Source organism: Streptomyces sp. NPDC052042 (genome assembly GCF_044548345.1).
Taxonomy (GTDB): domain Bacteria; phylum Actinomycetota; class Actinomycetes; order Streptomycetales; family Streptomycetaceae; genus Streptomyces.
Genome location: NZ_JBIUBU010000002.1, coordinates 356658 through 414177 on the forward strand (window position 1 = coordinate 356658; position 57520 = coordinate 414177).

51 protein-coding genes (1 of these 51 running past the window's edge) are annotated in these 57520 nt (G+C 72.1%); 34 read left to right on the forward strand and 17 right to left on the reverse strand.

Annotation, left to right across the window (positions count from 1 at the left end; all coding sequences use genetic code 11):
• Nucleotides 1–294: 294 nt before the first annotated feature.
• The 3 genes from rplM to glmM all read left to right on the forward strand — a co-directional run bounded on the left by rplM (nucleotide 295) and on the right by glmM (nucleotide 3006).
• Complete coding sequence (gene rplM / locus ACIHCL_RS06880; RefSeq protein WP_399857731.1) at nucleotides 295–738, forward strand: 50S ribosomal protein L13; 444 nt, start codon at nucleotides 295–297, stop codon at nucleotides 736–738.
• Nucleotides 739–782: 44 nt separating this feature from the next.
• Nucleotides 783–1301, forward strand: a complete 519-nt coding sequence (gene rpsI, locus ACIHCL_RS06885; protein ID WP_399857733.1) for a 30S ribosomal protein S9 — start codon at nucleotides 783–785, stop codon at nucleotides 1299–1301.
• Between the two features lie 346 nt (nucleotides 1302–1647).
• Nucleotides 1648–3006 carry a phosphoglucosamine mutase gene (glmM, locus tag ACIHCL_RS06890; RefSeq protein WP_399857735.1) on the forward strand — a complete coding sequence of 453 codons (1359 nt, stop codon included), beginning with the start codon at nucleotides 1648–1650 and terminating at the stop codon, nucleotides 3004–3006.
• Nucleotides 3007–3174: 168 nt separating this feature from the next.
• Here the strand turns inward: glmM and coaA are convergent, their stop codons facing one another.
• The 3 genes from coaA to ACIHCL_RS06905 form a co-directional block, all read right to left on the reverse strand.
• A complete protein-coding gene (coaA, locus tag ACIHCL_RS06895; RefSeq protein WP_399857738.1) occupies nucleotides 3175–4170 on the reverse strand; it encodes a type I pantothenate kinase in 996 nt (331 codons plus the stop codon).
• A 129-nt stretch (nucleotides 4171–4299) separates the two neighbouring features.
• A complete protein-coding gene (locus ACIHCL_RS06900; RefSeq protein WP_399857739.1) occupies nucleotides 4300–4812 on the reverse strand; it encodes a nuclear transport factor 2 family protein in 513 nt (170 codons plus the stop codon).
• A gap of 187 nt (nucleotides 4813–4999) precedes the next feature.
• Entirely contained in the window at nucleotides 5000–5419 is a 420-nt protein-coding gene (locus ACIHCL_RS06905; RefSeq protein WP_399857742.1) for an ATP-binding protein, read from the reverse strand.
• Nucleotides 5420–5566: 147 nt separating this feature from the next.
• Between ACIHCL_RS06905 and ACIHCL_RS06910 the strand changes: the two genes are divergently transcribed.
• The 11 genes from ACIHCL_RS06910 (at nucleotide 5567) to ACIHCL_RS06960 (ending at nucleotide 16266) form a co-directional block, all read left to right on the forward strand.
• Nucleotides 5567–6487: a helix-turn-helix domain-containing protein gene (locus ACIHCL_RS06910; protein ID WP_399857744.1), complete on the forward strand. Its 921-nt coding sequence runs from the start codon at nucleotides 5567–5569 to the stop codon at nucleotides 6485–6487.
• A complete protein-coding gene (locus ACIHCL_RS06915) occupies nucleotides 6484–6690 on the forward strand; it encodes a DUF397 domain-containing protein (RefSeq protein WP_399857746.1) in 207 nt (68 codons plus the stop codon). Before ACIHCL_RS06910 ends, ACIHCL_RS06915 begins: the two co-directional genes overlap by 4 nt.
• A 459-nt stretch (nucleotides 6691–7149) precedes the next feature.
• Entirely contained in the window at nucleotides 7150–7977 is an 828-nt protein-coding gene (locus ACIHCL_RS06920) for an alpha/beta fold hydrolase (protein WP_399857748.1), read from the forward strand.
• A 216-nt stretch (nucleotides 7978–8193) separates the two neighbouring features.
• Nucleotides 8194–10041, forward strand: a complete 1848-nt coding sequence (gene glmS, locus ACIHCL_RS06925) for a glutamine--fructose-6-phosphate transaminase (isomerizing) (RefSeq protein WP_399857750.1) — start codon at nucleotides 8194–8196, stop codon at nucleotides 10039–10041.
• A gap of 64 nt (nucleotides 10042–10105) precedes the next feature.
• Nucleotides 10106–10474, forward strand: coding sequence for a holo-ACP synthase (locus ACIHCL_RS06930; protein ID WP_399857753.1), 369 nt, complete (start codon nucleotides 10106–10108; stop codon nucleotides 10472–10474).
• 3 nt (nucleotides 10475–10477) lie between these two features.
• Nucleotides 10478–11998 (forward strand): NAD(P)H-hydrate dehydratase, encoded by a 1521-nt coding sequence (locus ACIHCL_RS06935; RefSeq protein ID WP_399857756.1) that lies wholly within the window; start codon nucleotides 10478–10480, stop codon nucleotides 11996–11998.
• 194 nt (nucleotides 11999–12192) lie between these two features.
• On the forward strand, nucleotides 12193–12591 hold the full coding sequence (locus tag ACIHCL_RS06940; protein ID WP_399857759.1) for a DUF488 domain-containing protein: 399 nt from the start codon (nucleotides 12193–12195) through the stop codon (nucleotides 12589–12591).
• Between the two features lie 105 nt (nucleotides 12592–12696).
• The gene (alr, locus tag ACIHCL_RS06945; protein WP_399857762.1) at nucleotides 12697–13851 is read left to right on the forward strand and encodes an alanine racemase; all 1155 of its coding nucleotides are present in this window, start codon (nucleotides 12697–12699) and stop codon (nucleotides 13849–13851) included.
• A 165-nt stretch (nucleotides 13852–14016) separates the two neighbouring features.
• On the forward strand, nucleotides 14017–15240 hold the full coding sequence (locus ACIHCL_RS06950) for an alpha/beta fold hydrolase (protein WP_399857764.1): 1224 nt from the start codon (nucleotides 14017–14019) through the stop codon (nucleotides 15238–15240).
• A gap of 11 nt (nucleotides 15241–15251) precedes the next feature.
• Entirely contained in the window at nucleotides 15252–15845 is a 594-nt protein-coding gene (gene tsaE, locus ACIHCL_RS06955; protein ID WP_399857767.1) for a tRNA (adenosine(37)-N6)-threonylcarbamoyltransferase complex ATPase subunit type 1 TsaE, read from the forward strand.
• A gap of 160 nt (nucleotides 15846–16005) precedes the next feature.
• The gene (locus ACIHCL_RS06960) at nucleotides 16006–16266 is read left to right on the forward strand and encodes a hypothetical protein (RefSeq protein WP_399857770.1); all 261 of its coding nucleotides are present in this window, start codon (nucleotides 16006–16008) and stop codon (nucleotides 16264–16266) included.
• Between the two features lie 225 nt (nucleotides 16267–16491).
• Here ACIHCL_RS06960 and ACIHCL_RS06965 read toward each other — a convergent pair whose 3' ends face one another.
• Complete coding sequence (locus ACIHCL_RS06965; protein ID WP_399857772.1) at nucleotides 16492–17079, reverse strand: hypothetical protein; 588 nt, start codon at nucleotides 17077–17079, stop codon at nucleotides 16492–16494.
• A 152-nt stretch (nucleotides 17080–17231) separates the two neighbouring features.
• On the opposite strand from ACIHCL_RS06965, the gene tsaB reads away from it, so the two are divergent.
• Genes tsaB through ACIHCL_RS06985 form a run of 4 tightly spaced genes read left to right on the forward strand, consistent with a single transcriptional unit; the run spans nucleotide 17232 to nucleotide 19847 of the window.
• Entirely contained in the window at nucleotides 17232–17894 is a 663-nt protein-coding gene (gene tsaB, locus ACIHCL_RS06970) for a tRNA (adenosine(37)-N6)-threonylcarbamoyltransferase complex dimerization subunit type 1 TsaB (RefSeq protein ID WP_399857774.1), read from the forward strand.
• Entirely contained in the window at nucleotides 17891–18442 is a 552-nt protein-coding gene (gene rimI / locus ACIHCL_RS06975; protein ID WP_399857776.1) for a ribosomal protein S18-alanine N-acetyltransferase, read from the forward strand. The genes tsaB and rimI overlap by 4 nt, the downstream gene beginning before the upstream one ends.
• Nucleotides 18442–19566, forward strand: coding sequence for a tRNA (adenosine(37)-N6)-threonylcarbamoyltransferase complex transferase subunit TsaD (gene tsaD, locus ACIHCL_RS06980; RefSeq protein ID WP_399857778.1), 1125 nt, complete (start codon nucleotides 18442–18444; stop codon nucleotides 19564–19566). Before rimI ends, tsaD begins: the two co-directional genes overlap by 1 nt.
• On the forward strand, nucleotides 19563–19847 hold the full coding sequence (locus ACIHCL_RS06985) for a hypothetical protein (protein ID WP_399857780.1): 285 nt from the start codon (nucleotides 19563–19565) through the stop codon (nucleotides 19845–19847). Before tsaD ends, ACIHCL_RS06985 begins: the two co-directional genes overlap by 4 nt.
• Before the next feature lie 154 nt (nucleotides 19848–20001).
• On the opposite strand, the gene ACIHCL_RS06990 is transcribed toward ACIHCL_RS06985, so the two are convergent.
• Nucleotides 20002–20799, reverse strand: coding sequence for a TetR/AcrR family transcriptional regulator (locus tag ACIHCL_RS06990; RefSeq protein WP_399857783.1), 798 nt, complete (start codon nucleotides 20797–20799; stop codon nucleotides 20002–20004).
• 174 nt (nucleotides 20800–20973) lie between these two features.
• On the reverse strand, nucleotides 20974–21594 hold the full coding sequence (locus ACIHCL_RS06995; protein ID WP_399857786.1) for a class I SAM-dependent methyltransferase: 621 nt from the start codon (nucleotides 21592–21594) through the stop codon (nucleotides 20974–20976).
• Nucleotides 21595–21913: 319 nt separating this feature from the next.
• Between ACIHCL_RS06995 and ACIHCL_RS07000 the strand changes: the two genes are divergently transcribed.
• Both ACIHCL_RS07000 and ACIHCL_RS07005 read left to right on the forward strand, forming a co-directional pair.
• Nucleotides 21914–22579: a hypothetical protein gene (locus ACIHCL_RS07000; protein ID WP_399857789.1), complete on the forward strand. Its 666-nt coding sequence runs from the start codon at nucleotides 21914–21916 to the stop codon at nucleotides 22577–22579.
• A 100-nt stretch (nucleotides 22580–22679) separates the two neighbouring features.
• The gene (locus ACIHCL_RS07005; RefSeq protein WP_399857792.1) at nucleotides 22680–23045 is read left to right on the forward strand and encodes a hypothetical protein; all 366 of its coding nucleotides are present in this window, start codon (nucleotides 22680–22682) and stop codon (nucleotides 23043–23045) included.
• Nucleotides 23046–23115: 70 nt separating this feature from the next.
• Here ACIHCL_RS07005 and ACIHCL_RS07010 read toward each other — a convergent pair whose 3' ends face one another.
• The gene (locus ACIHCL_RS07010; RefSeq protein WP_399857794.1) at nucleotides 23116–24402 is read right to left on the reverse strand and encodes a methyltransferase domain-containing protein; all 1287 of its coding nucleotides are present in this window, start codon (nucleotides 24400–24402) and stop codon (nucleotides 23116–23118) included.
• 117 nt (nucleotides 24403–24519) lie between these two features.
• Between ACIHCL_RS07010 and ACIHCL_RS07015 the strand changes: the two genes are divergently transcribed.
• From ACIHCL_RS07015 to groL, 3 genes are all read left to right on the forward strand, one after another.
• Nucleotides 24520–25575, forward strand: coding sequence for a polysaccharide deacetylase family protein (locus ACIHCL_RS07015; protein ID WP_399858054.1), 1056 nt, complete (start codon nucleotides 24520–24522; stop codon nucleotides 25573–25575).
• A gap of 553 nt (nucleotides 25576–26128) precedes the next feature.
• Nucleotides 26129–26437 (forward strand): co-chaperone GroES, encoded by a 309-nt coding sequence (gene groES / locus ACIHCL_RS07020; RefSeq protein WP_073786877.1) that lies wholly within the window; start codon nucleotides 26129–26131, stop codon nucleotides 26435–26437.
• 100 nt (nucleotides 26438–26537) lie between these two features.
• On the forward strand, nucleotides 26538–28163 hold the full coding sequence (gene groL, locus ACIHCL_RS07025) for a chaperonin GroEL (RefSeq protein WP_399857797.1): 1626 nt from the start codon (nucleotides 26538–26540) through the stop codon (nucleotides 28161–28163).
• A 232-nt stretch (nucleotides 28164–28395) separates the two neighbouring features.
• Here the strand turns inward: groL and ACIHCL_RS07030 are convergent, their stop codons facing one another.
• The 5 genes from ACIHCL_RS07030 to ACIHCL_RS07050 all read right to left on the reverse strand — a co-directional run bounded on the left by ACIHCL_RS07030 (nucleotide 28396) and on the right by ACIHCL_RS07050 (nucleotide 33939).
• Nucleotides 28396–29424, reverse strand: a complete 1029-nt coding sequence (locus ACIHCL_RS07030; protein ID WP_399857800.1) for a hydroxyacid dehydrogenase — start codon at nucleotides 29422–29424, stop codon at nucleotides 28396–28398.
• A gap of 47 nt (nucleotides 29425–29471) precedes the next feature.
• Complete coding sequence (locus tag ACIHCL_RS07035) at nucleotides 29472–30326, reverse strand: carbohydrate ABC transporter permease (RefSeq protein ID WP_399857803.1); 855 nt, start codon at nucleotides 30324–30326, stop codon at nucleotides 29472–29474.
• Entirely contained in the window at nucleotides 30323–31216 is an 894-nt protein-coding gene (locus ACIHCL_RS07040) for a carbohydrate ABC transporter permease (protein WP_399857806.1), read from the reverse strand. Before ACIHCL_RS07040 ends, ACIHCL_RS07035 begins: the two co-directional genes overlap by 4 nt.
• Complete coding sequence (locus tag ACIHCL_RS07045; RefSeq protein ID WP_399857809.1) at nucleotides 31216–32544, reverse strand: ABC transporter substrate-binding protein; 1329 nt, start codon at nucleotides 32542–32544, stop codon at nucleotides 31216–31218. Before ACIHCL_RS07045 ends, ACIHCL_RS07040 begins: the two co-directional genes overlap by 1 nt.
• 297 nt (nucleotides 32545–32841) lie before the next feature.
• Nucleotides 32842–33939, reverse strand: a complete 1098-nt coding sequence (locus ACIHCL_RS07050; protein WP_399857812.1) for a substrate-binding domain-containing protein — start codon at nucleotides 33937–33939, stop codon at nucleotides 32842–32844.
• A 638-nt stretch (nucleotides 33940–34577) separates the two neighbouring features.
• On the opposite strand from ACIHCL_RS07050, the gene ACIHCL_RS07055 reads away from it, so the two are divergent.
• A complete protein-coding gene (locus tag ACIHCL_RS07055) occupies nucleotides 34578–35165 on the forward strand; it encodes a hypothetical protein (protein ID WP_399857814.1) in 588 nt (195 codons plus the stop codon).
• Nucleotides 35166–35449: 284 nt separating this feature from the next.
• Here ACIHCL_RS07055 and ACIHCL_RS07060 read toward each other — a convergent pair whose 3' ends face one another.
• Nucleotides 35450–36223, reverse strand: a complete 774-nt coding sequence (locus tag ACIHCL_RS07060; protein ID WP_399857817.1) for an SDR family NAD(P)-dependent oxidoreductase — start codon at nucleotides 36221–36223, stop codon at nucleotides 35450–35452.
• Between the two features lie 260 nt (nucleotides 36224–36483).
• Here ACIHCL_RS07060 and ACIHCL_RS07065 point away from each other — a divergent pair, with 260 nt between their 5' ends.
• Nucleotides 36484–37374, forward strand: coding sequence for a LysR family transcriptional regulator (locus ACIHCL_RS07065; RefSeq protein ID WP_399857820.1), 891 nt, complete (start codon nucleotides 36484–36486; stop codon nucleotides 37372–37374).
• A gap of 131 nt (nucleotides 37375–37505) precedes the next feature.
• Here the strand turns inward: ACIHCL_RS07065 and ACIHCL_RS07070 are convergent, their stop codons facing one another.
• Nucleotides 37506–37841, reverse strand: a complete 336-nt coding sequence (locus tag ACIHCL_RS07070) for a WhiB family transcriptional regulator (protein ID WP_399857822.1) — start codon at nucleotides 37839–37841, stop codon at nucleotides 37506–37508.
• Nucleotides 37842–38263: 422 nt separating this feature from the next.
• Between ACIHCL_RS07070 and ACIHCL_RS07075 the strand changes: the two genes are divergently transcribed.
• The 4 genes from ACIHCL_RS07075 to ACIHCL_RS07090 all read left to right on the forward strand — a co-directional run bounded on the left by ACIHCL_RS07075 (nucleotide 38264) and on the right by ACIHCL_RS07090 (nucleotide 42894).
• A complete protein-coding gene (locus ACIHCL_RS07075) occupies nucleotides 38264–38875 on the forward strand; it encodes a response regulator transcription factor (protein ID WP_003948568.1) in 612 nt (203 codons plus the stop codon).
• A gap of 374 nt (nucleotides 38876–39249) precedes the next feature.
• Nucleotides 39250–39825, forward strand: a complete 576-nt coding sequence (locus ACIHCL_RS07080; protein ID WP_399857825.1) for a sigma-70 family RNA polymerase sigma factor — start codon at nucleotides 39250–39252, stop codon at nucleotides 39823–39825.
• 292 nt (nucleotides 39826–40117) lie between these two features.
• Nucleotides 40118–41623 (forward strand): IMP dehydrogenase, encoded by a 1506-nt coding sequence (gene guaB, locus ACIHCL_RS07085; RefSeq protein ID WP_399857828.1) that lies wholly within the window; start codon nucleotides 40118–40120, stop codon nucleotides 41621–41623.
• Between the two features lie 146 nt (nucleotides 41624–41769).
• On the forward strand, nucleotides 41770–42894 hold the full coding sequence (locus ACIHCL_RS07090) for a GuaB3 family IMP dehydrogenase-related protein (RefSeq protein ID WP_399857830.1): 1125 nt from the start codon (nucleotides 41770–41772) through the stop codon (nucleotides 42892–42894).
• Between the two features lie 159 nt (nucleotides 42895–43053).
• Here ACIHCL_RS07090 and ACIHCL_RS07095 read toward each other — a convergent pair whose 3' ends face one another.
• Nucleotides 43054–43686 carry a hypothetical protein gene (locus ACIHCL_RS07095; protein ID WP_399857832.1) on the reverse strand — a complete coding sequence of 211 codons (633 nt, stop codon included), beginning with the start codon at nucleotides 43684–43686 and terminating at the stop codon, nucleotides 43054–43056.
• A 242-nt stretch (nucleotides 43687–43928) separates the two neighbouring features.
• Nucleotides 43929–45191 (reverse strand): nucleotide sugar dehydrogenase, encoded by a 1263-nt coding sequence (locus ACIHCL_RS07100; RefSeq protein ID WP_399857835.1) that lies wholly within the window; start codon nucleotides 45189–45191, stop codon nucleotides 43929–43931.
• Between the two features lie 307 nt (nucleotides 45192–45498).
• Here ACIHCL_RS07100 and ACIHCL_RS07105 point away from each other — a divergent pair, with 307 nt between their 5' ends.
• Nucleotides 45499–47205, forward strand: coding sequence for an FAD-dependent oxidoreductase (locus ACIHCL_RS07105; RefSeq protein ID WP_399857836.1), 1707 nt, complete (start codon nucleotides 45499–45501; stop codon nucleotides 47203–47205).
• 194 nt (nucleotides 47206–47399) lie between these two features.
• On the opposite strand, the gene ACIHCL_RS07110 is transcribed toward ACIHCL_RS07105, so the two are convergent.
• Nucleotides 47400–48506, reverse strand: a complete 1107-nt coding sequence (locus ACIHCL_RS07110; RefSeq protein WP_399857839.1) for a serine hydrolase domain-containing protein — start codon at nucleotides 48504–48506, stop codon at nucleotides 47400–47402.
• A 205-nt stretch (nucleotides 48507–48711) separates the two neighbouring features.
• Between ACIHCL_RS07110 and ACIHCL_RS07115 the strand changes: the two genes are divergently transcribed.
• From ACIHCL_RS07115 to ACIHCL_RS07130, 4 genes are all read left to right on the forward strand, one after another.
• On the forward strand, nucleotides 48712–50700 hold the full coding sequence (locus ACIHCL_RS07115) for a protein kinase (protein WP_399857841.1): 1989 nt from the start codon (nucleotides 48712–48714) through the stop codon (nucleotides 50698–50700).
• A gap of 183 nt (nucleotides 50701–50883) precedes the next feature.
• On the forward strand, nucleotides 50884–53928 hold the full coding sequence (locus ACIHCL_RS07120) for a serine/threonine protein kinase (protein ID WP_399857843.1): 3045 nt from the start codon (nucleotides 50884–50886) through the stop codon (nucleotides 53926–53928).
• 181 nt (nucleotides 53929–54109) lie between these two features.
• Nucleotides 54110–55810 (forward strand): protein kinase, encoded by a 1701-nt coding sequence (locus ACIHCL_RS07125; RefSeq protein ID WP_399857845.1) that lies wholly within the window; start codon nucleotides 54110–54112, stop codon nucleotides 55808–55810.
• A gap of 246 nt (nucleotides 55811–56056) precedes the next feature.
• Nucleotides 56057–57520, forward strand: partial view of a succinic semialdehyde dehydrogenase gene (locus ACIHCL_RS07130; RefSeq protein WP_399857847.1) — the 5' portion only. The gene runs 189 nt beyond the window's last position; the window shows 1464 of its 1653 coding nt (coding positions 1–1464); its start codon is at nucleotides 56057–56059; its stop codon lies off the right edge, out of view.

Consider the following 57520-nt stretch of genomic DNA (forward strand, 5'->3'; position numbering starts at 1 on the left):
CCGGCCGCGCTCCTGCCGCCGTCTGCGGCCAGCTGAGCCCGGAGGGAGCGGGGGCGGCCCCGCCGGTGTCCGGGGCGGAGCATTTTGACCCGGACGGGGGGGTGGCGGTACGCTCCTGCTCTGTTATGCGTATTGGCTTGGTCGTTCTCACGCGAGGGGCCCTTACGCCGGTCCATCGGGCCGATGACCAGTGGCAGGCACTCGGGTTGCGTCCCCGTGGAGCCGCCAGGGCTGGTGCGATCGGTCGGGTGGCCTTGTCAGGACTCACTCACTGAAGAAGCGAAGGCTACGACCGTGCGTACGTACAGCCCCAAGCCCGGAGACGTGACGCGCCAGTGGCACGTCATCGACGCCCAGGACGTCGTCCTGGGCCGTCTGGCCACCACGGCTGCGAACCTCCTCCGAGGCAAGCACAAGGCGAACTTCGCCCCCCACATGGACATGGGCGACTTCGTCATCATCATCAACGCCGACAAGATCCACCTGTCCGGCAACAAGAAGACCCAGAAGATGGCGTACCGCCACTCCGGGTACCCGGGTGGTCTCCGCTCGGTCCGGTACGACGAGCTGCTGGAGAAGAGCCCCGAGAAGGCCGTCGAGAAGGCCATCAAGGGCATGATCCCCAAGAACAGCCTGGGCCGACAGGTTCTCTCGAAGCTCAAGGTCTACGCGGGTGACCAGCACCCGCACGCTGCTCAGCAGCCGGTCCCGTACGAGATCAGCCAGGTCGCGCAGTAGTTCCGGCCTCCCCCTAAGACCAAGAGAAAGATCTGAGGAGAATCGTGGCCGAGACCACTGTTGAGAACCCGGTCGAGGGCGAAGAGGTTTTCGCCGAGGTGACCACCTTCGAGTCGGAGGTTCCCGTCGAGGGCGAGTACACCAGCGAGTCGCTGGCGTCCCGCTTCGGCGAGCCGCAGCCCGCCGCCGGCCTCGGTCGTCGGAAGAACGCCATTGCCCGCGTCCGGATCGTCCCGGGCACCGGCAAGTGGAAGATCAACGGTCGCACCCTTGAGGACTACTTCCCCAACAAGGTGCACCAGCAGGAAGTCAACGAGCCCTTCAAGGTGCTCGAGCTCGAGAACCGCTACGACGTCATCGCCCGCATCTCGGGTGGCGGCGTCTCGGGTCAGGCCGGCGCCCTGCGCCTCGGTGTGGCCCGTGCGCTGAACGAGGCGGACGTCGACAACAACCGCCCGACGCTGAAGAAGGCCGGTTTCCTCTCCCGCGACGCCCGTGCGGTCGAGCGCAAGAAGGCCGGTCTCAAGAAGGCCCGCAAGGCCCCGCAGTACAGCAAGCGCTAATCCGCCTGCTCATCTGCTCGATACGTTCGCCCCGGCGGCACACCCCGTGCCGACCGGGGCGTTCGTCTATTGGCACCCCCAGGCGTATAACGACATAAGGCGTTCATACGCTAAAGAGGGCCTGCGACACCGTGAAGCCTGCTCCCGGACCCTCTGGGCGCGCGGGTGTGGCGTTGCCGCGACTCGCGTGCTCCGCGTGCCGTTTCGGCGTGGTGCTCCGGATGCCGACCCCTGTGTGGTGCTCGGCCTCCTGCGCGCCGTGTCGTGGGCAGGGAGCGGCTTCATTGCTTTGCTTTGGTTTGTCTTGGTTTGTTGTGCGGTTTCGAAGGACCTTCGGAGGACACCAGTGGGACGACTCTTCGGCACGGACGGTGTGCGCGGTGTCGCCAACGCGGACCTGACGGCTGAGCTCGCGCTCGGTCTGTCGGTCGCTGCAGCGCATGTGCTCGCCGAGGTGGGCACCTTCGAGGGGCATCGGCCGACCGCCGTGGTGGGGCGTGACCCACGCGCGTCCGGGGAGTTCCTGGAAGCCGCCGTTGTCGCCGGGCTCGCCAGCGCGGGCGTGGACGTGCTGCGGGTCGGGGTGCTGCCGACCCCCGCGGTGGCGCATCTGACCGGCGCGCTCGGCGCCGACCTCGGCGTGATGCTCTCCGCCAGCCACAACGCCATGCCGGACAACGGTGTCAAGTTCTTCGCCCGCGGTGGGCAGAAGCTCGCCGACGAGTTGGAGGACCGGATCGAGGCGGTCTACGAGCAGCACCGCACCGGTGAACCGTGGACGCGTCCGACGGGCGCCGGAGTGGGCCGGGTCACGGACTACGCCGAGGGCTTCGACCGGTACGTGGACCACCTCGTCGACGCCCTCCCGAACCGGCTCGACGGGCTGAAGGTCGTGCTCGACGAGGCGCACGGCGCGGCCTCCCGGGTCTCGCCCGAGGCGTTCACGCGGGCCGGGGCCGAGGTCGTCACGATCGGCACCGAGCCGGACGGCCTGAACATCAACGACAACTGCGGCTCCACCCATCTGGACCTGCTGAAGGCCGCCGTCGTCGAGCACGGCGCCCACTTCGGTGTCGCGCACGACGGAGACGCCGACCGCTGCCTCGCCGTGGACGCCACGGGCGAGGAAGTCGACGGCGACCAGATCCTGGCCGTGCTCGCCCTCGCCCTGCGCGAGGCCGGGAAGCTGCGCAAGAACACCGTGGTCGGCACGGTCATGTCCAATCTCGGCTTCAAGACGGCCATGGAGCGGGAGGGCATCGAGCTCGTCCAGACCGCCGTCGGCGACCGCTATGTGCTGGAGTCGATGAAGGCCGAGGGATACGCCCTGGGCGGTGAGCAGTCCGGCCACGTCATCGTGCTGGACCACGCGACGACCGGCGACGGCACCCTGACCGGCCTGCTGCTGGCGGCCCGGGTCGCCGCGACCGGCCGTACGCTCGCCGACCTGGCCGGGGTGATGCAGCGGCTCCCGCAGCTGCTGATCAACGTGCGCGACGTGGACAAGTCCCGGGTGGACAGCTCCCCGGAGATCGCCGCAGCCGTTGCCGAGGCCGAGGCCGAGCTGGGCTCCACCGGGCGCGTACTGCTGCGCCGATCGGGCACGGAGCCGCTGGTACGGGTCATGGTCGAGGCGGCCGACATCGAGCAGGCGCGGGCGGTCGCCGAGCGGCTGGCCGATGTGGTGAAGTCGGCGCTGGGGTAGGCGGTCCCCGGTCTCCGGTCCGCGGTCCTCGGTCCGCGTCCGGGCGGGTGCGCGCGAGTGAGCCGTGCCCGCCCGAGGCGTTCATGGTGCCGAGCGAGGCGTTCGTGGTGCCGGGCGCCGGAGCCTGCGCGGGGACGGCGGCGAGGAGCCGGACGAGCGGGCAGGGGATCAGAGCTTGCGCAGGGACAGCCGCCGCACCTTGTGGTCCGGCCCCTTGCGCAGCACCAGGGTGGCCCGGCCCCGCGTGGGCGCGACGTTCTCCACGAGGTTCGGCCTGTTGATGGTCCGCCAGGTCGTGGCGGCGTACGCCATGGCCTCTTCCTCGGAGACCTGGGTGTACTTGCGGAAGTACGAGGACGGGTTCTGGAACGCCGTCTCGCGCAGCTTCCGGAACCGGTCGAGGTACCAGGTCTCGATGTCCTCGGTGCGCGCGTCCACGTACACGCTGAAGTCGAAGTAGTCGGCGAGCCCCACCCTGGTCCGTCCGTCCTTGCCGGGCAGTGCGGGTTGGAGCACGTTCAGCCCCTCGACGATCAGGATGTCGGGGCGGCGCACGGTGAGCCGCTCCCCGGGCACGATGTCGTAGATCAGATGCGAGTAGACGGGTGCCGTCACCTCGTCCTTGCCCGCCTTGATGTCGGCGACGAACCGGGTCAGCGCGCGCCGGTCGTACGACTCGGGGAACCCTTTGCGCGATACCAGCCCGCGCGCCTTCAGCTCTTTCATCGGCAGCAGGAAGCCGTCCGTGGTGACGAGTTCCACCCGGGGGTGTTCGGGCCAGCGGGCCAGCAGCGCCTGGAGGATGCGGGCGGCGGTGGACTTGCCGACGGCGACACTGCCCGCGACCCCTATGACGAACGGGGTGCCGTGCTGCTCCCCGTGTCCGGTGCCCGTCTCCCCGAGGAAGGTGTTCAGGGCGCCGCGCAGGCCCGAGGTGGCCTGGACGTAGAGGTTGAGCAGTCGGGAGAGCGGCAGGTAGACGTCCCGGACCTCATCGAGGTCGATGACGTCCCCGAGCCCGCGCAGCCGCTCCACCTCCTCGGCGGTCAGCGGCAGCGGGGTCTTGTCGCGCAGGGCGCTCCACTCGGCGCGCGACAGATCGACGTACGGCGTCGCCGCGTGTTCGGCGCGTCGCTGGGTGCTCCGTGACGGCGAAGTGATCACGTGTTCATTGTCGCGGGAGTTGGGACGGAGCGGGGCGTGGGCTCGGTCACGTGGGGTGTGCGGTCGGGATCACGGCCATGCCCGTGATCCCGACCGCATGGCCGGCCGCCCCCACCGCAGGTTGGCCGATCAGGCGCGGGCTTCGCCCGTGCCGCCCTGCCCCGTGCCGCCCTCCCCGGAGGGGCCGATCTGCTCCGTCGCCCCGCCGAAAGGCAGAACCAGGGTCCTCTTGGCCAGCAGCCAGGTTCCGTCCACCTTGCGGAACGTGTCCTCGTAGTGCCCCACATTCGCCGGGAGCCGAGGCGGCACCAGTGTGCCCTCGGTGTATCCGTCGACCCGATAGGTGGCGAAGTACGTGGTGGCGGTGGCGGAGAAGGCCGAATCCACGGTCGCCAGGATGTTGGTGCACATACGGCGCGACAGACGGTCCGCGGGGCGGGATCCGAAGTAGTCGCGCAGCGCATCACGGCCTTCCACGCGACGGCCGTCATAGGGCCATTCCCAGACCCCGTCAGCGGTGAAGAGGTCGGCGACCGAGCTCGGTTGCCCCAGGTCGAGCCTGTGGATGAATTCAAGGACCAGGCGTTCGATGGCTCGCTCCGCGAGCAGACGGTCCAACGGCGTCAGTGCTTCGGCGTCCATGGCCATGTCCTAGCAGGACCACGCCCGCATCCACGACCGAATATCCCGAGGCGAGCAGTTTTCAACCGGGTGCCGCCCCCTGCCGTGCCGCAGGGGACGCGGGACGAGATCGGCACGGAAGGAGGGCACCCGAGCCGGACGCGGACCGGGCGGATGGAACTGGGCGTGGCGGGAGGGAAGTCGGCCGTCACCTCCCGCCGAGTGCGATCTCCGCCCAGACGGTCTTGCGGGGGAAGGGGCCCACTTGCACGCCCCACAGGGCGGAGAGCGCCCCGACGATCAACAGCCCACGGCCCGTCATGGATGGGGCGTCCGGGCCGGGAAGCCGGGGCAGCACATCACCCCGGGCGTCGGTGACTTCGATACGGAGCGTGTCGCCGTGGACGGTCAGCCCGACGCGGAAGTCCCTGCCCGCCACGTCACCGTGCAGCGCGGCGTTGGAGGCCAGCTCGGCGACGACCAGCTCGGCGTCCTCCAGCGGCAGCCCCCAGGAGCGGAGCCGTTCGGTCGCCAGCAGCCTGGCGAGCCGGGCGCCCCGACGGGTGGCGGAGAGCTGGATGGTGAACGTGCCGTGGCATACACGCGGTTGGGTGATTTCTCGATTCACGTCACTCAGCGTGGCCGACGCTGCCTACGCTGAACAGCGATGACATGGGTACGGACGGTGACTGTCCAGCGGTGGTACGGGGCTGTCCATCCAGTACGGCGCCCCGCGCGGAACCGTGCGGGGCGCGGGAAGGGAGGCGGATGTCGTATGGCGGACGAGGGCGAGGGCGTCGGTGGCAGCGAGCGCATCGGCATCGAGGACATCGGGATCCTCGGGGCGGATGGGGGCGACGGGGCGGATGACGCCGACCAGTGCGTCGACCTGGACGACGACTCGGGCGCGGTGATCGCGGCGGTGGGCCGCCAGATTCGGCTGTGGCGGGAGTCGGCGGGGCTGCGGGCGAAGGACCTGGGGGACGCGATCGGGTACGGGGAGAACCAGGTCTACAAGGTGGAGGGCGGAAAACGCATCCCCAAGCCGGAGTTCCTGGACAAGGCGGACCAAGTCCTGGGCGCGGGCGGCAAGATCGCCGCGATGAAGAAGGACTTGAGGGAGGCGCGATACCCGAAGAAGGTCCGGGATCTGGCCAAGCTGGAGCAGGCTGCGGTTGAGGTCGGGGCTTATGCCAACGGTGTCGTGGACGGGCTGCTTCAGACCGAGGAATACGCCCGTGCCCTGTACAAGGAGCGGCGCCCCGCCTACACCGAGGACCAACTGGACCGCTTGGTAGCTGCACGGATGTCCCGCCAGGACATCTTCAAGCGAAGCCCTGCACCGCTTCTGACCTTTGTTCAGGAGGAGGCGACGCTCAGGCGGCCCACTGGCGGGAAGCCGGTTCTGCGGCGGCAGCTTGAACACCTGCTGGAACTGAGCACGTTGAGGCACGTGGAGGTTCAGGTCATGCCAACCGAGACCGAGGAACACGCGGGGCTGGCGGGCGGGCATCGGGTGCTTAAGCTGAGAGACGGCACGTCTGTGGGGCTCAATGAAGTTCAGCTCACGAGTCGGCTGATCAGTGATCCCAGGGAAGTCCAAATCCTTGAGATGCGATACGGCATGATCCGAGCCCAGGCGCTGACCCCTCGGCTGTCACGGATCTTCATCGAGAAACTGCTGGGAGAGACATGAGCGCGAAGTCCTCGTCCGGAGCCACCTTCGAGCTGACGTGGTTCAAAAGCAGCTACAGCACCAATGACGGACCCTCGTGCGTGGAGGTCGCTGTGGTGCCCGGCGCAGTGCGTGTGCGCGACTCGAAGGACGTACGGGGCCCGCACCTCGGGTTCGGGCCGGACACCTGGGCGGAGTTCGTGGCGTACGCGTCCGCCCGCTGAGCGTCGGCCGTTCCACCCGTTCCCGCCTCGCTCCCGTCGTCAGGGGAGTGGGGCGGTCCGCTTTGCCGGGGAGCCCGGATGGGCCCGCGCCCGCCCACGATGGCCGGAAAGACGGATGTGGTGCGGTGAGTCCGCTGCCGAACGGCGAGATCACCGAACTGGTCGCGCTGTGCACCGATGCGCCGTTCGAGTCGGTACCGGTGAACGCCTCGCGGCCCGGGTCTTCGGTTCCAGTGGGGTGCTCGCCGCCCGGCGGGGCTGACGGACTCGGCGGACCGCCGTCCGTCGCCCCGTCTCACCTGACCGGGCTCGTCGGCCTCCCCGGGCGTGCCCGAACGGCGGGTCACGCTTCGGATTGCGCCTCCGGCGCCGGGCCGCACGCTGGGCAGGGAGGCCCGGGGCGGTCGACCCGCCCCGCGCCCGTCTTTTCCCGCAGCCGAGAGGACGGAGGAAGTACGCATGCTCACGTTGACCACGCGCGACGGTGTGGAGATCTTCTACAAGGACTGGGGGCGGGGCCGCCCGGTCGTCTTCTGCCACGGCTGGCCCCTGAACGGGGACGCCTGGCAGGACCAGCTCAAGACGGTCGCGGACAACGGGTACCGCGGCATCGCCCATGACCGGCGCGGCCATGGCCGTTCCACCCCGGTCTGGGACGGCTACGACTTCGACACCTTCGCGGACGACCTCGACGACCTGCTCACCCGACTGGACCTGCGGGACGTCACGCTGGTCGCGCATTCGATGGGCGGCGGGGAACTCGCCCGCTACATCGGCCGGCACGGCACCGGCCGGATCAGGTCCGCGGTGCTGCTCTCCTCGATCACGCCGCTGATGCTCAAGGGCCCCGACAACCCCGAGGGCGTGCCGCAGTCCGCCTTCGACGACATCAAGCGGGGCATCCTCGCCGAGCGTTCGCAGTACTGGAAGGACGCGGCCGTCGGCTTCTTCGGCGCGAACCGGGGCGGTCACAAGGTCACCCGGGGCAACCAGGACGCGTTCTGGCACATGGCCATGGCCGAGACCATCCAGGGCGGTGTCGCCTGCGTCGACGCCTTCGCGGCCACGGACTTCCACGAGGACCTGAAGAAGTTCGACATCCCCGTGCTCGTCGTGCACGGCGACGACGACCAGATCGTCCCGATCGACGCCACGGGCCGCAAGACCGCCGCACTCGTCGCGGACACGACCTTCAAGGTCTACGAGGGCGGCTCCCACGGCATCGCCCTCGTCCCCGGGGACAAGGAGAGGTTCAACCAGGACCTGCTGGAGTTCCTCGGGCGCTGAGACCCCCGACCTGCGTCGGGTTCCCGGCTCCCGCCCCGCCATCCCGCCTGGGCCGTGCGGCGGCGTGCCCCGTCGTTCCGGCCTCCTTCTGCGACGATGCGGGCGAAGGGGGAGAAGTGGAGGGAAAGGGGTGAGTAGGTAAGGAGAGGGATAACTCCCTTGAAAACACTGGAGAGCGGCAAAGGGTAGGAAAGAGCGAGGGAGGAAGGGAACGGTATGTGCGGGATCGTCGGATACGTCGGTGGACAGTCGGCACAGGACGTCGTCGTCGCGGGGCTGAAGCGTCTTGAGTACCGGGGCTACGACTCGGCGGGCATCGCCCTGCTCGCGGACGGCGGGCTGGCCGCGGCGAAGCGGGCGGGCAAGCTCGTCAATCTGGAGAAATCCCTGTCCGAAGCCCCCCTCCCGGCCGGAACCACCGGGATCGGGCACACCCGCTGGGCCACCCACGGAGCGCCCACCGATGTGAACGCGCACCCGCACCTGGACAACGCGGGCCGGGTCGCGGTCGTGCACAACGGGATCATCGAGAACTTCGCCCGTCTGCGCGCCGAACTCGCCGGACGCGGCCACGACCTGACCTCCGAGACCGACAGCGAGGTCGTCGCCCACCTCCTGGCCGAGGCGTTCTCGTCCTGCGCGGACCTGGCCGAGGCGATGCGCCAGGTGTGCCGGCGGCTGGAGGGCGCCTTCACCCTCGTCGCCGTGCACGCGGACGCGCCCGACACGGTGGTCGGGGCCCGGCGCAACTCGCCGCTCGTCGTGGGGGTGGGCGCAGACGAGGCGTTCCTGGCCTCCGACGTGGCCGCGTTCATCGCCCACACCCGCTCCGCGATCGAACTGGGCCAGGACCAGGTGGTGGAGCTGCGCCGCGAGGGAGTCACCGTCACCGACCTCGACGGCAGGCCCGCGACCGTGCGCGAGTACCACGTGGACTGGGACGTCTCCGCCGCCGAGAAGGGCGGCCACGCCTCCTTCATGCTCAAGGAGATCGCCGAGCAGCCCCGGGCCGTCGCCGACACGCTCCTCGGGCGGATCGACGGCGCGGGCGCCCTCCACCTCGACGAGGTACGGATCGCCCCCCATGAGCTGCGGGAGGTCGACAAGGTGGTGGTGGTCGCCTGCGGCACCGCGTTCCACGCCGGGCTGATCGCCAAGTACGCCATCGAGCACTGGACCCGGATCCCCTGCGAGACCGAGCTGGCCAGCGAGTTCCGCTACCGTGACCCGATCCTCGACCACCGCACCCTCGTCGTCGCGATCTCCCAGTCGGGCGAGACGATGGACACCCTGATGGCCGTACGGCACGCCCGCGAACAGGGCGCCAAGGTCCTGGCCATCTGCAACACGAACGGCTCCACCATCCCCCGCGAATCCGACGCCGTGCTCTACACGCACGCCGGACCCGAGGTGGCGGTCGCTTCCACCAAGGCCTTCCTCACCCAACTCGTCGCCTGCTACCTCGTCGCCCTGTACCTCGGCCAGAACTGCGGCACCAAGTGGGGCGACGAGATCCGCACCGTCATCCGCCAGCTCTCCGAGATCTCCGGGGCGGTCACCCGCGTGCTGGGGACCATGGAGCCGGTCCGGGCGCTCGCCCGGTCCCTCGCCGACCACGACACCGTGCTCTTCCTGGGGCGCCATGTCGGCTACCCGGTCGCCCTCGAAGGCGCGCTCAAGCTCAAGGAACTCGCGTACATGCACGCCGAGGGCTTCGCCGCGGGCGAACTCAAGCACGGGCCGATCGCGCTGATCGAGGACGGTCTGCCGGTGGTCGTGATCGTGCCCTCGCCCCGCGGCCGGTCGGTGCTGCACGACAAGATCGTGTCCAACATCCAGGAGATCCGGGCCCGTGGCGCCCGCACCGTCGTCATCGCCGAGGAGGGCGACGAATCGGTGGTCCCCTACGCCGACCACCTCATCAGGATCCCGGCAACGCCTACGCTGCTTCAGCCGCTGGTCTCGACCGTGCCGTTGCAGGTCTTCGCCTGCGAACTCGCGACGGCCCGCGGCAACGACGTGGACCAGCCGCGCAATCTGGCGAAGTCCGTGACCGTGGAGTAGCGCGCACGCCGGCCGGCTTGCGTGCCGGAAAGCCGCCGAGCGAGCGAGTGATGAGGGAACGCCTGTGATCATCGGGGTGGGGATCGACGTGGCCGAGATCGAACGGTTCGGCGCGGCGCTGAAGCGCACGCCGCATCTGGCCGACCGGCTCTTCCTGGAACGGGAACGGCTGCTGCCCAGCGGCGAGCGGCGCGGCATCGCCTCGCTCGCCGCCCGGTTCGCCGCCAAGGAGGCCATCGCCAAGGCGCTCGGCGCCCCGGCGGGGCTGCTGTGGACGGACGCCGAGGTCTACGTCGAGGACAGCGGGCAGCCCCGGCTGCGGGTCCGCGGCACGGTCGCCGCACGCGCGGCCGAGCTGGGCGTACGGCACTGGCATGTGTCGCTCAGTCACGACGCGGGAGTGGCGTCGGCCGTGGTGATCGCGGAGGGTTGAGCCATGCGTACCGCCTACAGCGTTCAGACCGTGCGGGCCGCCGAGCGCGCCCTGATGGACCGGCTGCCCGAGGGGGCTCTGATGCAGCGCGCCGCGGCGGGGCTCGCGGCGGCCTGCGCCGACCTGCTGCGACGGCGCGGACGGGTGTACGGGGCCCGGGTCGTCCTGCTCGTCGGCAGCGGTGACAACGGGGGTGACGCGTTGTACGCGGGCGCCCGGCTGGCCCGCCGGGGCGCCGGGGTGCGCGCCGTGCTGACCTCGCCGGGCCGCGCCCACGCGGGCGGACTCGCGGCGCTGCTCGCGGCGGGCGGACGGGTGGTGGAGCCGGGTACGGGACCGGGTGACGGCACGGGACCGGTGGCGCATGCGGGACCGGAGGTGGACGACCCGGTGACGGCCACCGCCTGGGGCGGGCGCGTCGACCTCGTCGTGGACGGGATCACCGGCATCGGCGGACGCGGCGGGCTGCGACCGGACGCCGCCGCACTCGTGCGGGCCTTCACGGCGACCGGCGCGGCCGTCGTCGCCGTCGACCTGCCCAGCGGGGTCGAGGCCGGCACCGGCGAGGTGCTGGGCGAAGCGGTGCGCGCCGACGCGACCGTCACCTTCGGCACGTACAAGCCGGGCCTGCTCATCGACCCGGCCGCCGAACACGCGGGCGCGCTGCGCCTGGTCGACATCGGGCTCGGGCCCGAACTGCCAAAGGTGCCCGACCTGGAGGCGCTGCAGTACGCGGACCTCGCCGCGCTGCTGCCGGTGCCCGCGGGTGAGAGCGACAAGTACCGGCGGGGCGTCGTCGGAGTGGTCGCCGGATCGGCCCGCTATCCGGGGGCGGCCGTGCTGGCCGTCTCCGGGGCGCTGCGCGGCGGCGCCGGTGCGGTGCGGTACGTCGGTCCGGGCGGCGGCGCGGTCATCGCCCGCCACCCGGAGACCCTGGTGCACGCGGGCCCCCCGTCGAAGGCGGGGCAGGTGCAGGCGTGGGTGGTGGGCCCCGGCCTGGGCGACGGCGCGGAGGCCGCCGAGGCGGTCCGCGACGTGCTGGCCGCCGACGTCCCGGTGCTGGTCGACGCGGACGGGCTGCGGCTGCTCGATCCCGAGGCCGTACGGGCGCGCACCGCGCCGACCGTGCTCACCCCGCACGCGGGCGAGGCCGCCGCCCTGCTCGGCGTCCCGCGCGAGGAGGTCGAGGCCGGGCGGCTCGCCGCCGTACGCGAACTGGCCGCACGTCACCGCGCCACGGTCCTGCTGAAGGGTTCGACGACCCTGGTCGCCACCGCCGACCGGGACGTCCCCGTACGGGTCAACCCGACCGGTACCTCCTGGCTGGCCACGGCGGGCAGCGGGGACGTCCTCTCCGGGCTGACCGGCTCCCTGCTGGCGGCGGGCCTCGCCCCGCGCGACGCCGCCTCCGCCGGTGCCTACCTGCACGGCCTGGCCGCCCGGTTCGCCGCCGACGGCTCGCCCGTCGCCGCCCAGGACGTCGCGGAGGCCATCCCGGCGGCGTGGCGGGACGTACGCGTCTGAGTGATCCTGGGCACAGGCCACGACGGGCCACGACAGGGCGTGACGGGGCGTGCGGACAGGGGCGCCGGCACGGCCGGGAGCGCGGGCGCGGGCGGCGCACGGACGGCGCCCGCGTCGACGGCGACCCGCGCCGGAGGCGCCCCCGCACCGCGGGCGCCGGCACGTGGCGACACGCGCCGACAGGAGGGCCGGCCATGAGCAGGAGAAGCGACGGCAGCGTCAAGGTACGCGTACGCCGGGTGTACGACCCGCCGGAGGACGGCGACGGCACCCGCGTCCTGATCGACCGGCTCTGGCCGCGCGGCGTGGCCAAGGAGCAGGCCGAGATCGACCGGTGGCTCAAGGACGTCACCCCCTCGAAGGAGTTGCGCTCCTGGTACCACGAGGACCGCACCGGCGCCCGCTACGACGACTTCGCCGCCCGCTACCGGGACGAACTCGACGACCCCGTGCACACGGCGGCGGTCGGCGAACTGGTGGACCTGTTCCACGAGGGCGGCCCGGTCACCCTGGTCACGGCGGTCAAGGATGTGCCGCACAGTCATGTCCCGGTCCTCGTCGACCGTCTGGAACACGAGCTGCGCCACCGCTGAGACCGGTCCCCGGCGGTGCGGTGGGCCCGGCGGCGCCCCGTTCCCGGTTCCTTCCGACCGTGCACCGAAAAGGCACATCTGGTGCCTCTGAGAGACTGGGGCACGATGAACGAGACAGCGTCCTTGAGAGCCCGAGCCGAGATCGACCTCGCCGCACTGCGTGCGAACGTGCGCGAACTGCGCGCACGGACGGGCGGCGCGCAGCTCATGGCCGTCGTCAAGTCCGACGCGTACGGGCACGGAGCGGTGCCCTGCGCGCGGGCCGCGCTGGAGGCCGGGGCCACCTGGCTGGGCACCGCGACACCGCAGGAGGCGCTGGACCTGAGGGCCGCCGGTCTCGGCGGCCGGGTGATGTGCTGGCTGTGGACACCCGGCGGGCCCTGGCGCGAGGCGATCGAGGCCGACGTGGACGTGTCGGTGAGCGGCATGTGGGCGCTGCGCGAGGTCGTCGCCGCGGCCGAGGAGGCCGGCGTTCCGGCCCGGGTCCAGCTCAAGGCCGACACCGGGCTCGGGCGCAACGGCTGCCAGCCCGCCGACTGGCCCGAACTGGTCTTTGCCGCCCGCGCCGCCGAGCAGGCGGGCACCCTCCGGGTCACCGGCCTCTGGTCCCACTTCGCTTGCGCCGACGAACCCGGCCACCCCTCCATCGACCGGCAGTTGAACGCGTTCCGGGACATGGTCGGGTACGCGGAGAAGGAGGGCGTCGAGCCCGAGGTCCGGCACATCGCGAACTCTCCGGCGACGCTCACCCTCCCCGAGACCCACTTCGACCTCGTGCGGACCGGGATCGCGATGTACGGCCTCTCGCCCAGCCCCGAACTGGGCACCCCGGCCGACTTCGGGCTGCGCCCCGTCATGACGCTCACCGCGTCGGTCGCCCTGGTCAAGCACGTGCCGGCCGGTCACGGGATCAGCTACGGCCACCACTACACGACCACCCGGGAGACCACCCTGGGCCTGGTGCCGATCGGTTACGCGGACGGCATCCCGCGCCATGCCTCCGGCCGGGCACCGGTCCTGGTCGGTGGAGTACGGCGGCGCGTCGCGGGCAGGGTGGCGATGGACCAGTTCGTCGTCGACCTCGGCGGGGACGAGGTCGAGGTGGGCGGCGAGGCCGTGCTCTTCGGCCCGGGGGACCGCGGCGAGCCGACCGCCGAGGACTGGGCCCGGGCCGCCGACACGATCGCGTACGAGATCGTCACCCGGATCGGGGCCCGGGTGCCCCGCGTCCATCTGGGGGCGACCCCGGCCGAGTCCTGACGGCCGAACCCCCGGGGCCCGCCACGACGACCCGGCACGATCCGATCACGACCGGGACGGACCGGTCCCGGCCCGGCGGGCACGACAGCGTCGGGCACGAGGAGAACGACGGGCGCGCCGGACAGGCCGGGCACGACCGACACGACCGACGAGGAGCGCGGCACGGTGAGCGAGATCAGCGCGGCGGACGCGGCGACGGCCGGCTGGCGGCGGGCCGGGATCGCCGGGGCCGCCATAGGCGTGCTCGCGGCGGGCGCTGCGGCCGGTGTCGCGGTCGAGCGGCTGACCGTGGGCCGCGGCATGCGCAGGCGGGCCAGGCTGGCGCTGGACGCCTCGGGCCCGTACGGCTCGGTGCGCGGGCTGCCGGGCCGGGCCGTCGCCGACGACGGCACCGAGCTGTACTACGAGGTCGACGAGGTCGAACCGGACGGCGCGGCGCCGCTGGGCGGGGGCGGTGGGGACGACGGGAACGCGGAGACCAGTACCGGCGCCACGGGCCATGGCACCCGCCGCCGCAGGCTCTTCGGCCGCAAGGCCCCCGCGCCCGTCACGATCGTCTTCAGCCATGGCTACTGCCTCAACCAGGACTCCTGGCACTTCCAGCGGGCAGCGCTGCGCGGCCTGGTCCGTACCGTCCACTGGGACCAGCGCAGTCACGGCCGCTCGGAGCGCGGCCGGGCCCAGGCGGACGGGGTGGCGGTCGGCATCGACCAGCTCGGCCGGGACCTGAAGGCGGTCATCGACACGGCGGCGCCCGAGGGCAGGCTGGTGCTCGTCGGGCACTCGATGGGCGGCATGACGATGATGGCGCTCGCCGAGCAGTACCCCCAGCTCATCCGGGACCGGGTGGCCGCCGTGGCGTTCGTCGGCACATCGAGCGGGAAGCTCGGCGAGGTCACCTTCGGGCTGCCGCTCGCGGGCGTGAACGCGGTGCGGCGCGTGCTGCCCGGGGTGCTCAGGGCACTCGGCTCCCAGGCCGAGCTGGTGGAGCGGGGGCGCCGGGCGACCGCCGACCTGTTCGCCGGGGTGATCAAGCGGTACTCGTTCGGCTCGCGGGACGTCGACCCGGCGGTGGAACGGTTCGCCGAGCGGCTCATCGAATCCACCCCGATCGACGTGGTCGCCGAGTTCTACCCGGCCTTCACCGAGCACGACAAGAGCCACGTCCTGCCCGCGTTCCGGGACATCCCGGTGCTGATCCTGGCGGGCGACAAGGACCTGGTGACGCCCAGTTCCCACAGCGAGGCCATCGCCGACCAACTCCCCGAAGCGGAACTGGTCATCGTCCCGGACGGCGGCCACCTGGTGATGCTGGAGCACCCGGAGACGGTCACGGACCGGCTGGCCGACCTGCTGGCGCGCGTCGGCGGGATGACCCGCACGGACTAACGTTGGCGGACATGGAAGCACCGCACAACAGCCCGCTGACGCAGGTACCGCAGAGCGGCCCGATGGCACAGGAGCCGCACGGCGGGCCGGCGGCCGGGGCGGACGAGGGCGCCGGTCCGGACACCGTCACCGTCGGCCTGGCCGTCGACTCCCCCGAACAGATGCAGGCCCTGGGCCGTCGGCTCGCCCGGGTGCTGCGCCCCGGCGACCTCGTGATGCTGACCGGCGAGCTCGGCGCCGGGAAGACGACGCTGACCCGAGGGCTGGGGGAGGGCCTCGGCGTGCGCGGCGCCGTCACGTCCCCCACCTTCGTGATCGCCCGCGTCCACCCGTCCCTGACCGGCGGCCCCGCGCTGGTCCACGTCGACGCGTACCGGCTGAGCGGTGGGCTCGACGAGATGGAGGACCTGGACCTCGACGTGTCGCTGCCGGAGTCGGTGGTGGTCGTGGAGTGGGGCGACGGCAAGGTCGAGGAGCTGTCGCAGGACCGGCTGCGGGTGCTGATCCACCGCGCGGTCGGCGACACGGACGACGAGCGGCGCACGGTGACACTGGTCGGCGTCGGCGCACGCTGGGCCGGGCTGCGCGAGGCCCTGGACGGCTGACGGGCCGGGCCGGGGGCGGCCCCGGGGCCGCCCCCGGCACACTTTCCGACAGAGTGTCGGTAAATTCTTGCGCCGGGCAGGGCGGGCGTGGTCACATGGATGACGAAAGCGGGTTAGGTCTGCCTGACCATGCCTTCCATCGGAGCCTCAGGAGGCATCCATGACGACGCCCGCCGAACGTGAAGTGCCGCCGCCGTCGATGCGCGACCTGCTGGCGGCCTGTGCGGCGGCGACGGCGGTCTCGACACCGCCCCCGCCGTCCGAGGACCGCGCCGCGGACACGGCCGCGCCGTGCGCCGACGCCGGTACCGGGGACGGGAGCGACACCTCCGACACCGGCACCGCCGCCGAGTCCGAATCCGCATCCGACGACGCCGACGGCCTCGGCGACGATCCCCTGCTCGGACGCCGGGCGGGCTGAGTCCCGGCCGGGGGCGAATCCAAGAGGTGGGGGCCGCTGCCCGGCCCCGCCTGCGTCAGGCCGCCCGGTCGGCCGTGCGGATCACCGACAGGGACTTCCCCCGCCGCGACCCGCGACCTGGGCCCGCCGGAGGACGCGGTCGACCCGCTGGACGCCGGCGTGGCGAAGCCGCTCGGCCCGCTGACCGGCTGCGCGCCGCGCGGCGGCCGGGCCCGGTGCCGGTGGTCAGGGGACGACGACCACCGAGGTGCGGGTCCACGCGAACTTCCACAGGGCGTCCCCGTCGGCCCGGGACATCCGCACGCCGCCCGTCTTGAGCGACGGGTCCGGGCTCTCCATCGAGCCGTCCACCGCCGCGCTGAACCCCACGGTCAGCCCGTCGACCACCGCGAACCGCACCACGTGCTCGATCATCACGCCGTCCGAGCCCTTGGTGGGGTCCTCCCGGCGGCTGGTCACCTGGTACGTCCCGGGCGCGGGACTCAGCGCGCTCGGCACGACCTCGAAGGTCCTGAGCACCTTCTCGTTCTCGTCGACGAGCCACACCCGGCGGTCGGCCAGGGCGTACACCGTCCGCTTGCCGGTCCCGGACTCCGCGGGCGGCGCGGGCGGGGTCTCCTTCTTCTTCTCCGGCTTCGCGGGCGCGGTGGCGGTGGTGGACGCCTTCGGTTTCGGGGCCGCGACGGAGTCGGGCGCGTTCGCCGATGCCTGGTACGCCAGGACACCGACCACGGCGAGCGCCGCCGCGGTGAGCCCGGCCACGATTCCCGAGCTGCCCCTAGACACCGTGCGCGCCCCTTTCGCCTCGTCCACCAGCACAAGCGTTTGTCGTACAAGCGTTTACGTCGTTAGGTCGTACCCGCGTGTGCACGGTGACGGTAGCAGCCGGGACCGGCCCCACCCGTCCCGCCGGGACGCCGGACGGCGGCGCGGTGCCCCGTCCGGCGGAGCCTTAGGCTGTTTGCGTGCTCTTGCTCGCCTTGGATACCGCCACCCCCGCCGTCACCGCCGCCCTGCACGACGGGACCTCCGTCGTCGCCGAGTACCGACAGGTCGACGCCCGGAGACACGGGGAGCTGCTGCTGCCCGCCGTCGACCGGGTCCTCGCCGAGGCCGGTACGAAGCTCGACGCCGTGACGGACGTGGTCGTGGGCGTCGGCCCCGGCCCGTACACCGGGCTGCGGGTCGGGCTCGTCACGGCCGCGACCTTCGGTTCGGTGCTCTCCGTGCCCGTCCACGGGCTGTGCACCCTGGACGGGCTCGCGTACGCCGCCGGGCGGGACGGCCTGGAGGGCCCGTTCGCCGTCGCGACGGACGCGCGCCGCAAGGAGGTCTACTGGGCGCGGTACGAGGACTTCCGCACGCGGGCCACGGAACCCGCCGTCGACCGCCCCGCCGACATCGCCGGGTCGCTCGCCGGACTGCCCGTCGTCGGCGCGGGCGCCGTCCTCTACCCGGAGGCGTTCCCGGACGGCCGGGGCCCCGAGCACGTCGCCGCGGGCGCGCTGGCCGCCCTCGCCGCCGAGCGGCTCGCCGCAGGGGAGGAACTGCTGCCGCCCCGGCCGCTCTACCTGCGCAGGCCCGATGCCCAGGTGCCGAAGAACTACAAGGTGGTCACCCCGAAGTGACGAGCACCACTGCCGTACTGCGCGAGATGCGCTGGTGGGACATTGCCCCGGTGCTGGAACTCGAAGCCGAGCTGTTCCCGGACGACGCCTGGTCGGCCGGGATGTTCTGGTCCGAGCTGGCGTACTCCCGAGGCCCGGACGCCACTCGCCGCTACGTCGTCGCCGAGGACCCCGCCACCGGCCGGATCGTCGGTTACGCCGGTCTCGCCGCCTCCGGGGACCTCGCCGACGTGCAGACGATCGGCGTCACCCGCGACCACTGGGGCGGCGGTCTCGGCTCCGCGCTCCTCACCGACCTGCTGAAACACGCCACCGCCTTCGAGTGCGCCGAGGTGCTGCTCGAAGTCCGCGTCGACAACACCCGCGCGCAGAAGCTGTACGAACGCTTCGGCTTCGAACCGATCGGCTTCCGCCGCGGCTACTACCAGCCGGGCAACGTGGACGCGCTCGTCATGCGCCTGAACGTCCACGAGGACGTGCGCGACGCGGCGGACCGGGCGGCGCACGGAGACGTACAAGAGCCCGTATCGGAAACAGGGACTGACTGATGGCTGACGAACCGCTTGTACTCGGCATCGAGACCTCCTGCGACGAGACCGGCGTCGGTATCGTCCGGGGCACCACCCTGCTCGCCGACGCCGTCGCCTCCAGCGTCGACACCCACGCCCGCTTCGGCGGCGTCGTCCCCGAGATCGCGTCCCGCGCGCACCTGGAGGCGATGGTCCCCACCATCGAGCGCGCCCTCAAGGAGGCCGGGATCAGCGCCCGCGACCTCGACGGGATCTCCGTCACGGCAGGCCCCGGTCTCGCGGGCGCGCTGCTGGTCGGCGTCTCGGCGGCGAAGGCGTACGCGTACGCGCTCGGCAAGCCGCTCTACGGGGTGAACCACCTGGCCTCGCACATCTGCGTCGACCAGCTGGAACACGGTCCGCTGCCTGAGCCGACGATGGCGCTGCTGGTCAGCGGCGGCCACTCCTCGCTGCTCCTCGCGCCGGACATCACCAGCGACGTCCGGCCGCTGGGCGCGACCATCGACGACGCGGCGGGCGAGGCGTTCGACAAGATCGCCCGGGTGTTGGACCTCGGCTTCCCCGGCGGCCCGGTCATCGACCGGCTGGCGCGGGAGGGCGATCCGGCGGCGATCGCGTTCCCGCGCGGTCTGACCGGTTCACGCGATCCCGCGTACGACTTCTCCTTCTCCGGTCTGAAGACCTCGGTGGCCCGCTGGGTCGAGGCCAAGCGGGCGGCGGGGGAGGACGTGCCGGTACGGGACGTGGCGGCGTCCTTCCAGGAGGCCGTGGTGGACGTGCTCACCCGCAAGGCCGTCCAGGCCTGCAAGGACGAGGGCGTCGACCACCTGATGATCGGCGGCGGCGTCGCGGCCAACTCCCGGTTGCGGGCACTGGCCGAGGAGCGCTGCGAACGGGCCGGCATCCGGCTGCGGGTGCCCCGGCCGGGGCTGTGCACGGACAACGGCGCGATGGTCGCGGCACTGGGCGCGGAGATGGTGGCCCGGGGCCGTCCCGCGTCGGACCTGGAACTCTCCGCGGACTCGTCGCTGCCGGTGACCGACGCCCACGTACCGGGCGCCCACGCGCACGGCCACGGTCATGGTCACGACCACGACCACGACCACGTCCACGAGATCAGCAAGGAAAACCTCTACTCATGAGCGGAACGACCATCGCGCTGATGTGGGAGGCCCGCGCCACCACGGGCCGGGGCGCCGAACTCCTGGAGTGGGCGCGCGCCCGCGCGGCCGAACTGGCCCGTGAACCGCTGCGGCGCGAGGTGCTGCGCGCCCCGCAGGACCGGGTCCTGGTCATCACCTGGTGGGACGCGGCCTACGGCGACGAGCTGCCCGAACTCCCGGAGCCGGAAGCCGAGGTGATCACCCGCCCGGTGCACCGCTGGCGCTTCGAGTCCCTGGGCGCCGTGGAGTCCGCCGACTGAGCGGGTCGGCGGGTCGGCCGTGCGGGCCGCTGACGGTCGGGCCGATCCGCCGGCCGGGCCCGGATGCGGCCTGCGGCGGCGGGCAGGGGAAGCTGGGTCCGTACCCGCGGCCGGCCGTGCGGGCCCGCGCCTGATCGGCCGGGCCCGGGTGCGGTCAGGCGGGCGCCGAGCCCGGTCGGTCGGGCCGGGTGCCGAGGCGGAGCAGCCCGTCGACGATCGCGTCCAGTTCCTCGGCCACCTCGTAGTCGGCGGCGTACTCCCGCCAGCGGTCCCTGATCCCGGTGAGCCGGGGCAGGGCGGCGGCGTCCTCCTCCGTGAGCATCTCGGGGAAGTACCGCGTGTTCGGCGGGTTCTCGGCGCGGCGCTCGGCCGCCCTGCGGAAGACCAGGTCCGCGTAGACGTAGCTCCAGATCGCCCGGTACGCGCGCACCGAACGGGCGGGGGAGAGGCCGCAGGCGAGGGCGCAGTCGATGATCTCCTCGACCATCCACAGCGCGTTCCTGTCGGTGAGTTCGCCCAGCGCCAGGATGTCCAGCACCCAGGGGATCCGGGCCAGGATGCCGTGCATGTGCACCGCCACCGCGAGCAGCCGCTCGCGCGGGTCCTCGGGCAGTTCGGGGCGGGGGAAGGCGTTCGCGGTGCCCGACAGGGTGAGCATCAGCAGCTCGTCCTTGTCCCGCACGTAGTGGTACAGCGCCATCGGTGTGGAGCCGAGCTCCTTCGCCACCCGCCGCATGCTCAGGGCGGCCACGCCCTCCTCCGCGATGATCCGGCGCGCGGTGGCGACCATCGCATCCGGGTCGAGTCTGCGCGGCCGTCCGACGGGCCGCTTCTTTGCCGCCCGCTCCTGGTCGGCCGCGCCCTTGCCGGGCGCCCGTCGACTGCCGTCCGCCCGCTTCTTCGCCGCTGCCCGGGGCGTCCCCGGATCCGGTGTCTCCTCTGTCCCTGGCACCCCGGCATTGTCCCCCGTCCAGCGAGCGCCCGCCCGTGCCTGCCCGTGCCGTCGGGCAGACGGCGACGCCGTCGGGTCGCAGCCCCGCAGCCCCGCCGTCAGGCCGCAGCCTCGCCGTCAGGCCGCAGCCCCGCCGTCAGGCCGCAGCTACGCCGCCAGGCGGCAGCCCCGCCGTCAGGCCGCAGCCACGCCCAGCGAGTGGGCGCCCAGCGCCTTCGGCGCGCCCTCCTCGTAGAACACGTCGAGGTCGACGATCGTGAACCCGGCGGCCGTCAGCATTCCGGCGATCGGCCGGGTCAGATGGCAGCCCGCCAGCAGGCGCCGTTCCAGCGGATCTAGGCGGCGCTGTCGGCGGCGCACGTCCTCGTCCTCCTCGGGCGCCAGCCCGTGCTCCAGGAAGTGCAGGGTTCCCCCGGGCTTCAGTACCCGCCGCACCTCGCGCAGCGCCCCGTCGGCGTCCGGGATGGTGCACAGCGTGTAGGTGGACAGGGCGCCGTCGAAGGTGTCGTCGTCGAAGGGCAGGTACTGGCTGTCCAGCGCGGCGCGTCGCACCGGGGTGCGTCCGGCGTCGATCCGCTCGCGGGCCAGCCGCCAGGCGAGGTCGGACGGCTCGATCGCGGCCACGTCCGTGACGGTGCCCGGGTAGAACGGCACGTTGTGCCCGGAACCGAACCCGATCTCGATGATCTCGCCGTACAGGCCCTCGCAGACCCGGCGCCGCAGCGGCTCGGTCCGCTTCATCCCGCCGACGGCGTCGACGATCCGGGGCACGATCCGTTCGGCGTAGAACCCCATGGCGAACCTCCGTGTGGCGTCTCCGCACCCAGCATGGCACCGGGGCGGCCCTCCCGCTACGCGCCGTCGGCCGGGAGGAGGAGGCCCTGAAAGGGCCGTCCTGTCGACTCCGGCGGTCGCCCGAGGACGGCTGCGGCACCTCGCCGCGTCGTCGGAGCGCCCGCGTACACACCGGTATGCGGGCACTCCTCCGCCTCGCGACGCACCACATCCGGCGCCGCGCGCCGGTCCGCCGCGGACCACGCACCGGTGCCGCCACGGACCACGCGCCGGTCCGCCGCGGATCATGGGACAGCCCCTGCCCGATAGGGTCGGCCCCATGTCGCCGCGCCCCCAACTACCGCCGCCCCCACCACCCGTGGAGATACGCGCCTGGCCCGACCACGAGGCGATGCTCGCCGACCGGGCCGCGGTGCTCGGGGATCTGGTGAGACGGCACATCTCGGTCGGGCGGCTGGCGCTGCTGTGGCTGTGCGCCGCGCTCTGCGCGGTCGGCTGGTCGCTGGTGAGCGCAGCGATGATCGCGCTCCAGGAGACGTACGACATCTTCGGCGCCGTGCTCGCGCTGATCCTTGTCGTCATGGGCGTCTGCTGCGTGGGGCCCGCCGTCGCGCTCGTGGCCGTCACCGTGCGGCGCGACCGCGATATCCGCCGACTGCTCGCCGCCTGGGGCGCGTTGGCCCGCGACCCGGCCCGGGACGCGGGGCTGCGGATGCCGGGGGCGGCCCTGGCCTGGCTGCTGATGTCCTACGCGCTGTGCGCGCTCGGGCTGTACCTGTGCTTCGCGTTCCCGGCGACCGACGAGGCGGTCAAGGAGACCTACGGACTGGTCGCCCTGGTCATGGGGCTCGGGACGATCGCCTGGGTCACCGGACTGATGGGTGTGGTCAAGGCGCTCGCCCACCGCCGCTGGGTGATGCGGGCCCTGTCCGGGGCGCCCGCCCCGCAACCACTGTTCTCCGCCGACGGCGGCGCGCACCGCTGACGGTCGGGCCTTATTCTGTCCGGACACATGGAACCGGACACATGGAACCGGACACATGGGCCGGTGCACCGGGGGTACGGACGGGACGAGGGGGCGTCGCATGGCGTGGTACTGGTGGGTGCTCATCATCTTCTGGACGGGCGGCTTCGGCTGGGTCGTCGACAATGCCCGTACCGCGCTGCGCAACCGGCACGCCCGCAAGCTGGAACTCCTGGAGGCCGCCCGACAGGAACGGCTGGCCGTCGAAGCCGCCGCACGGCCGCCGGAGCCGGTCTGCGGCTGCACCCACCACCTCGCCAAGCACGACAAGCAGGGCAGGTGCCACGAGCGGGTCGAGGTGCCGACCGCCTGGGACGAGTCCAAGAAGCCGGTCCGCTTCGAGCCGGGGCAGTGCAACTGCCAGCAGTACGTGGGCCCGCAACCACTCTCGCAGGTGTACGCCGACGACCTGACCGACCTGGCCTGACCGGCCCCGCCCGACCGACACCTCGCCTGACCGACCTGGCCCGGCCGAGCTGGCCTGACGGCCCCGGCCGTCAGGCGGGGCCGGCCAGCGGGCGGCCGATCAGCACCGTCGGCGCCCCGGCCACCCGGGTGAGGAACACCGTGGCGGCGTTCGGTCCCCGCAGCTTCATCCGGCGGCGCAGCTCCTCCGGTTCGACGGCCGAGCCGCGCTTCTTCACCGTCAGGACGCCGACCTCCCGCTCTCTGAGCAGCGCCTTCAGCTTCTTCATGTTGAACGGCATCCGGTCGGTGATCTCGTACCCGGTGGTGTACGGGGACGCGTACGGGCGGTCGCCGGTGACGTACGCGATGGTCTCGTCGATCAGCCGCCCCCCGCACCGCGTCACGATCTCGGCGACGAGATGGGCGCGGATGACGGCGCCGTCCGGCTCGTACAGATAGCGCCCGACCGGGCCGACCGGCGGGGCGGGCGGCGGGGCCGAGGACCACAGACCGGCCCCGGCCGGGAGCACCGTGGCACGGTACGAACCGGCCGTGAAGCCCTCGCCGAACCAGAGCACCGCCTCCTTCACGTCGCCCCCGTCCGAGATCCACTCGGCCTCCGCCTGCTCCGGGATCGCCTCGTGCGGGATGCCGGGCGCGATCTTCAGTGCGGCGCGGGGGGCCCGCAGCGCCGCGCCGGTCGCCCAGGACAGCGGCGGTGAGTACGCCTCGGGGTCGAAGACCCGTCCCCGCCCGCCGCGTCGGGCCGGGTCGACGAAGACCGCGTCGTACGGCGAGGTGTCGACCTCGGTGACATCGGCGCACCGCACCTCGATCAGGTCCGCCAGGCCGAGCACGTCGGCGTTGGCGCGGGCCACCTCGGCGGTCAGCGGGTCCCGGTCCACGGCGAGGACCCGGATGCCCGCACGCGCGAAGGCGATCGCGTCGCCGCCGATCCCGCAGCAGAGGTCCGCGACGCTCCGCACCCCGCCCGCCGCGGCGAAGCGCCGTGCCCGATGCGTGGCCACGGACGTGCGGGTCGCCTGCTCGACCCCGTTCGGGGTGAAGAACATCCGGTAGGCGTCCTCGGCACCGAACTTCGCCACCGCACGCTGCCGCAGCCGTGCCTGTCCCAGAGCCGCCGACACCAGGGCGGCCGGGTGCGAGCGGCGCAGCCGGGTGGCGGTGGCCAGCTCCCGGGAGGGGTCGTACGACCGCAGCTCGTCCAGCAGTGCCGCCCCCTCGGGGGTGCGCAGGGCCAGGAAGGCGGCGAGCGGATCGTCGGTGCCGGGCGCGGCGCCGAACGTGGCATTCGAGTTGTTCGGTCCGGTCGGGCCGGGCGTACCGGCCGGGTCGTTCGGGGCGAGAGCGTTCACCCGTCCCATTGTGGGCCAGTCGGGGTGGTGGACCAGTCGGGTCGAACAGCGGGACCGGCGGTGGTGTCGGACCGGAGCGCCCCGCGTGAGCTGGCAGTATGCGACGCCACATCATTTATACGACTAATGCGAAAAAAGGAAGAATCAGCCATGGCAGCGTGTGAACCGGGCCTGCGCGTGTCCCGCGGGCCGTGTTCCGCGGGGCGCCGGCCGACCCGCGCGGTCCTGGCCGCGCTTCTGGTCGCCGCCGTCGGTACGGGGTGCGCCTCCGGGGCCGCGGAGCGGATGGACACCGGCCCCGAGCTCCGGACCGGCGCCTCCATGGGCCCCTTCCCCGCGCTGCCCACCGAGCCGCCCCCCGGACAGCCCGGCGGCCCCGGGTACCGGGCGGGGGCCGGTGCGCCTGCCGACCGCGGTGCCCCGGCCGCGGGGCGCGAGAACGCGAAGCTCGCCCCGGCGGTACGGGCGGCCCTCGCCAAGAAGTGGGGGCTGGCCGGTACGCCGCTGATCGCGCCCCCGCCGCCCGCCGCCAAGCCGCGCGTCGCCACCCGGCAGGGGTTCGAGGTCACGGGCGGCGACGCCTCCCTGCCACCGGTCTTCACGACCGTCCCGACCAAGGACCGGGTGGTCTTCCTGACCATGGACGACGGTGCGGAGAAGGACCCCGAGCTGCTGCGGATGATGGACGAGCTGGACATCCCGTACAGCGCGTTCCTCAGCGACCACGAGGTGGGCGGCGACTACGGGTACTTCGGCGAGGCCCAGCGGCTGGGCGTCACCCTCAACAACCACACCCTCAGCCACCCCTATCTGCCCGGCCTCTCGTACGAGGAGCAGAGGCGCGAGATCTGCGGACAGCAGGACGTCATCGAGAAGCGGTTCGGGAAGCGGCCCGTGCTCTTCCGCCCGCCGTACGGCAACTACAACCGGGACACGCTGCGCATCGCGAAGTCCTGCGGGATCAAGGCCGTACCGCTCTGGAACGCGGAGGCGTTCCCGGACCACATGGAATGGCGTGAGGGCGACGGGAAGCTGCGTCCCGGCGACATCGTCCTCACGCACTTCCGCGGCCGGAACGAATGGGGCGCCGGCATGACCGACCTGGTCCGCGCCGTCATGAAGACGATCACGGACCAGGGGTACGCGGTGGCCCGGCTGGAGGACTACGTATGAGCCGGGTGGGGCGGGGGCGCGGGCGTGCCGGCCGGTCGCCGCGACGCCGGCCGGAGCGCTGCTGACGGTCGCGGCCGGGTGTGCGCAGCCGGCCGGCCCGGTCGAGCGGCTGGGCCGCAAGGCCGCCCGCGAGCGCGCCCTCTCCGCCCGAGGCCGGAAACCTCGGGCCCTGTCCGCGCCCGCGGGGCCGCCCGCGCCCGGACCGCGGCGCGGGCGGCCGGTGCGCTCGGCCGTCCGGGTCCCGGCATTCGCCGTTGCCGCCGCCGCTGAGGCACGGGCGGCCGGATCGGCCGGAACCGTGGGTGGGAACGGGCCGGGACTGCGCCGTGCCGCGGTCCGGGACGGGGGGAACCTTGACGCCACGACTGGCCGAATTGGCACTCCGCTTGACCGAGTGCTAATCGCGGTCATAGTCTCGGTGCTGGCACTCACCCCTGGAGAGTGCCAGCAGTACTGTGCGACGGGCCGGTCCGGCACCCGCGACGACGGATCAACCTGGTCGCCACACTCAGACTCTTAACCCCGTGAGATCTCCGAAGGGGGAGACCGGATCGTGTCGACCGCCAGCACCAAGGTTGCGATCAAGCCGCTCGAAGACCGCATTGTGGTCCAGCCGCTCGACGCCGAGCAGACCACGGCCTCCGGCCTGGTCATCCCGGACACCGCCAAGGAGAAGCCCCAGGAGGGCGTCGTCCTGGCCGTGGGCCCGGGCCGCTTCGAGAACGGCGAGCGCCTTCCGCTCGACGTCAAGACCGGCGACATCGTGCTGTACAGCAAGTACGGCGGCACCGAGGTGAAGTACAACAGCGAGGAGTACCTCGTTCTCTCGGCTCGCGACGTTCTCGCGATCATCGAGAAGTAATTCACCCACGTCTGCTTCCGTTCCGCGCCCCTGGCCCCGTGCGTCATGATCAGCCGGGCGGCCGGGGGCGCGGTTCGTTCGAGAGGAAAGCTCAGCTCCCATGGCGAAGATCCTGAAGTTCGACGAGGACGCCCGTCGCGCCCTCGAGCGCGGCGTCAACAAGCTCGCGGACACGGTGAAGGTGACGATCGGCCCCAAGGGCCGCAACGTCGTCATCGACAAGAAGTTCGGCGCCCCCACCATCACCAACGACGGTGTCACCATCGCGCGCGAGGTCGAGATCGAGGACCCGTACGAGAACCTCGGTGCCCAGCTGGTGAAGGAGGTCGCGACCAAGACCAACGACATCGCCGGTGACGGTACGACCACCGCCACCGTGCTGGCCCAGGCGCTGATCCGCGAGGGTCTGCGCAACGTCGCCGCCGGTGCCTCCCCGGCCGCCCTGAAGAAGGGCATCGACGCCGCGGTCGGGGCCGTGTCCGAGGAGCTCCTCGCGACCTCCCGCCCGATCGACGACAAGTCCGACATCGCCGCCGTGGCCGCGCTCTCCGCGCAGGACCCGCAGGTCGGCGAGCTCATCGCGGACGCGATGGACAAGGTCGGCAAGGACGGTGTCATCACCGTCGAGGAGTCCAACACCTTCGGTCTGGACCTCGACTTCACCGAGGGCATGGCCTTCGACAAGGGCTACCTGTCCCCGTACATGGTGACCGACCAGGAGCGTATGGAGGCCGTCCTCGACGACCCGTACATCCTGATCCACCAGGGCAAGATCAGCGCGATCCAGGATCTGCTGCCGCTGCTGGAGAAGGTCATCCAGGCCGGTGGCTCCAAGCCGCTGCTGATCATCGCCGAGGACGTCGAGGGCGAGGCCCTGTCGACCCTCGTCGTCAACAAGATCCGCGGCACCTTCAACGCCGTCGCCGTGAAGGCCCCCGGCTTCGGCGACCGCCGCAAGGCCATGCTCGGCGACATCGCCACCCTCACCGGTGGCACCGTCGTCGCCGAGGAGGTCGGCCTCAAGCTCGACCAGGTCGGCCTGGACGTGCTCGGCTCCGCCCGTCGCGTCACCGTCACCAAGGACGACACCACGATCGTGGACGGCGGCGGCGAGCCCGGCGACGTCAAGGGCCGGGTCAACCAGATCAAGGCCGAGATCGAGGCCACGGACTCCGACTGGGACCGCGAGAAGCTCCAGGAGCGCCTCGCGAAGCTGGCCGGCGGCGTGTGTGTGATCCGCGTCGGTGCCGCCACCGAGGTGGAGCTCAAGGAGAAGAAGCACCGTCTGGAGGACGCCATCTCCGCGACCCGCGCCGCGGTCGAGGAGGGCATCGTCTCCGGTGGTGGCTCCGCGCTGGTCCACGCCGTCAAGGTCCTGGAGGGCAACCTCGGCAAGACCGGCGACGAGGCCACCGGTGTCGCGGTCGTGCGCCGCGCCGCCGCCGAGCCGCTGCGCTGGATCGCCGAGAACGCCGGCCTGGAGGGCTACGTCATCACCTCCAAGGTCGCCGAGCTCGACAAGGGCCAGGGCTTCAACGCCGCGACCGGCGAGTACGGCGACCTGGTGAAGGCCGGCGTCATCGACCCGGTCAAGGTCACCCGCTCCGCGCTGGAGAACGCCGCGTCCATCGCGTCGCTGCTGCTCACGACCGAGACCCTGGTCGTCGAGAAGCCGGCCGAGGAGGAGGCCGAGGCCGGTCACGGCGGCCACGGCCACGCGCACTGACACATAGCTCCGGCTCCGGCCACTGAGGCCCGGTATCCCGTCGCGGGGTACCGGGCCTCGGCATGTGTACCGACACCGCCGCGGGCCCGCGCACCTGAACGGGCGCGTCCTGCGCGTGCTGATCGCCGTGAACGGCCGATCGTGCCGCCCGGCCTGCCCGGTCTGGGGCAGGCGAACGGCCCGTGACCGGGGCCACGGGCCGGGGGAGGGGCGGGCGGCGGGCCCGCCGGGGTCATGCCGAGCGCGTCAGCGCCCCCGCGCGGACCGGATCCGCGAACGGCCGCCCCTGCACGTACCGTTCCAGCTCGTCCAGCGCCTGGTCGGCCATCCGGTGCAGCTCACCGCCGAGCGAACCCGCCACGTGCGGGGTGAGCAGGACGTTCGGCAGCTCGTACAACGGCGAGTCCGCGGCCGGGAGTTCGGGGTCCGTCACATCCAGTACCGCGTGCAGCCGCCCCGACACCAGCTCGGGCAGCAGCGCTTCCTCGTCGACCAGCGAGCCCCGCGAGGTGTTGATCAGCGTCGTCCCGGTCGCCATGGCCGAGAGCTGTGCCGCGCCGATGAGGTGGTACGTCTCCGGGAGCTGCGGCGCGTGCACCGAGACGACCGAACTGTCCGCGCACAGCTCGTCGAGCGAGGTGAGCCGTACGCCGAGCCGGGCCGCCTCCGCCTCGTCCACGTACGGGTCGTACAGCAGGACGTCCAGGTCGAAGGGGCGCAGCAGTTCGATGACGCGCCGGCCGATGCGGGAGGCGCCGATGATCCCCACCGTGCGGTGGTAGTTGCCGGAACCGTCGAGTTCGGTGAGCCAGTCGTGCTCGGCGCGCAGGGCGCGGTAGCGGTCGGCGGAGTGCAGGACGCGCTTGTTCGCGAACAGGATCGCGGCGAGCGTGAACTCGGCGACCGGCAGCGCGTTGGCCCCGGCCGCGGAGGCGACGGCGATGCCGCGTTCCCAGCAGGCGTCGGTGATGTGGTGCTTCACCGAACCGGCCGCGTGCACGACGGCCCGCAGCCGGGGCGCCGCGGCCAGTACCTCGGCGGTCAGCGGTGTCGCGCCCCAGCAGGTGAAGAGCACTTCCGCCTCGGCGAACGCGGCGGCCACCTCGGGCGACGGATCGGTCAGGTCGTGGGCGACGAGGTACGGGTCGGTGCGGGTGAGGGCGGCCAGGCGGGTGCGGTGGCGGTCCGCGAGCAGTCGGTCGGCGATGCCCGGACCCATCGCGAGCAGGGTCGTCGGCCGGTTGTCAGTGGCGTGGGGCATGGTGGTACCCGTACTCCTCGGGGCTCGTGAGGGGCTCGTGGGAAGGGTCACTTGACGCTGCCGGCGGTCAGTCCGGCCTTCCAGTGCCGTTGGAGCGAGACGAAGGCGACGATCAGGGGGACGACGGCGAGGAGCGAACCGGTGACGACGAGCGGGTAGAAGCTCGGCTCGCCATGGGTGTTGGTGTTCCAGGAGTACAGGCCCAGGCTCAGCGGGAACAGCTTGCGGTCCGAGAGCATCACCAGGGGGAGGAAGAAGTTGTTCCAGATCGCGGTGAACTGGAAGAGGAAGACGGTCACGAAGCCCGGCATGATCATGCGCAGGCCGATGGACCAGAAGACGCGCAGCTCACCGGCACCGTCGATACGGGCGGCCTCCAGTGCCTCGTTCGGTATGTAGCCGGTGCTGAACACCCGGGCGAGATACACACCGAACGGGTTGACGAGTACCGGGATCAGCACCGACCAGTAGGTGTTGACCAGGCCCGTCTTGGAGGCCAGCAGATACATCGGCAGGGCGAGCGCCGTGGTCGGGACGAGCACGCCCATCAGCACGAGAGCGAACAGCTTCTCCTTGCCGCGGAACTCGTACTTGTCGAAGGCGTACCCCGCGGCCACGCAGATCAGGGAGCAGACGACCGCCCCGACGCCCGCGTACAGGAGGCTGTTGAGGTACCAGCGGAAGTAGATGCCGTCGCCGTAGGAGGCCAGGTTCGACAGGTTCTCGCCGAGGTTGAAGCCCTTGAAGGAGAACGCGTTGCCCGCGAGCAGGTCACCGGTGTCCTTCGTGGCGGCGGTGACCAGCCAGACGAGGGGGAAGAGCATGTAGACGACGGAGAGCAGGAGGAAGCCGTTGACCGCGGTCTTCGACATCCAGCGGCCGCGGGAGGCGGGGGTGTTCATGCTTTCTTGCCCTTCCGGCCGGTGAAGCGGGTGACGACGAAGGACAGCAGCGCGGCCGTGAGTGCCAGCAGGATGGACGCGGCCGCGGCGAGGCCGTAGTCGTTTCGTTCGAAGGCCGCGGTGTACGCGTACATGTTCGGCGTCCAGGAGGAGGAGACGGCGGAGCCGGTCCCCTTGTTGAGGATCAGGGGCTCGGTGAAGAGCTGGAGCGAGCCGATGATCGTGAACAGCGCGACCATCACCACCGAGGCGCGGATCAGCGGCACCTTGATGCCGATCGCGATGCGCCAGGCACCGGCCCCGTCGACCGTCGCCGCTTCGAGGACGGAGCGGTCGATGGCCTGCAGCGCCGCGTAGAAGATCACCATGTTGTAGCCGAGCCACTCCCACAGGGCGATGTTCACGACGGAGGGAAGGGCGCCCTCGGGCGAGAAGAAGTCGAAGCGGAGACCGCCGGCCTCCATCGCGCTGACGACCGGGCTGAGCTGGGGCGTGTAGAGGTAGACCCAGATCAGCGCGGCGATGATGCCGGGCACGGCGTGCGGCAGGAAGAGCGCGAGCTGGAAGAAGCGGCGGGCACGGGCCAGCGCGGAGTCCAGCAGCAGAGCGAGGGCGAGGGCCCCGACGAGCAGCAGCGGAATGTAGAACAGGCAGTATCCGAGGAGTACGCCGAAGCCCTCGCGGAACGCCCGGTCGCCGAGGGCCGCCATGTAGTTGTCGAGTCCGCTGAAGACGGTCTCTGTTCCGCCGAAGCCCAGGCCGGACTGTTTCTCGGTGAACAGGCTGAGCCAGACCGCGTATCCGATCGGCAGCACCATGGCCACGGTGAACAGTACGAAGAAGGGCCCCAGCAGGACGGCGGCGGCTCTGGTCGTCCGGGCGTGTTTCATCAGCCTGCGTCCTCGACCTTCAGACCGCGCTTCTTCAGCTCGGCGACCGTGGCGTCGTGGCCGGCCTTCACCGCGTCCTTGATGGTGGTGGAGCCGCTGGCGACCTTGCCGAACTGGTCCTTGATGACGGTGTTCGTGGTGCCGGTCGTCGGGCCCCAGCTCCAGTTCTGGCCGATGGACGCCGCGGCGCCCTCGAACACCTGGTAGATGTCCTCGCCGCCGTAGTAACCGGCGTCGAACGCCTTCTTCGCGACCGGGCGCAGCTCGGCGGCGGCCGGGAAGGCGCTGGAGGTGCCGGACTCGATGCGGGCCTTGATGCCCTCCTCGGTGGTCGACATCCAGGTGGCGAACTCGACCGCGGCCTCGGCCTTCTTGCTGTCCTTGGTCACCGCGAAGGTGGAGCCGCCGAGCATGCCGCTGGCCGGCTTGCCGTCCCAGCTCGGCATCGGGGCGACGGCCCACTTGCCGCTCTGCTCGGGCAGGGTGCCCTTGAGGACGCCCGCGCCCCAGGCGGCGCCGAGGTAGCCGATGGTGCCGCCGTTCTTGAGCGAGTTGGTCCACTCGGGGCTGAACGAGGCGTTCGAGCGGATCAGGTCGTCGTCGAGCATGCCCTGCCAGTAGTCGGCGACCTTGTTGGTGGCGGCGTCGGTCGTGCCGACCTTCCAGGTGTCGCCCTCGGGCTTGTACCACTGGGCGCCGGCCTGCCAGGCCATCGCCTGGAACGTGGTCGGGTCGTCGGGGAAGAAGGTGCCGATCCGGGCCTTCTTGTCGGCCTTCTTGACCTTCTCGGCGGCCTTGCGGAAGTCGTCCCAGGTCTTGGGGACCTCGACGCCGTACTTCTCGAACAGGTCCTTGCGGTAGTAGAAGGCCTGAGGCGAGGCGTCGAACGGGACGGCCCAGCTCTTCCCGCCGAGCGTGGTCAGTTCCACGGCCTGCGGGAGCAGCTTCTTCTTGATGTCGTCGGTGAAGTACTTCCCGATGTCCTGGAGCGCGCCCTGGCTGACGTACTCCGGAAGCTGCGGGTACTCGATGGAGACCAGGTCGGGGGCGTTGCCCGCCTTCACCGCGTTGGAGATCTTGGCGTAGCCGCCCGCGTTGCCGGACGGGATCTCCTCGTAGACCACCTTGATGTTCTTGTGCGAGGCGTTGAACGCGTCAACGACCTCCTTGGACCCCTTGGCCCAGCCCCAGAAGGTGATGCTGACGGGCTTCCCGTCGCTTCCGGCGGCGGAACCGTCGTCACCGCTGCCGCCACAGGCCGTGAGAACGGCGAGGGCGGTGGCGGCGCCGACGACGGCGAGGGACGTTCTGCTCGAACTGTGGCTCACAGCGAGACTCCTGAACAGGCGACGACATTGGCGTTGGCCGAGATCTTTCGACCAGCCGTGACCGAAGTCAAGAGCGAAAGAGCGATTGATCGAAAAAAGATCAGATACGTTACGTATCGATGCAGGCGGAATGCCCTGAGTTGCCAAAAGGGGAGGAACGGGAGAACGCCGGTGCTTCCGCCCGTCCCGTCCGCCGTTCCCGCGCTCCGCCCCCGGCCTGCTTCGTGCCGGACGGGGCACCGGGCGCTCGGTCCCGTTCCCGGCCGTGCCCCCGCACGTGCCCGCTCGCCGGCCCGCTCACCGGTCCGCCGGCCCCGAAGGGGGCGCACCGCACGAGTTCCGGACCCTCAGCTGGGGGAGCAGCGTCACATGCCGCCGGGGCGCGCCCGTGCTCCGGCCGAGCCGTTCCACCAGCAGGCCGGCCGCGTGGCGGCCCACGTCGCGCTTGGGCGGCGCCACCGCCGTGAGCGGGGTGTCCGCGAGCCCCGCGACCTCGTCGTCGTAGGCGATCAGGGCCAGGTCGTCCGGCACCCGCACGCCCAGCTCGGCCAGGCGGTGCATCACCTGGATCGCGTCCACGTCGTTGTGGACCAGGGCCGCCGTCGCCACCCCCGAGCGGACCGCCTCGCGCAGCGCCTGCACGGCCTCCTCGAACGCGTCCGGCGCGAGTTCGGCGGGCACGGAATCGATCACGTCCTGCGGCGGGCGCAGCCCGAGCACGTCCAGGGCCTCCGCGTATCCGGACCGCACCGCCACGGCGGTCGGGGAGTCGGCGCGGGCCATCAGCAGCGGCGCCCCGTGCCCGAGGCCCACCAGGTGGCGCATGGCGAGCAGCACCCCGTACGCGTGGTCCGAGCAGACCCGGTCCAGGCCGTTCAGCGGGGAGCCCGCGGCGGGCCTGCGCTCCAGCAGGACGGTCGGCACGGGCAGTGAGGCGATCCAGTCGCCGAACGCGGCGGGGTCGCCGGGGTGCTGCCAGCCCGGCGCGATCAGCAGTCCCTCGGCGCCCGCGGCGAGCAGGCCCTCGGTGCGGGCCTGGTCCTCCTGCGGGCGGTAGTCGGAGATCCGCAGGATCAGTCGGGCGCCCGCCCGGCCGGCGGCCTCGTGGGCGCCGCGGATCACCTCGGCGAAGTAATACGTCGACGAGGGTGCGAGCATGCCCAGGACCAGGCCGCTCCCGCCGGGCGCCGGGGCGGGAGCGGCGGCGTCCCGCGGCCAGGACACCGAGCCGTGCACCCGGTCGAGCAGGCCCCGGCCGGCCAGCTCCTCCACGTCCCGGCGCGCGGTGACCGGGGAGACCCCGAGCTCCGAGGCCAGGTCCGAGACCCGGGCCGAGCCCCGTTCCCGGACCAGAGCCAGCAGGCGGTCATGACGTTCAGCAGCACTTTCGCGCACAGCGGCAGTCCCCTCGCAGTGTTGTGGCCCGGCCCCCGGACCGGCGGCGCCGGCTCCGTGGTCCGACCCTAGACCAACGTGATCGAACGACGGGAGTTTCGATCATTCAAACGCGATCCATTGACGCTCGATCAATCCGAGTCCAGGATTCCGGCAGTCCGAGTCCGAGTCCGAGTCCGAGATCGGGCCCGAGTGCGGGTCCGCGCCCGAGAGCCCGGGGTTCCGGCCACGCCGGTGCGCGCTGCCCGGTTCCCCCTGGCCGCCGGTTCGCCCCGGCCCCGGCCGTACGGCCCGCCCTCGATCGCTCGTCCCGACCCGGACCGCTCGCCCGGCCCCGTTCCCCACCGATCGTCCCGTTCCCTACTGATCGTCCGTTCCAACTGATCGCCCGATCCCGACTGTTCGTACGGAGGAATTGTGAGTCATTGCGTCACCGCGGTCGCCCTCGCGGCCCTGACGGCCGCCGGCCTGACCGCCGCCGGTCAGGGCACCGCGCAGGCCGCGCCCAACGGCCGTACCCACCACGTCGACTGCTCCGCCGATCGCCCTCCGCCAACGCGGGCATCTGGACCTTCAACACCGACGACACCGTCATCGAGTACAACGAGGTCTCCGGCGGCGGGAACACCCACGACGGGATGTCCTTCGACGCCGACGGCGCCTCACAGAACACGGTGTTCCAGTACAACTACAGCCACGACAACAAGGGCGGGTTCCTGCTGATCTGCCCGTACAGCGGCGCGCAGACGGTCGGCACGGTCGCCCGCTACAACGTCAGCCGGAACGACGGCGCCCGACTGATCCAGAACTGCTGGGGCCCGATCCTCGACACACGGATCTACAACAACACCTTCCACAACAGCACGGAGATCCCCGGCCACCTCGTCCAGGACGACACCGGAAGCCCCGCCACCACCCAGCACGAACTGGCCATCCGCAACAACGTCTTCGTGAGCGAGGGCACCGGCGGCTACGCCTTCAAGAACCCGACCCCCGGGCTCTTTTTCGACCACAACGCCTTCCACGGCATCGACATGACCCGCCCCAACCCTGGTGGCATCACGGACGACCCGAAGCTCCGGGACGACTTCCGGCTCGGTGCGGGCTCGCCCGCCCTCGCCGCCGGGGCCGCCATCGAGGACAACGGGGGCAAGGACTACTTCGGCAACAAGCTGAAGCCCGGCGCCCCCAACATCGGTGCCTACGAGGGCCACGGGGTGCGATAGGCCCCACCGGGAGGCCGGGCGCCGGACCGTGCCCGGCCGGACGGGCGGCCGAGGCGCGGCGGACGGCGATGCGCCCGCCCGCCGCGCCTCGGCCCGCCGGACCACCGCCCCACGGCTGACGATCCGACAGGCCACCGCCGCGCGCGCCCGATCCCCGCGGCACCGGCCGCCGGGCCGGGAAGGCCGCGGCCGGGGCCCGTACCCCGGGGCCCCGCACCGGGAATCCCCGCGGCCGGACGCCCGGCCGCGGCGATCCGCTCACCGGCCCGCGAGGTTCCGTCCGTTCATCGGGGTCCGTACTTGCGGCCCGTCTTGGAGGCGACCCCTCCGAGCAGGTTGCGCGGCGTCACCTTCACGACCCCCATCAGCGCCTTGTACCGCGGATCCGGCACCGACAGCGACTTGCCGCGCGCCAGGTCCGTCAGGGCCGCCGCCACCAACTTGTCCGCGTCCAGCCACATCCAGCCGGGGATGCTGTCGGTTCCCATCCCCGCCCGCTGATGGAACTCCGTCCGTACGAACCCCGGGCACAGCGCCATCAGCCGCACCCCCGAGCCGGCCAGGTCCTTCGCCGCGCCCTGGGTGAACTGCACGACCCACGCCTTGGACGCGCCGTAGGTACCGCGCGGCACGAACGCCGCCACCGAGGCGACGTTCACGACACCGCCTCGCCCGCGCTCGCGCATCCCGGTCACGGCGGCCGAGGTCAGCCGCAGCACCGCCTCGCAGTGCACCTTGAGCATGCTCAGCTCGTCGGCCATGGGCACTTCCAGATAGCGGCCCTTGTTGCCGAACCCGGCGTTGTTGACCAGCAGGTCGATGGGATGCCGACGATCCGCCAAGCGGTCCTCGACCGTGGCGATGCCCTTGTCCTCGGACAGGTCGGCCCGCAGGACCTCGGCCTCGATGCCGTGCCGGTCGTGCAGTTCCGTCGCCTGCTCCCGCAGCCGCTCGGCGTCGCGCGCCACCAGCACCAGGTTGTGCCCGTCGGCCGCCAGTCGCCGCGCGAACGCGGCGCCGATCCCCGCGGTCGCGCCCGTAATCAGTGCAGTCGTCATGGGCGGCACGTTAGTGCCTGCCCGCCGGATCACGGCCGGGCGGCGGCCCGGACCGGCCCGGCCGCCGCCCGGCTCCCGCCCCCGTACCGCCGCCGTCCCGTGCGATCCGCTCTCCGCCCGCCGCACACGGACCGCTGCTCCACGCGGTCGCCGAGGGCGGCGGGCCGGGCTTTCGCACGTGGCGCACCGCAGGTCAGGTCAGCCCCAAAGGGGCTTATGGAGCATTAGCGCCTCGTCCAAGAGTTGCTTATGGTTGAGGTGTGATCGAAGCCCGTCACCTCCGTGTACTGCGTGCTGTGGCCGCCACCGGTTCGTTCTCCGCCGCGGCCCGCGAACTGGGCTGCACGCAGCCCGCGGTCAGCCAGCAGATGAAGGCCCTGGAGTCCTCCGCCGGAACGGCACTGCTGATCCGCACGGGGCGCGAGATGCGGCTCACGCAGGCGGGCGAGGCACTCGTCCGGCACGCCTCCGGCATCCTCGCCGGGCTCACCGCGGCGGAGGAGGAGGTCGCCGCGATCGCCGGGCTGCGCGCCGGCCGGGTCCGGCTCGTCTCGTTCCCCAGCGGCAGCTCCACCCTGGTGCCCGGCGCTCTCGCGGCACTGCGCGCGGCCCACCCCGGCACCCGGGTCTCCCTGGTCGAGGCCGAGCCGCCGCGCTCGGTCGAGATGCTGCGCGAGGGCGACTGCGACATCGCGCTGGCGTTCCGGTACGGCGCCTCCGGGGCCGAATGGGAGGACCTGGTCGTGCGCCCCCTCCTCACCGACCGGCTGATCGGCCTGGTCCCCGAAGGGCACCGGCTGTCGGCTCCGGGGCCGGTGGGCATCGCCGAACTGGCCGAGGAGTCGTGGATCGCGGGCTGTCCTCGCTGCCGTCGTCAGCTGGTGGAGGTCTGCGAGGAAGCGGGCTTCACACCCCGGATCGACTTCGCCACGGACGACTATCCCTCGGTCGTCGGCCTGGTCGGGGCGGGGCTCGGCGTGGCGGTGCTGCCGGAACTGGCGATCGAGTCGGTCCGTGCCAAGGGGGTCCGCACCGTGGCGGTCGAACCGGCCGTCGAGCGCGAGATCGTCGCCCTGACCCTCCCCGACCTGGCGCGGGTGCCCGCAGTGGCGGCCACCCTGGAGCAGCTGTCCCTGGCGGCCGCCCGCTGACCGGGGCCCGCCCATGGTCCGGCCCGGACCCGGTCACCCGGCTCGGGGCCTGCCTGTGACCCGGCCTCTCTCGGCGGCCGGGTGGTGGTGTTGAAGAAACGTTTTTGTCTCATGTCGTGCGGACGGACGGATCAGCCGTGTCCGGCGGGCGACGGAATGCCGCCCGACGGCGCCGCCGCCACCAGGCGGTTGCGGGCCCGTCCCATGAGCTCCTCGCGCTCGTCCTCGGTGAGTCCGCCCCACACGCCGTAGGGCTCTCGTACGGCCAGTGCGTGTGCTGCGCATTCAGCGCGCACCGGGCATCGCATGCAGACCTCTTTCGCCGAGTTCTCGCGGGCGCTGCGAGCCGCCCCGCGCTCACCCTCGGGGTGGAAGAACAGCGAGCTGTCGACCCCACGGCAGGCCGCCAACAGTTGCCAGTCCCACAGATCGGCGTTGGGTCCGGGTAGGCGGGAGAAATCTGCCATTGCTTGTCCCCTCAAACCATGCTGAGTCGGAAACGTCGTTGTCGTCCGGTACTGTCGGTTTTGATTGTGCCCATGACACTTACATCCACGGTGCAAGTAGATGTAAATATGACTGATTGCGAATCTAGCCACAGACACCGGGAAAAGGGAAGAAGACCCGCTAAATGGGGCATACCTTCATGTGAAAATCCGGCTGATGGCTGGATGATCCGCGTCGCTCTCCTCCGTGCACGCTTCCTCACGTAGAGTGCTGAACCCGACCGTCGGACCCGTAACTCTTTCGAGTGACCATCGTTGAGAGGGCGGAAGCGGTTGACAGAGAAAGCGATCGGGCAGGCGTCCGAGGGCGTCAACTGCTCAGGTGACGACTTGTGAACAGCCTGGAGGCTCAAGGTGACGCGCATCAGCTGCGGAGGGCGGCCATGACATCCGTCCTCGTCTGCGACGACTCCCCGCTTGCCCGAGAGGCGCTCCGGCGCGCGGTCGCGACCGTGCCCGGCGTCGAGCGTGTGACGACGGCGGCCAACGGCGAGGAAGTCCTCCGCCGCTGGGGCGCCGACCGTTCGGATCTGATTCTGATGGACGTACGCATGCCCGGTCTCGGGGGTGTGGAGACGGTGCGGCGGCTGCTCTCCGCCGACCCCGGCGCCAGAATCATCATGCTGACCGTCGCCGAGGACCTGGACGGTGTCGCGCTCGCGGTCGCCGCCGGCGCCCGCGGCTATCTCCACAAGGACGCCTCCCGCGCGGAGTTGCGGGCCACCGTCACCCAGGCGCTGGCCGATCCGACGTGGCGGCTCGCGCCACGTCGGCTGCGGTCGGCCGAGATGGGTGCCGCGCCGACGCTCACCGCGCGGGAGATCCAGGTGCTCGAAGGGATGAGCCACGGCCGCTCGAACGCCGAGATCGGACGCGAGCTGTTCCTCTCCGAGGACACGGTGAAGACGCACGCCAGGCGTCTGTTCAAGAAGCTCGGCGCCTCCGACCGTGCGCACGCCGTCGCACTCGGCTTCCGCTGGGGCCTGGTCCGCTGAGGAACCGGTCGTGACCGGCGGCCGATCGCCCTCCCGCCCGCGTTCCCGCGGATGGGAGGGCGCCACCGCCGTGCGCCCGGAGGGCCCCGTCCGCGTCGGCGGCGCCCTTCGGAACGGCCCCGGCCCGCGGACCCGACCGGACCGTTTCGGGCCCGGTCGGGTCCGCGGGGCTGACCGGGTTCGCCGGACCGACGGCATGTGACGCTTTCCGGCCGATGCCGCATCCTTGAGACGTGGAGTTCCTCGGGAACTATTCGGTCGAGCGGAAGGGGAGGGCGCAGGACATGACTTCCGGCGCACCCGCTCATAACGCTTCGGTGCACAACTACGAACGCGGCGGAGCGGAAGAAGCGACTCCGAGGCACCATGGTCCGATGCGCGACGACGAGACGACGGTGATCGGTGCACTGGTGCACCGTGCCGTCGAGGGCGATGCGCAGGCCACCCATGACCTGCTGGCCCACGTCCACCCGCTCGCGCTGCGTTATTGCAGGTCGCGGCTGAGCCGTCTGCCCGGCGACGCGCGCCACTTCGTCGAGGACCTGGCACAGGAGGTCTGCGTCGCGGTGCTCATGGCGCTGCCGCGCTACAAGGACACCGGCAAACCCTTCGAGGCCTTCGTCTTCGCCATCGCGGGCCACAAGGTCGCCGATCTCCAGCGGGCCGCGATGCGGCATCCGGGGTCGACGGCCGTGCCCTCCGACGAGATGCCCGAGCGGCCCGACGACTCGCTCGGCCCCGAGGAACGGGCGCTGCTCAACAGCGACGCCGCCTGGGCCAAGAAGCTCCTCGCCAACCTCCCCGACAACCAGCGCGAACTACTCGTGCTGCGGGTCGCGGTCGGTCTGACCGCCGAGGAGACCGGGCAGATGCTGGGCATGTCACCGGGCGCGGTGCGGGTCGCCCAGCACCGGGCACTGAGCAGGCTGCGGGCGCTCGCGGAGCAGTGAGCCCGCGGCCCGTCGCCGGGCACGGAGGGTTCCGCTCCCGGACCCGGGGGCTGTTCCGGGATTCCGTTTCGCGACCCGGAGCCGCCGTTCCGGGATTTCGTTCCGTGAATCCGCGGGTTTTCTCCGGCGGCGCGTCCCGCCCCGGGAGCGCCCCGTCCGGGGCGCGTCCGGCGCGGCGGCATTCTGTGTGAAGCTACAGAACCCCTGGGTGATCTTGCGTATGGAATGAGACGCGTGCGAAGGCCGTTAGCATGGACATCCGCACCGATCAAGGCCATTTGGGGAAGGTGTCATGACTGCAAACGTCGACGGAGTGCCCGAGAAATTCGCGACGCTCGGGCTGACATACGACGACGTGCTGCTGCTGCCCGGCGCGTCCGACATGGCGCCTGACCAGATCGACACCTCCTCGTACATCTCCAGGAACGTGCGGGTGAACATCCCGCTGCTCTCCGCCGCGATGGACAAGGTCACCGAGGCCCGCATGGCGATCGCCATGGCCCGGCAGGGTGGCGCCGGTGTGCTGCACCGCAACCTCTCCATCGCCGACCAGGCCAACCAGGTCGACCTGGTGAAGCGCTCCGAGTCCGGCATGGTCACCGACCCGATCACGGTCCACCCGGACGCGACGCTCAGCGACGCCGACGAGCTGTGCGCCAAGTTCCGCATCAGCGGCGTCCCGGTCACCGACGCCGCGGGCAAGCTGCTCGGCATCGTCACCAACCGCGACATGGCCTTCGAATCGGACCGCTCGCGCCAGGTGCGCGAGGTCATGACGCCGATGCCGCTGGTCACCGGCAAGGTCGGCATCTCCGGCGTGGACGCCATGGAGCTGCTGCGCCGCCACAAGATCGAGAAGCTTCCGCTGGTCGACGAGGCGGGCGTCCTCAAGGGCCTCATCACGGTCAAGGACTTCGTCAAGGCCGAGCAGTACCCGAACGCCGCGAAGGACAAGGAGGGCCGGCTGCTGGTCGGTGCCGCCGTCGGTGTCGCGGGCGACGCCTTCGAGCGGGCCCAGGCACTGATCGAGGCGGGGGTCGACTTCATCGTCGTGGACACCGCCCACGGCCACTCCCGGCTGGTCGGCGACATGGTCGCCAAGATCAAGTCGAACGCGTCCGGCGTCGATGTCATCGGCGGCAACATCGCCACCCGCGACGGCGCCCAGGCGCTGATCGACGCCGGTGTCGACGGCATCAAGGTGGGGGTCGGCCCCGGTTCGATCTGCACCACCCGGGTCGTCGCCGGTATCGGCGTCCCGCAGGTCACCGCGATCTACGAGGCGTCGCTCGCGGCGAAGGAGGCCGGCGTTCCGGTCATCGGCGACGGTGGTCTGCAGTATTCCGGTGACATCGCCAAGGCCCTGGTGGCCGGCGCGGACACCGTGATGCTCGGTTCGCTGCTGGCGGGCTGCGAGGAGTCCCCGGGCGAGCTGCTCTTCATCAACGGCAAGCAGTTCAAGTCGTACCGGGGCATGGGCTCGCTCGGCGCGATGCAGACCCGCGGCGACCGCAGGTCGTTCTCCAAGGACCGCTACTTCCAGGAGGGCGTCGCCTCCGACGAGAAGCTCGTCCCCGAGGGCATCGAGGGCCAGGTTCCCTACCGCGGCCCGCTCTCCGCGGTCGTCCACCAGCTCACCGGCGGTCTGCGCCAGTCGATGTTCTACGTCGGCGGACGCACCGTGCCGGAGCTCCAGGCCAGGGGCCGGTTCGTCCGGATCACCTCGGCGGGTCTCAAGGAAAGCCACCCGCACGACATCCAGATGACGGTCGAGGCACCCAACTACAGCAGGAAGTAACGCGCACGGCGCTCCCGAGGGGCGGACCCGGGCTTCTCGGCCACGCTGGGCGACCAGCGGGGGCCCGAGGACTCCCGGGGGCCGCCCCTCCGGCGTGTGTCGGGGATACTGGACAGCGCAGACATAGAGGGAAAGGCCACACCATCGTGACTGAGATCGAGATCGGGCGCGGCAAGCGCGGCCGCCGGGCATACGCGTTCGACGACATCGCCGTCGTTCCGAGCCGCCGAACCCGCGACCCGAAGGAGGTCTCGATCGCCTGGCAGATCGACGCCTACCGCTTCGAGCTGCCGTTCCTGGCCGCCCCCATGGACTCGGTGGTCTCCCCGCAGACCGCGATCCGCATCGGTGAGCTGGGCGGTCTCGGTGTCCTCAACCTGGAGGGGCTGTGGACCCGCTACGAGGACCCGCAGCCGCTGCTCGACGAGATCGCCGAGATGCCGGCCGAGTCCGCGACCCGCCGGCTCCAGGAGATCTACGCCGCCCCGATCCAGGAGGAACTGATCGGCCGGCGCATCAAGGAGGTGCGCGACGCCGGGGTCATCACCGCAGCCGCGCTCTCTCCGCAGCGCACCGCCCAGTTCTCCAAGGCTGTCGTCGACGCGGGTGTGGACATCTTCGTCATCCGCGGTACGACGGTCTCCGCCGAGCACGTCTCGAGCGCGGCCGAACCGCTCAACCTCAAGCAGTTCATCTACGAGCTGGACGTCCCGGTGATCGTCGGCGGTTGCGCCACGTACACCGCCGCCCTGCACCTGATGCGTACCGGCGCGGCCGGAGTGCTCGTCGGCTTCGGCGGCGGCGCCGCGCACACCACGCGCAATGTCTTCGGCATCCAGGTGCCCATGGCGACGGCGGTCGCCGATGTCGCGGGGGCCCGCCGCGACTACATGGACGAGTCGGGCGGCCGGTACGTGCACGTGATCGCGGACGGCGGCGTCGGCTGGTCCGGTGACCTGCCGAAGGCCATCGCCTGCGGTGCGGACGCCGTGATGATCGGCTCCCCGCTGGCCCGTGCGACGGACGCGCCGGGCCGTGGCCGGCACTGGGGCATGGAGGCCGTCCACGAGGACGTGCCGCGCGGCAAGCTGGTGGACCTCGGCACGGTCGGCACGACCGAGGAGGTCCTCGCCGGCCCCTCGCACTCGCCGGACGGTGCGATGAACATCTTCGGCGCGCTGCGCCGGGCGATGGCGACGACGGGCTACAGCGAACTCAAGGAGTTCCAGCGCGTCGAGGTCACGGTGGCGGACTCGCAGCACCGCCGCTGACCGGCCCCCGGCCGTTCGCCTGCGGCGTTCACGGCCGGATTCGCCTCCGGCGTTCACGGCCGGATCCGCCTCCGGTGTTCACGGCGAAGGCCCCGGAGCCCGCGTACGAGCGGGTTCCGGGGCCTTCGCCCGTGTCCTTGCGGGGTCACGCCCCGTTCGTCACGCCTTCTTGGCGCCACCGAACGCCGCCACGGCGCCCAGCAGCAGGAAGGCGTAGGTCATGAAGTCCGAGCCCTCGCTCCACGCCTTCGTCAGGACGTCGAAGTGCTCCATGAAGAGGGTGGTCGCGGACTGGTGGATCAGGTCGGACAGGATGATCGAGATGCCGATCAACTGGCCGAGGTAGACGGCGCCCACGGCCAGGACGGCGCTGACGACGGGCAGGATCGGGCTGCGCCCGCCGACCTTGCTCGCCGCGAAGCCCACGAGGAAGCCGACGCCGATGGCGATGTAGCCGACCTCGCGCTCGATCGCCCCGGCGATGACGCCGTACAGGAAGGCCGCGACGAGCGCCGCGACCACGGCCGTCAGCACGCCGAGGCCCACCCTGTCGCGGGGCGGGGCCGGCGGGGCGGAGGGTGCGCCGCCGAACGCGGGGACGGGCTCACCGGGCTGCCCGTAGGGGCCGGGCTGCTGGCCGGCGAAGGGGTTGCCGGTCGGGGCGCCGGGCTGCTGGCCCGCGTACGGGTTGCGCGGTCCCGGCTGGGCCCCGGGCTGCTGGCCCGCGTACGGGTTGCCGTCGACGGGGTGGGGGCCGGGCGGCTGGTTCGGCGGCGGCACGGGCTGGCTCATGGTGGGATCCCCCTTGGAACGGAAGCGCACGGACAGAAGCGCACGACTGTGCGAGAAGTGACGCCGCAGGCTAGCAGTCGGCTGTGACATCGCCCACCAAAATCTCCGAAACTCCCGGAATCCACGGAATCCACGGAATCCGCGGCACCCGGGGGACTGGGGGCCGCCCGGCCCACCGCCCCGGCCCCCTGCACCGCGCACCGCGCACCGGATCCCCGGAATCCGGGGATCCGAGCCCCGGGTCACAGCCGGTGGGCGGCTCCCGCCGGGGTCGCGCCCCGGGTGTCCAGGAGCAGTTGCGCCTTCACGGCGAGGCCCTGGAGGTCGTACGTGCGGTGGTGCTGGAGCAGCACCGTGAGGTCGGCGTTGGACGCGGCCTCGTACAGCGAGTCGGCGCGCGGCACGGGGAGGTCCCGTACCCGCCAGTCCAAGACGTACGGGTCGTGATAGCCGATCTGTGCGCCCATGTCCAGCAGCCGGGAGGCGATCTCCCGGGCGGGTGACGCCTCCTGGTCGGCCAGGTCGGGCTTGTAGGTGACACCGAGCAGCAGCACGCGGGCACCGCGCACCGACTTGCCGTGCTCGTTCAGCAGGGTGGCGCAGCGCTGGATCACATACTGCGGCATCCGGCCGTTGATCTCCTGGGCGAGCGCGACCATGCGCAGCGGGTGGCCGGGGGTGCGGCTGTGGTACGGGAGGAGGCCGGGATCGACGGGGACGCCGTGCCCGCCGACCCCGGGGCCCGGACGGAACGGCAGGAAGCCGAAGGGTTTGGTCTCGGCGCACCGGACGACGTCCCACAGGTCGACCCCGAGATCATGGCAGAGCACCGCCATCTCGTTGGCGAGGGCGATGTTGACGTGCCGGAAGTTGGTCTCCAGGACCTTCGTCATCTCGGCCTCGCGCAGCCCGCGGGCGCGGACCACCTTGTCGGTGAGCCGTCCGTAGAAGGCGGCGGCGGACTCGGTGCAGACGGGGGTGAGGCCGCCGATGACCCGGGGGGTGTTGGCGTGGACGTGGATCCGGTTGCCGGGGTCGAGGCGGCTCGGCGCGTAGGCGAGGTGGAAGTCGCGTCCGGCGCGCAGTCCCGAGCCCTCTTCGAGGAGCGGCCGGATGTGCGCCTCGGTGGTGCCTGGCTGCACGGCCGATTCCACCAGCACGGTGGTGTGCGGGCGCAGCCGGGCGGCGAGCGCGCGAGTGGCGTCGTCGAGGGCGGTGAGGTCGGGCATGCGGTCGGCGCCGAGCGGGGTGGGGGCGCAGATCACCGCGGTACGGACCCCGCCGAGTTCGGCGGGGTCGGTGGTGGGCCGGAAACCCCCCGAGAGCATCCGGCGGACGTCCGACGCGGTGAGCGAGCCCTCGACGGGGGTGCGGCCCGCGGCAAGTTCCGCGTGGGCGCGTGGGTCGGTGTCGTAGCCGACGGTCTGGATGCCGGCGGCGACGGCCGCTTGTGCGAGGGGCAGGCCGAGGTGGCCGAGTCCGATGACAGCGAGGTCTGCGGGCAAGTGGGGCCGTCCTTCCCTCGGACCGGACGGGGCGCGGAGAAGGGGCGTCCTCCGTGTAACCGGCCGGTACATGGCCATGAGAGCAGAAAGCGCAACCGCTGGGGACACGCAATGTCAGACTAGGCGTAAATATGACCTATATGCCGCATTATGAGGCCCGTGCCGCCTTGGTGTTGTCCGGGGTTGTCCACAGGCGGTGGCCGAAGTCGTGGGTGGCGGACAGAATCGAGGAGTGGGCCGGGGTGCCCGACCGATCGGTCGGGGCGTGTTCCGGGCCGGACCACCTCAAGTCACCCGGGAGGCGGCAGTGAGGACAGCGACACTGGGACCCGCGGAACGCGCCGAGGCGCTCGTCGCGATGGCCGAGCACGAGCTGGACGTGCTGGTCATCGGTGCGGGCGTGGTCGGCGCCGGTACGGCGCTGGACGCGGCGACACGAGGGCTCTCGACCGGCCTGGTCGAGGCGCGCGACTGGGCCGCGGGCACGTCGAGCCGGTCGAGCAAGCTGATCCACGGCGGGCTGCGGTACCTGGAGATGCTCGACTTCGCACTCGTCCGGGAGGCGCTGAAGGAGCGCGGGCTGCTCCTCCAGCGGCTGGCCCCGCATCTGGTGAAGCCCGTGCCGTTCCTCTACCCGCTGCGGCACCAGGGCTGGGAGCGGTTCTACGCGGGCTCCGGCGTGGCGCTCTACGACGCGATGTCGGTGTCGTCCGGGCACGGTCGCGGGCTGCCCGTCCACCGGCACCTCTCCCGCCGCCGCGCGCTGCGGGTCGCCCCGGCGCTGCGAAAGGACGCCCTGGTCGGGGCCTTGCAGTACTACGACGCGCAGATGGACGACGCCCGCTACACGGCGACCCTGGTGCGCACCGCCGCCGGATACGGCGCCCATGTGGCGAACCGGGCGCGGGTGACCGGCTTCCTCCGGGAGGGCGAACGGGTCGTCGGCGTCCGGGTGGTGGACGTCGAGGCGGGCGGGGAGTACGAGGTCAGGGCCAAGCAGGTGGTGAACGCCACCGGTGTGTGGACCGACGACACGCAGGCGCTGATCGGGGAGCGCGGACTGTTCCACGTCCGGGCGTCCAAGGGGATCCACCTGGTCGTCCCGAAGGACCGCATCCATTCCTCGACCGGCCTCATCCTGCGGACCGAGAAGTCCGTCCTCTTCGTCATCCCGTGGGGACGGCACTGGATCGTCGGGACGACCGACACCGACTGGGATCTGGACAAGGCGCACCCGGCGGCGTCCAGCGCCGACATCGACTACCTCCTCGAACACGTCAACAGCGTGCTGGCCACCCCGCTGACCAGGGACGACGTCCAGGGGGTCTACGCGGGGCTGCGGCCGCTGCTGGCCGGTGAGTCGGAGGCGACCAGCAAGCTCTCGCGCGAGCACACGGTGGCGCACCCGGTGCCGGGCCTGGTCGTCGTGGCGGGCGGCAAGTACACCACGTACCGGGTGATGGCGAAGGACGCCGTGGACGAGGTGGTGCACGGCCTCGACCAGCGCGTCGCGGAGTGCGTCACGGAGGACATCCCGTTGCTCGGCGCGGAGGGGTACCGCGCGCTGTGGAACGCCCGCGCGAGGATCGCGCTCGGGACGGGCCTGCACGTGGCCCGCGTCGAGCATCTGCTCAACCGCTACGGCTCCCTGACGGAGGAGCTCCTCGAACTGATCACCGCCGATCCGGTCCTGGGCGAGCCGCTGCCCGCCGCGGACGACTACCTGAAGGCCGAGATCGTCTACGCCGCCTCGCACGAGGGGGCCCGGCACCTCGACGACGTACTGACCCGCCGCACCCGGATCTCCATAGAGACCTTCGACCGGGGTACGCGCAGCGCCCGGCTCTGCGCGGAGCTGATGGCACCGGTGCTGGGCTGGGACGAGCGGCAGATCGACCGGGAGGTCGAGCACTACGAGAAGCGGGTACAGGCGGAACGGGAATCGCAGCGCCAGCCGGACGACCTCACGGCGGACGCGGCACGGCTCGGCGCGCCGGACATCGTGCCGCTGTAGGACGTGCTCCGAAAGTCCCGCCCCGCCCATCGGGCGAACGACGCTGCTCGCGAAACACGCCCTGGCGCCGGGGACATCGGGAAGGCGCCCGGGGCCCGGGTGGCGGCACGGGCTCGGGGCGGGCGTGACGGGCTCGGTCGGCCGGCGTCGGCGGCTCGGGTGGCCTCGGCGGCTCGGGGCGGGCGCGACCGGGCTCAGCCGGTGGGTGCGCGAGCGCAGAACTCCGCGTCGAGCAGACCACGTTCGAGCTCCTCCGTACCGGCCAGGCTGTCCGTGTCGACGCGGTACGTCAGGACGTGGCCGCCCCCACGGGTGGCGACGGTGCGGACGTGACTGCCCGTGATGTGTCCGTTGTGCCCCCAGACGGTGACACCGCAGGAGAGCCGCTGCGGATAGACGCCCAAGCCGTAGAGGCCGTGCGTGGCGGTGGTGTCGAGCAGGGCCGCGAGTTGGGTGGGGATCAGGAGACGGCCGCCGAGCAGGGCCGCGTAGAAGCGGTTCAGGTCGTCGAGCGTGGAGATCAGCTCTCCGGCCGCGCCCGCGGTGCGCGGGTCGAGCGCGGTGACCTCGTGCAGGGCGCCGTCGACCGGGTCGCGGGTGAAGCCCCGGCCGTGCGGTGGGGGCAGCGCGGTCCGGGCGCCCGGCAGCGATGTGCCGGTGAGACGCAGCGGGGTGATGACGCGTCGGCGGATCTCGTCGGCGTAGTCGTGCCCGGTGACGCGCCGGATGACGAGCCCGAGGACGGCGTAGTTGGTGTTGGAGTAGGCGTACCCGCCGGGCACGTCCGTCGGGCGGCGGGTGAGGGCGAGCCGGACCGCGTCGGCGGCGGACACCGGCGCGGCGCGGGCACCGGCCGGGGCCGGGTGGGCGGGGGTGACGGCGGTGTAGTCCGGGAGACCGCTGGTGTGGTCGAGCAGGGCGTGCAGGGTGATGCGTCGGCCGTCGTTGCCGTTGCCGCGGATCAGGCCGGGCAGCAGCCGGTCGACGGGGTCCGACAGCCGGAGCCGCCCCTCCCCGGCGAGTTGGAGCACGACCGTGGCGACGAAGGTCTTGGTGATGCTGCCGGCCCGGAACCGGTCCGCCCTGCGGATATTGGGCCCCGTCGAACGGAAGGTGTCATACGGTGCGGAGGAGGCGCGACGGGCCAGGAATGCCGCCGTAGGAGCGCCACCCATGGCGACAAGCCGGGGAAGGTAGGAAGCCGCGGGGGTGAGGTGTGGTTCCCTGGGCAGGGGCGTCGTACCCGGTCCCAGCAGCGCCAGCAGCAAGGGGACGGAGCACAGCGCCCTGAGCGTCGGCATGGCGGGGATTCCCTTCCTCGGGGCACATCATGACGGGTCCGCGGACCGGGCGCCCCATGACCGGCCCACCGACCCGTGGACCGGACCCATGACCGGGTCCGAGGCACGGCATGATGGCCGGGCCCGTGGACCCGGCACCAGGCCCGGTCCCGGGGTGAGGGACAATGAACGCTCTGCCAGGGCGGGTTGATCGCAGAGGGGACGCATGTCGGAGGCGGAGCAGGCACAAGAGCCTCAGCGGGACAAAGACGGTCATCTTCTCGCGGGGCGGTACCGACTCGGGGCGGTGCTCGGCCGAGGCGGCATGGGCACGGTCTGGCGTGCCGTCGACGAGACGCTGGGCCGTACGGTCGCGGTCAAGGAGCTGCGGTTCCCCTCGGCCATCGACGAGGACGAGAAGCGCCGCCTGATCACGCGTACCCTGCGCGAGGCGAAGGCGATCGCCAGGATCCGCAACAACGGCGCGGTGACGGTCTACGACGTGGTCGACGAGGACGACCGGCCGTGGATCGTGATGGAGCTGATCGAGGGCAAGTCCCTGGCCGAGGCCATCCGCGAGGACGGGGTGCTGCCCCCGAAGCGCGCCGCCGAGGTCGGCCTGGCCATCCTCGACGTGCTGCGCTCGGCGCACCGCGAAGGCATCCTGCACCGCGACGTGAAGCCGTCCAACGTGCTGATCTCGGACGGCGGCCGGGTCGTGCTGACCGACTTCGGCATCGCACAGGTCGAGGGCGACCCCTCCGTCACCTCGACCGGCATGCTCGTCGGCGCGCCCTCGTACATCTCGCCGGAGCGCGCGCGGGGGCACAAGCCCGGACCGCCCGCCGACCTGTGGTCGCTCGGCGGCCTGCTGTACGCGAGCGTCGAGGGGAGCCCGCCGTACGACAAGGGATCGGCCATCGCCACCCTGACCGCGGTGATGATCGAGCCGCTCGACCCGCCGAAGAACGCCGGTCCGCTCACGGAGGTCATCTACGGCCTGCTGGCCAAGGATCCGGACCAGCGGCTCGACGAAGCGGGCGCGCGCGCCCTGCTCGACGCGGTGATCCACGCCCCCGAGAAGCCGGACCCCGTGGTGCCGCCGCCCGCCGACGCCACCCAGATCATGGCGCTGCCCGGGAAGTCCGCCGAGAAGAGGGCCGCGAAGTCCGGCGAGCCGGGTGAGGGCACCCGCGACCGGCTGCGCGGCGCGCTGCGTTCCGTACGGAGCGCGAAGGCGGCACCGACCGCCGCCCCGCCCGCGCCCTCGGTGCCTCCGCCGGCGGGGGCACCGGCAGGCGGCGCGGACGTGCCCGCGAAGCCCGCCGTGTCCCCCGCGAGGACGGCGAGCGGCCCGGCCACCGCCGCCGTACCGCCCCAGCGCCAGGCCACGTCCCCGGCCGCCCCGCCCCGTGCCTCCCTCACGGACGTGGTGCCGCGCCGCACCCTGGCCGTCATCGCGGCCGTGATCGTGCTCGCCGTCGTCGCCACGGTCCTCGCACTGACCCTTCCGCGCGGCGACGACAACGACGCGAGCGCCGGCAAGGGCAAGGGCGACAAAGCCGCCTCGTCCGAGGCCCCGGCCTCCGGCAGCTCCCCGGACGCCGACAGCGGCGACGGTGCCCAGCCCGCCGAGGGCGGCGCCCCGGGCACGGGCCAGGACAAGGGCCGGGGACAGGACGAAGGCGGCCAGGGAAAGGGTGACGGTTCGGACAAGGAGAAGGGCGGCTCGAAGGGCGAGAGCCCGGCTGACGCGCTGCCCGACGGGTACAAGGCCGTTTCCAGCAAGAAGTTCCACTTCTCCATCGCGATGCCCGAGGACTTCCGGTTCTCCCGCACGTCCGGGCGCGACTCCGGTGCCATCTACAGCGAGGACGGCGACTTCCCGCGCCTCCAGGTCGACTACACCGGTTCGCCGCAGGGCGACGCGGCCGCGGCCTGGAACGCGGCGAAGGGCGGTGTCGCGGCCACCAGCAAGGGTTACCGCCACCTGGGAGTGAAGAAGGTCGACTACAACGGCTACCCGACGGTCGCCGACTGGGAGTTCGAGCGCACCCAGCAGGGCGAGCGGGTCCGCGTGCTCAACCGGGGATTCAAGGTCGACGCGAAGCACGGTTACGCGATCATGATCAGCTGCAAGGCCGACGAATGGGACGACGAGGAGTGCCGGACGCTGCGGGCCACCGCGTTCGACACCTTCGAGCCCACCGACTGATCCGAGGGGCGGTGCGAGCGGCGGGTGCGCCGAGCCCGGCGGGGTGCTGTCACGCGGCCCGTATCGTGAGAGCCTGGGACCGCATGCCGTCGGGACGGTCGGTCAATCGCACGGTGGGCGCACGCGGTTGACGTAGGCGAGTGGTCTTCATGACCGGGGGTAGGCACGCTCTGGGGAGGCGTCGTGAACGACTACGCGGGTCGGGTGCTCGCCGACCGCTACCGCCTTCCGCTGCCTCCGTCCGACGGGTACGAACTGGTCGAGACCCGGGCCTTCGACACCTACAGCGGGCAGGAAGTGCTGATCCGTCAGGTTCCGCTGCCCGAGGTGGTGGACGCCGAGGTGATCGACGCCGACGGCCCGGTGCCCTCGGTCCGGCAGGTCACCGGGCGGGCGGTGCGGCGTCCTGCGGATCCGGCGGTGCGGCGGGCCGTCGAGGCGGCGCAGGCCGCGGCCGGGATCCCCGACCATCCCAGGCTCGACCAGGTCTTCGACGTGTTCGCCGACGCGGGATCGCTCTGGATCGTGAGCGAGTTCGTCGCGGCCCGCCCGCTCGCGGCCCTGCTCGCGGAGCGTCCGCTCGACCCCTTCCGCGCCGCCGAGATCGGCTCCGACGTGCTGACCGCGCTGCGGGTGCTGCACGCCCACGGCTGGACCCACCGCAACATCACCGTCCGTACGGTACTGATCTGCGACGACGGACGCGTCGTGCTGACCGGGCTGGCGGCCGGGGCCGCGGAGGAGGCGCTCTGCGGGTACGTGTCGACGCCCCGGCCGGACGACGAGGACGAGCTCGGCTACGGAGGCCCGGCGCTCGGTGCGGACCCGGCCGGGGTGTTCGCCCCGCCGCCGCTGCCGCCCCCTCCGGCCGAACTTCCGTCCGCGCACGGCCCAGTGTTCGTGGAGAAGGGCCCGGCGTCCGATGGCGGTGACGACGCGCACGGCGATGACGAGGCGTATCGCGATGACGAGGCGTACGGCGACGGGGGCGACGGCCACGGGACCCGTGAGGCCCACGAGACCCTCGGTGACCACGACGCGTACCGCGACGGCGAGGGCGCGGACGAGGTCCACCGCGATGCCGACGACGACACATACGGCGACGGTTCCGACGACGGCCGTGGAGGCGGGCCCCGGCGGGACGCGGGAAGCGGCGCCACGGGCGAACCGGAGGCCGTGCGGCTGCCGCTGAGCCCCGCCCTCCCGGCGGCCGAGGCCGGGGCGGACGGCGTCGAGCGGTCGCGGGCCGAGCGCGCCGGGGCCATCGCCGCCTACCGAGAGGGCACCCGCGCCGCCGCGCGGATCAGCGAGGAACGGCGCCGTGCCGGGGTGCGGGAGCCTTTCGGCGACGTCGAGGAGACGGCTTCGCTTCCCGTCCAGCGCCCGGCCGGGCCGGGCGACGGCCCGTACGGAGACGGTCCGTACACCGGTGGCCCGCCCGCCGACGGCCCGTTCGCCCGCGGCGCACAGGCCGAGGACCCGTACAGCAAGGACCCGTACACCGAAGACCCATACACCGAGGATCCGTACAGCAAGGATCCGTCCGGCGAGGCTCCCCACGACGACGACGTGTACGGCTACGCCGCCTACGGTGACGAGACGGACGACTACGACGGCCTCCTGCCCCCCAGCCGCCGGATGCACCTCACCGGCACCTGGAGCGACGGCACCGGAGCGGGGCAGCCCGTCCCCGCCGGGGGTGGCGGCGAGATCGCCGCGCGCACAAACACCCCGGGCCCGGCCCTGACCCCGGTGCCCCCGGCGCACCGCCCCGAGGGGGCGCACCACTCGGAACCGGGGGACGGTCCCGGCCGCTGGGACGACCTCATGACGGGCGGGCACACGGACGACCCCCCGTACCGGGGACCGGCCACCCCGCTCGCCGCCGAGCGCGCCCGGCAGGCCCGGATCGCCGTCGTCGGCGCGGTCACCGAACGCTGGGCGCCCGAACAGGGCGGCCCCGTACACGCGAACTGGCGACTGGCCCCGCCGATCGGCCCCGCCACCGACCTCTGGGCGCTCGGCGCGCTGCTCTACCGCGCCGTCCAGGGCCATGCCCCGTACCCCGAGGAGAACGCCGCCGAACTCGTCCAGATGGTGTGCGGGGAACCGCCCGCATTCGCCGAGGAGTGCGGCCCGCTGCGCCCCGTCGTCGAGTCACTGCTGCGCCAGGACCCCACCGACCGGCCGGACGTCGAGGAGCTGAGCGGCTGGCTGCGTTCCCTCGTACGGTCCGCGCCCGAGCCCGAGGCCGGCGTGGACGTCGTGCCGCTGCCGGCCGCCGACGCCGCCAAGCTCCCCATCGTGCGCCGCCGGGGCGAACTGGTCCGCAGGCGCCGCGGCCTGTTCCGGCAGGGCGCGGCCCACGGCCGCCACCGGCAGACGCGCGAACGGCCGGACCGCGGCGAGCGCCCGAGGGCCGAGCAGGCGCCCAGGCCGGAGAAGGCGCCCCGGACGCCCAAGGCGCCGCGCGAGCCCAAGGGCCCCAAGGCGCTGCGCACCCCGCCCCCTGGCTCCCCGTACCCCGAGGGGCGCTCACCGAGGCGGCTCGGGCGGCTGCTTCTGCTGCTGATCCTGCTGGCCCTGATCGGCGCGGTCGGGTACGCCGTGCTGTTCATGCCCAAGGCGGACAGCGAACCCGACAACGGCGCCTCGGCCCCGGGCACATCGGCGTCCGGCGCACCGCAGTCCGGTTCGTCGGAGTCCGGCGGGCAGCCGTCCGGGCGTTCCGGTGGTGCCCAGCAGCCGCAGACCACCCGGTCCGCCGTGGCCCTCGACGCCGGATACACCCTGCGCAGGGACCCGGAGGGCTTCGAGGTCGGCGTCCGCGAGAGCTGGCGGCGCACCCCCGCCAACGCGGACCGTCAGATCCGCTACGAGGGCGGTGGCTTCACCCTGCTCGTCGTCCCCGGACGCGACTCGGTCGAGGCCGACGGCGACGACCCGCTGGTGTACCAGGCCGACAGGGAGCGGGAGTTGCGGCCGTTCCGCGAATCCAACTGGTCGGGATCGAGCGGGCTGCGCCGGATCGACGTCGGCCGACAGGCCATGGCCGAAGGCCAGTTCACCTGGCAGGACGCGAACGGCCGCGAGGTGTGTGCCCGCAATCTCGCGTTGATCGTCGACGGCCGCTACCACGTCATCCAGGTCATCGGCCCGGAGGACCGGCGTGACGAGGTCGCGGACATCTACCAACAGGCCGTCTCCTCCTACCGCGTGACGCGCTGAACCGGTTCCGTGACCCTCCGGGCCCGCCCCCGGGGAGGCGGTGAACCGCGTCGGTCCGTCTCGTGGCAGAAGGTGGAACGAGCGACAAGGGTCACAGTGGGGTCTCCACGGAGATGCGAGGTTCCGAGACCGAGAACCCCTCCGTAATCTGGCCTTTCGGAAGGAACGGGGCGGGGATTACGTGGAACGAGCACAGGGTACGGACGCGGGGCTGCTGCTGGCCGGAAGATATCGGCTGGGCCGGGTTCTCGGACGCGGCGGCATGGGCAAGGTCTGGCGCGCTCATGACGAGGTGCTGCACCGCACGGTCGCGGTCAAGGAACTGACGGCCGGACAGTACGCGGCCGAGGCCGACCGGGCCGTCCTGCACGCACGCACGCAGAAGGAGGCCCGTGCGGCGGCCCGGATCACCCACCCGGGCGTGGTCACCGTCCATGACGTGATCGAGTACGACAACCGGCCCTGGATCGTCATGCAGTACGTCGACGGTCCGTCGCTCGCCGACTCGGTCAAGGAGTCCGGCGAGGTCGAGCCGCGCGAGGCCGCCCGGATCGGCCTCCATGTGCTGGGCGCCCTGCGCGCGGCGCACACCGCGGGCGTCCTGCACCGGGACGTGAAACCGGGCAACGTCCTCCTCGCCGCCGACGGCCGGGTGCTGCTCACCGACTTCGGGATCGCGGCCATCGAGGGCGACTCCACCATCACCAGGACCGGTGAACTCGTCGGTTCCATCGACTACCTGGCTCCGGAGCGGGTACGCGGTGGCGATCCGGGCCCGGCCTCCGACCTGTGGTCGCTGGGCGCCACGCTCTACACCGCGGTCGAGGGCCACTCGCCGTTCCGCCGCACGTCCCCGATCTCCACCATGCAGGCCGTCGTCACCGAGGAACCGCCGCCGCCCGAGCGCGCGGGACCGCTCGGGTCCGTGCTCACCGCGCTGCTCCGCAAGGAGCCCGAGGACCGGCCGTCGGCGGCGGAGACCGAACGGATGCTGCTCGACGCCATGGAGGGCCGCGAGCCCCAGGCGGCGCAGGCGTACGTGCCGACGCAGCGCGTCCCCGACCAGAGCCTGCTCGCGTTCGACCCGGCCACCGCACCCGGTGGGGCGGGGACGGCCGGCACCGCCCGACTCCCGGTTCCGCCGGGCGAGCCGGCCGCTGGTCCCGTGGGCGGCCCGGTTCCGGCCCTGGTGACCCGGCGCGGCCGGGTCCGGTGGCGTACGGCGGTGCCGGTCCTCGTCGCCGCCGCGCTGATCGGCGGCGGGGCGGGGCTCCTGGCGATGAAGTACACGGACCGCACCGACGACACCGACGCCCGGCGGGGCGGCCCGGGCACCCATGCGCCCGGCACCCCCACCGAACCGGCGAACGGCTCCTCGAAGAAGCCCGATCCGCCGCGCAAGGGGGCCGAGACCAAGGAGATACCCGACGGCTGGCACCGGGTGGACGACCCTGCGGGCTTCAGCCTGACCGTGCCGGACGGCTGGGAGCGCCGGGCGAGCGGTGACCAGATCGACTACACCCCGGACGGGGGCGTGCACTACATCCGGATCAGCATCGATCCCGATCCGGACTACGAGAACTCGTACACGCACATGCTGAACCTGGAGAAGCAGCTCGCCGAGCGACTGCCCGGCTACCGCCGCGAGAACCTGCGCCCCAACATCTACCGGGACCGGCCGGGCTCGCTCTGGGAGTTCACCTGGACCGAGACCAAGAACCATCCGGGCCCGCGCCACGCGATCGATCAGATGTACTTCGGGGGGACGGGTGGTCCGGAGTATGCGCTGTACATGACGGGGCCGGCGGAGGACTGGGACACGACCCGGACGCAGTTCCAGACGATGTTGCGCGGATGGCGGGCGCCCGAGGACTCCGGCTGACGCCGCCGCCGGGTGGCCGGGCCGCGGCGGGCACCCGACAGGCCGGCCGAGGGGCTGCGCCCCGCCCGGGGCCTGCGCCCGCCCGGCCCGCAGCCCGGGGCCATGGCCTCCTATTCGGTCCGGCGTCGAGGAAGGCGGCCTGATCAGGGGCTTTGTTGCCAGTGACCGCTGGCTCGTTCACGGGGTGTGTGAAAACCTGTTACTCACGGGTACCCAAAGCGGTCGGGGGGACGTACCCTCGGCCCCATGACGGACTCGCAGGCCCCCCAGCCCACCCCCGAGGCCCAGGTCACCACCGCCTCCGCGGCCCCGGTCGGCACCAACCCCGTGGCTACCGCACCGGCGGGTGTGCGCACCGCCGCCGACGTGGTCACCCCCGACCTGGTCGCCCGGCTGACCCGTGACGTGGCCGGCTCCGGCCGTACCGCCAACCACACCCCGTTCACCGGGGAGAAGCTGGCCGATCTGCCCGAGTCCACCCCCGAGGACGTGGCGACGGCCTTCGAACGGGCCCGTGCCGCCCAGTCCGTCTGGGCCGCGACCCCCGTCCGCGCCCGCGCCGCCGTCCTGCTCCGCTTCCACGACCTCGTCCTCGACCGGCAGGCCGAGGTGCTCGACCTCATCCAGCTGGAGACGGGCAAGGCCCGGCTGCACGCCCACGAGGAGGTGCAGGCCGTCGCCGTCGCCGCCCGGCACTACGGGCGCCGGGCCGGCGCGTATCTGAGGCCGAGGCGGCACACCGGGGTCGTGCCCACCCTCACCAAGGTCACCGAGCTGCGCCAGCCGCGCGGTGTCGTCGGCCAGATCGCGCCGTGGAACTACCCGCTCGAACTGTCCGTCGGGGACGCGCTGCCCGCGTTCGTCTCCGGCAACGCCGTCGTGATGAAGCCCGACACGGAGACCGCGCTGACCGCGCTGTGGGCCCGGGACCTGCTGATCGAGGCCGGGCTGCCCGCCGAGGTGTTCCAGGTCGTCCTCGGCGACGGACCGGTCGTCGGCCCCGAGCTCGTCAAGCACGCCGACTACGTCTCGTTCACCGGCTCCACCCGCACCGGCCGCGAGGTCGCCCAGGGCGCGGCGGCCCGGCTGGTCGGGGTCTCGCTGGAGCTCGGCGGGAAGAACGCGATGCTGGTGCTGGAGGACGCCGACGTGGAGAAGGCCGCCGCGGGCGCCGTCCGCGCCTGCTTCTCCTCGGCCGGCCAGCTCTGCATCTCGATCGAGCGGCTGTACGTCCACGAGTCGATCGCCGACGACTTCGCGGCCCGCTTCGCCGCGCGCACGAAGGCGATGCGGCTCGGCAGCGCCCTCGCCTACGGGGCCGACATGGGCTCCCTGGTGAGCGAGCGCCAGCTGGAGACCGTGACCCGGCATGTCGCCGAGGCCGTCGAGAAGGGCGCCACGGTCGTCGCGGGCGGGGTCGCCCGTTCCGACATCGGCCCGCTCTTCCACGAGCCGACGATCCTCGACGGCGTCGAGGCGCCGATGGCCGTCTGCACCGAGGAGACCTTCGGACCGGTGGTGTCCCTCTACCGCTTCCGCGACGAGGACGAGGCCGTCGCCCTCGCCAACGCCACCCCGTACGGTCTGAACGCGAGCGTCTGGACCAAGGACTCCCGGCGCGGCCACCGGGTCGCCGCCCGGCTGCGCACCGGCACGGTCAACATCAACGAGGGGTACGCCCCCGCCTACGGCAGCGTGCAGTCGCCGATG

Coding starts and splice junctions, on each gene's coding strand:
- tsaD (WP_399857778.1), top strand. CDS start 18,442: ATGGCTGACGAACCGCTTGTACTCGGCATCGAGACCTCCTGCGACGAG.
- alr (WP_399857762.1), top strand. CDS start 12,697: ATGAACGAGACAGCGTCCTTGAGAGCCCGAGCCGAGATCGACCTCGCC.
- ACIHCL_RS07110 (WP_399857839.1), bottom strand. CDS start 48,506: ATGCCGACGCTCAGGGCGCTGTGCTCCGTCCCCTTGCTGCTGGCGCTG.
- ACIHCL_RS07070 (WP_399857822.1), bottom strand. CDS start 37,841: ATGGCAGATTTCTCCCGCCTACCCGGACCCAACGCCGATCTGTGGGAC.
- ACIHCL_RS07000 (WP_399857789.1), top strand. CDS start 21,914: ATGTCGCCGCGCCCCCAACTACCGCCGCCCCCACCACCCGTGGAGATA.
- ACIHCL_RS06900 (WP_399857739.1), bottom strand. CDS start 4,812: ATGGACGCCGAAGCACTGACGCCGTTGGACCGTCTGCTCGCGGAGCGA.
- ACIHCL_RS07060 (WP_399857817.1), bottom strand. CDS start 36,223: ATGACGACTGCACTGATTACGGGCGCGACCGCGGGGATCGGCGCCGCG.
- ACIHCL_RS06960 (WP_399857770.1), top strand. CDS start 16,006: ATGACGACGCCCGCCGAACGTGAAGTGCCGCCGCCGTCGATGCGCGAC.
- ACIHCL_RS06920 (WP_399857748.1), top strand. CDS start 7,150: ATGCTCACGTTGACCACGCGCGACGGTGTGGAGATCTTCTACAAGGAC.
- ACIHCL_RS07080 (WP_399857825.1), top strand. CDS start 39,250: ATGCGCGACGACGAGACGACGGTGATCGGTGCACTGGTGCACCGTGCC.
- ACIHCL_RS06935 (WP_399857756.1), top strand. CDS start 10,478: ATGCGTACCGCCTACAGCGTTCAGACCGTGCGGGCCGCCGAGCGCGCC.
- ACIHCL_RS07055 (WP_399857814.1), top strand. CDS start 34,578: ATGTCCTTCGACGCCGACGGCGCCTCACAGAACACGGTGTTCCAGTAC.
- ACIHCL_RS07115 (WP_399857841.1), top strand. CDS start 48,712: ATGTCGGAGGCGGAGCAGGCACAAGAGCCTCAGCGGGACAAAGACGGT.
- ACIHCL_RS06910 (WP_399857744.1), top strand. CDS start 5,567: ATGGCGGACGAGGGCGAGGGCGTCGGTGGCAGCGAGCGCATCGGCATC.
- tsaE (WP_399857767.1), top strand. CDS start 15,252: ATGGAAGCACCGCACAACAGCCCGCTGACGCAGGTACCGCAGAGCGGC.
- ACIHCL_RS06915 (WP_399857746.1), top strand. CDS start 6,484: ATGAGCGCGAAGTCCTCGTCCGGAGCCACCTTCGAGCTGACGTGGTTC.
- glmS (WP_399857750.1), top strand. CDS start 8,194: ATGTGCGGGATCGTCGGATACGTCGGTGGACAGTCGGCACAGGACGTC.
- groL (WP_399857797.1), top strand. CDS start 26,538: ATGGCGAAGATCCTGAAGTTCGACGAGGACGCCCGTCGCGCCCTCGAG.
- ACIHCL_RS06940 (WP_399857759.1), top strand. CDS start 12,193: ATGAGCAGGAGAAGCGACGGCAGCGTCAAGGTACGCGTACGCCGGGTG.
- guaB (WP_399857828.1), top strand. CDS start 40,118: ATGACTGCAAACGTCGACGGAGTGCCCGAGAAATTCGCGACGCTCGGG.
- ACIHCL_RS07040 (WP_399857806.1), bottom strand. CDS start 31,216: ATGAAACACGCCCGGACGACCAGAGCCGCCGCCGTCCTGCTGGGGCCC.
- ACIHCL_RS07075 (WP_003948568.1), top strand. CDS start 38,264: ATGACATCCGTCCTCGTCTGCGACGACTCCCCGCTTGCCCGAGAGGCG.
- ACIHCL_RS06995 (WP_399857786.1), bottom strand. CDS start 21,594: ATGGGGTTCTACGCCGAACGGATCGTGCCCCGGATCGTCGACGCCGTC.
- ACIHCL_RS07095 (WP_399857832.1), bottom strand. CDS start 43,686: ATGAGCCAGCCCGTGCCGCCGCCGAACCAGCCGCCCGGCCCCCACCCC.
- ACIHCL_RS07035 (WP_399857803.1), bottom strand. CDS start 30,326: ATGAACACCCCCGCCTCCCGCGGCCGCTGGATGTCGAAGACCGCGGTC.
- ACIHCL_RS06985 (WP_399857780.1), top strand. CDS start 19,563: ATGAGCGGAACGACCATCGCGCTGATGTGGGAGGCCCGCGCCACCACG.
- ACIHCL_RS07005 (WP_399857792.1), top strand. CDS start 22,680: ATGGCGTGGTACTGGTGGGTGCTCATCATCTTCTGGACGGGCGGCTTC.
- ACIHCL_RS07030 (WP_399857800.1), bottom strand. CDS start 29,424: ATGCCCCACGCCACTGACAACCGGCCGACGACCCTGCTCGCGATGGGT.